General features: G+C 43.0%; 50 protein-coding genes and 26 tRNA genes (1 of these 76 running past the window's edge). 57 read left to right on the forward strand and 19 right to left on the reverse strand.

Going from position 1 to position 57,347, the window contains the following annotated elements; genetic code table 11:
- Positions 1-109: 109 nt before the first annotated feature.
- From Q0541_RS25720 to petJ, 4 genes are all read left to right on the forward strand, one after another.
- Entirely contained in the window at positions 110-325 is a 216-nt protein-coding gene (locus Q0541_RS25720; RefSeq protein WP_273765979.1) for a hypothetical protein, read from the forward strand.
- Positions 326-457: 132 nt separating this feature from the next.
- A complete protein-coding gene (gene psbV, locus Q0541_RS25725; RefSeq protein WP_298917524.1) occupies positions 458-949 on the forward strand; it encodes a photosystem II cytochrome c-550 in 492 nt (163 codons plus the stop codon).
- 404 nt (positions 950-1,353) lie between these two features.
- A complete protein-coding gene (gene petE / locus Q0541_RS25730; RefSeq protein WP_298917527.1) occupies positions 1,354-1,773 on the forward strand; it encodes a plastocyanin in 420 nt (139 codons plus the stop codon).
- Between the two features lie 244 nt (positions 1,774-2,017).
- Complete coding sequence (gene petJ / locus Q0541_RS25735) at positions 2,018-2,362, forward strand: cytochrome c6 PetJ (RefSeq protein ID WP_273765975.1); 345 nt, start codon at positions 2,018-2,020, stop codon at positions 2,360-2,362.
- Positions 2,363-2,894: 532 nt separating this feature from the next.
- Here the strand turns inward: petJ and Q0541_RS25740 are convergent.
- Positions 2,895-4,448 (reverse strand): hypothetical protein, encoded by a 1,554-nt coding sequence (locus Q0541_RS25740; RefSeq protein ID WP_298917532.1) that lies wholly within the window; start codon positions 4,446-4,448, stop codon positions 2,895-2,897.
- A 617-nt stretch (positions 4,449-5,065) separates the two neighbouring features.
- On the opposite strand from Q0541_RS25740, the gene Q0541_RS25745 reads away from it, so the two are divergent.
- A complete protein-coding gene (locus Q0541_RS25745) occupies positions 5,066-5,761 on the forward strand; it encodes a triacylglycerol lipase (RefSeq protein ID WP_298917534.1) in 696 nt (231 codons plus the stop codon).
- Between the two features lie 100 nt (positions 5,762-5,861).
- Positions 5,862-6,521: a cytochrome b N-terminal domain-containing protein gene (locus Q0541_RS25750; RefSeq protein WP_298917537.1), complete on the forward strand. Its 660-nt coding sequence runs from the start codon at positions 5,862-5,864 to the stop codon at positions 6,519-6,521.
- Between the two features lie 73 nt (positions 6,522-6,594).
- On the opposite strand, the gene Q0541_RS25755 is transcribed toward Q0541_RS25750, so the two are convergent.
- Positions 6,595-8,514 carry a cation:proton antiporter gene (locus Q0541_RS25755; protein WP_298917540.1) on the reverse strand — a complete coding sequence of 640 codons (1,920 nt, stop codon included), beginning with the start codon at positions 8,512-8,514 and terminating at the stop codon, positions 6,595-6,597.
- Positions 8,515-8,840: 326 nt separating this feature from the next.
- On the opposite strand from Q0541_RS25755, the gene Q0541_RS25760 reads away from it, so the two are divergent.
- Positions 8,841-8,913 (forward strand) — tRNA-Glu (locus Q0541_RS25760).
- Between the two features lie 81 nt (positions 8,914-8,994).
- Here the strand turns inward: Q0541_RS25760 and Q0541_RS25765 are convergent.
- From Q0541_RS25765 to Q0541_RS25775, 3 genes are all read right to left on the reverse strand, one after another.
- On the reverse strand, positions 8,995-9,606 hold the full coding sequence (locus Q0541_RS25765; protein WP_298917543.1) for an SRPBCC family protein: 612 nt from the start codon (positions 9,604-9,606) through the stop codon (positions 8,995-8,997).
- Positions 9,607-9,614: 8 nt separating this feature from the next.
- Positions 9,615-11,633, reverse strand: a complete 2,019-nt coding sequence (locus tag Q0541_RS25770; protein WP_298917546.1) for a GAF domain-containing sensor histidine kinase — start codon at positions 11,631-11,633, stop codon at positions 9,615-9,617.
- 523 nt (positions 11,634-12,156) lie between these two features.
- The gene (locus tag Q0541_RS25775; RefSeq protein WP_273765967.1) at positions 12,157-12,492 is read right to left on the reverse strand and encodes a hypothetical protein; all 336 of its coding nucleotides are present in this window, start codon (positions 12,490-12,492) and stop codon (positions 12,157-12,159) included.
- A 72-nt stretch (positions 12,493-12,564) separates the two neighbouring features.
- On the opposite strand from Q0541_RS25775, the gene Q0541_RS25780 reads away from it, so the two are divergent.
- The 3 genes from Q0541_RS25780 (at position 12,565) to Q0541_RS25790 (ending at position 13,843) form a co-directional block, all read left to right on the forward strand.
- Complete coding sequence (locus Q0541_RS25780) at positions 12,565-12,813, forward strand: hypothetical protein (RefSeq protein WP_273765966.1); 249 nt, start codon at positions 12,565-12,567, stop codon at positions 12,811-12,813.
- A 114-nt stretch (positions 12,814-12,927) separates the two neighbouring features.
- The gene (locus Q0541_RS25785; protein ID WP_298917798.1) at positions 12,928-13,434 is read left to right on the forward strand and encodes an HNH endonuclease; all 507 of its coding nucleotides are present in this window, start codon (positions 12,928-12,930) and stop codon (positions 13,432-13,434) included.
- Between the two features lie 16 nt (positions 13,435-13,450).
- Positions 13,451-13,843 carry an alr0857 family protein gene (locus Q0541_RS25790; protein ID WP_298917551.1) on the forward strand — a complete coding sequence of 131 codons (393 nt, stop codon included), beginning with the start codon at positions 13,451-13,453 and terminating at the stop codon, positions 13,841-13,843.
- A 34-nt stretch (positions 13,844-13,877) separates the two neighbouring features.
- Here the strand turns inward: Q0541_RS25790 and Q0541_RS25795 are convergent, their stop codons facing one another.
- Positions 13,878-14,729 (reverse strand): polysaccharide deacetylase family protein, encoded by an 852-nt coding sequence (locus tag Q0541_RS25795; protein WP_298917554.1) that lies wholly within the window; start codon positions 14,727-14,729, stop codon positions 13,878-13,880.
- A gap of 194 nt (positions 14,730-14,923) precedes the next feature.
- On the opposite strand from Q0541_RS25795, the gene Q0541_RS25800 reads away from it, so the two are divergent.
- The 25 genes from Q0541_RS25800 (at position 14,924) to Q0541_RS25920 (ending at position 18,132) form a co-directional block, all read left to right on the forward strand.
- Entirely contained in the window at positions 14,924-15,118 is a 195-nt protein-coding gene (locus Q0541_RS25800; RefSeq protein ID WP_298917557.1) for a hypothetical protein, read from the forward strand.
- A gap of 118 nt (positions 15,119-15,236) precedes the next feature.
- Positions 15,237-15,329: transfer RNA gene (locus tag Q0541_RS25805), tRNA-Asp, on the forward strand.
- A 4-nt stretch (positions 15,330-15,333) separates the two neighbouring features.
- Positions 15,334-15,410: transfer RNA gene (locus Q0541_RS25810), tRNA-Glu, on the forward strand.
- A 3-nt stretch (positions 15,411-15,413) separates the two neighbouring features.
- A tRNA-Cys gene (locus Q0541_RS25815) sits at positions 15,414-15,486 on the forward strand.
- Between the two features lie 10 nt (positions 15,487-15,496).
- Positions 15,497-15,572 (forward strand) — tRNA-Met (locus Q0541_RS25820).
- A gap of 3 nt (positions 15,573-15,575) precedes the next feature.
- Positions 15,576-15,647 (forward strand) — tRNA-Trp (locus tag Q0541_RS25825).
- A 72-nt stretch (positions 15,648-15,719) separates the two neighbouring features.
- Positions 15,720-15,790: transfer RNA gene (locus tag Q0541_RS25830), tRNA-Glu, on the forward strand.
- 7 nt (positions 15,791-15,797) lie between these two features.
- Positions 15,798-15,880, forward strand: a tRNA-Tyr gene (locus tag Q0541_RS25835).
- 4 nt (positions 15,881-15,884) lie between these two features.
- Positions 15,885-15,974 (forward strand) — tRNA-Ser (locus tag Q0541_RS25840).
- A gap of 4 nt (positions 15,975-15,978) precedes the next feature.
- Positions 15,979-16,053: transfer RNA gene (locus tag Q0541_RS25845), tRNA-Arg, on the forward strand.
- Positions 16,054-16,075: 22 nt separating this feature from the next.
- Positions 16,076-16,150 (forward strand) — tRNA-Phe (locus Q0541_RS25850).
- A gap of 6 nt (positions 16,151-16,156) precedes the next feature.
- Positions 16,157-16,231, forward strand: a tRNA-Asn gene (locus tag Q0541_RS25855).
- A gap of 5 nt (positions 16,232-16,236) precedes the next feature.
- Positions 16,237-16,309 (forward strand) — tRNA-Gln (locus tag Q0541_RS25860).
- A gap of 3 nt (positions 16,310-16,312) precedes the next feature.
- Positions 16,313-16,388 (forward strand) — tRNA-Gln (locus Q0541_RS25865).
- Positions 16,389-16,394: 6 nt separating this feature from the next.
- Positions 16,395-16,471, forward strand: a tRNA-Leu gene (locus Q0541_RS25870).
- 6 nt (positions 16,472-16,477) lie between these two features.
- A tRNA-Leu gene (locus Q0541_RS25875) sits at positions 16,478-16,554 on the forward strand.
- A gap of 1 nt (position 16,555) precedes the next feature.
- A tRNA-Pro gene (locus Q0541_RS25880) sits at positions 16,556-16,628 on the forward strand.
- Between the two features lie 166 nt (positions 16,629-16,794).
- Positions 16,795-16,867: transfer RNA gene (locus Q0541_RS25885), tRNA-Pro, on the forward strand.
- Between the two features lie 4 nt (positions 16,868-16,871).
- A tRNA-Leu gene (locus Q0541_RS25890) sits at positions 16,872-16,944 on the forward strand.
- Between the two features lie 95 nt (positions 16,945-17,039).
- A tRNA-Thr gene (locus Q0541_RS25895) sits at positions 17,040-17,112 on the forward strand.
- Between the two features lie 269 nt (positions 17,113-17,381).
- Positions 17,382-17,456 (forward strand) — tRNA-Val (locus tag Q0541_RS25900).
- 6 nt (positions 17,457-17,462) lie between these two features.
- Positions 17,463-17,536: transfer RNA gene (locus Q0541_RS25905), tRNA-Arg, on the forward strand.
- 85 nt (positions 17,537-17,621) lie between these two features.
- Positions 17,622-17,695 (forward strand) — tRNA-Ala (locus Q0541_RS25910).
- Positions 17,696-17,701: 6 nt separating this feature from the next.
- Positions 17,702-17,775 (forward strand) — tRNA-His (locus Q0541_RS25915).
- Between the two features lie 286 nt (positions 17,776-18,061).
- Positions 18,062-18,132 (forward strand) — tRNA-Lys (locus Q0541_RS25920).
- Here the strand turns inward: Q0541_RS25920 and Q0541_RS25925 are convergent.
- Positions 18,133-19,221, reverse strand: a complete 1,089-nt coding sequence (locus tag Q0541_RS25925) for a glycoside hydrolase family 3 protein (protein ID WP_298917560.1) — start codon at positions 19,219-19,221, stop codon at positions 18,133-18,135.
- 399 nt (positions 19,222-19,620) lie between these two features.
- On the opposite strand from Q0541_RS25925, the gene Q0541_RS25930 reads away from it, so the two are divergent.
- The 5 genes from Q0541_RS25930 (at position 19,621) to Q0541_RS25950 (ending at position 25,102) form a co-directional block, all read left to right on the forward strand.
- A complete protein-coding gene (locus Q0541_RS25930) occupies positions 19,621-20,577 on the forward strand; it encodes a phytanoyl-CoA dioxygenase family protein (RefSeq protein ID WP_298917563.1) in 957 nt (318 codons plus the stop codon).
- Positions 20,578-21,056: 479 nt separating this feature from the next.
- Positions 21,057-22,496: a 15-cis-phytoene desaturase gene (gene pds, locus Q0541_RS25935; protein ID WP_298917566.1), complete on the forward strand. Its 1,440-nt coding sequence runs from the start codon at positions 21,057-21,059 to the stop codon at positions 22,494-22,496.
- Positions 22,480-23,412, forward strand: coding sequence for a 15-cis-phytoene synthase CrtB (gene crtB / locus Q0541_RS25940; protein ID WP_298917568.1), 933 nt, complete (start codon positions 22,480-22,482; stop codon positions 23,410-23,412). The genes pds and crtB overlap by 17 nt, the downstream gene beginning before the upstream one ends.
- Positions 23,413-23,495: 83 nt before the next feature.
- Positions 23,496-23,587 (forward strand) — tRNA-Ser (locus Q0541_RS25945).
- 192 nt (positions 23,588-23,779) lie between these two features.
- Entirely contained in the window at positions 23,780-25,102 is a 1,323-nt protein-coding gene (locus Q0541_RS25950; RefSeq protein WP_298917571.1) for an ABC transporter substrate-binding protein, read from the forward strand.
- A gap of 425 nt (positions 25,103-25,527) precedes the next feature.
- Here Q0541_RS25950 and Q0541_RS25955 read toward each other — a convergent pair whose 3' ends face one another.
- On the reverse strand, positions 25,528-26,376 hold the full coding sequence (locus tag Q0541_RS25955; protein ID WP_298917574.1) for a hypothetical protein: 849 nt from the start codon (positions 26,374-26,376) through the stop codon (positions 25,528-25,530).
- 1,025 nt (positions 26,377-27,401) lie between these two features.
- Between Q0541_RS25955 and Q0541_RS25960 the strand changes: the two genes are divergently transcribed.
- Entirely contained in the window at positions 27,402-27,719 is a 318-nt protein-coding gene (locus Q0541_RS25960) for a hypothetical protein (RefSeq protein WP_273765957.1), read from the forward strand.
- Between the two features lie 521 nt (positions 27,720-28,240).
- Positions 28,241-29,968 carry a succinate dehydrogenase/fumarate reductase flavoprotein subunit gene (locus Q0541_RS25965; RefSeq protein WP_298917578.1) on the forward strand — a complete coding sequence of 576 codons (1,728 nt, stop codon included), beginning with the start codon at positions 28,241-28,243 and terminating at the stop codon, positions 29,966-29,968.
- 87 nt (positions 29,969-30,055) lie between these two features.
- Here Q0541_RS25965 and Q0541_RS25970 read toward each other — a convergent pair whose 3' ends face one another.
- The 3 genes from Q0541_RS25970 to Q0541_RS25980 form a co-directional block, all read right to left on the reverse strand.
- Complete coding sequence (locus Q0541_RS25970; protein ID WP_298917581.1) at positions 30,056-30,256, reverse strand: hypothetical protein; 201 nt, start codon at positions 30,254-30,256, stop codon at positions 30,056-30,058.
- Entirely contained in the window at positions 30,253-30,462 is a 210-nt protein-coding gene (locus Q0541_RS25975) for a hypothetical protein (protein ID WP_298917584.1), read from the reverse strand. Before Q0541_RS25975 ends, Q0541_RS25970 begins: the two co-directional genes overlap by 4 nt.
- Before the next feature lie 87 nt (positions 30,463-30,549).
- The gene (locus Q0541_RS25980; protein ID WP_298917586.1) at positions 30,550-31,095 is read right to left on the reverse strand and encodes a hypothetical protein; all 546 of its coding nucleotides are present in this window, start codon (positions 31,093-31,095) and stop codon (positions 30,550-30,552) included.
- Between the two features lie 253 nt (positions 31,096-31,348).
- On the opposite strand from Q0541_RS25980, the gene Q0541_RS25985 reads away from it, so the two are divergent.
- On the forward strand, positions 31,349-31,558 hold the full coding sequence (locus tag Q0541_RS25985; protein WP_298917588.1) for a hypothetical protein: 210 nt from the start codon (positions 31,349-31,351) through the stop codon (positions 31,556-31,558).
- Between the two features lie 274 nt (positions 31,559-31,832).
- Complete coding sequence (locus Q0541_RS25990; RefSeq protein WP_298917591.1) at positions 31,833-33,002, forward strand: homocysteine biosynthesis protein; 1,170 nt, start codon at positions 31,833-31,835, stop codon at positions 33,000-33,002.
- Between the two features lie 122 nt (positions 33,003-33,124).
- Here the strand turns inward: Q0541_RS25990 and Q0541_RS25995 are convergent, their stop codons facing one another.
- Positions 33,125-34,147, reverse strand: coding sequence for a hypothetical protein (locus tag Q0541_RS25995; protein WP_298917594.1), 1,023 nt, complete (start codon positions 34,145-34,147; stop codon positions 33,125-33,127).
- A 378-nt stretch (positions 34,148-34,525) separates the two neighbouring features.
- Here Q0541_RS25995 and Q0541_RS26000 point away from each other — a divergent pair, with 378 nt between their 5' ends.
- Complete coding sequence (locus tag Q0541_RS26000) at positions 34,526-35,419, forward strand: tetratricopeptide repeat protein (protein WP_298917598.1); 894 nt, start codon at positions 34,526-34,528, stop codon at positions 35,417-35,419.
- Between the two features lie 114 nt (positions 35,420-35,533).
- Here Q0541_RS26000 and Q0541_RS26005 read toward each other — a convergent pair whose 3' ends face one another.
- The 4 genes from Q0541_RS26005 to Q0541_RS26020 all read right to left on the reverse strand — a co-directional run bounded on the left by Q0541_RS26005 (position 35,534) and on the right by Q0541_RS26020 (position 40,692).
- Positions 35,534-36,154: a TMEM165/GDT1 family protein gene (locus tag Q0541_RS26005; protein WP_298917601.1), complete on the reverse strand. Its 621-nt coding sequence runs from the start codon at positions 36,152-36,154 to the stop codon at positions 35,534-35,536.
- A gap of 472 nt (positions 36,155-36,626) precedes the next feature.
- Positions 36,627-37,592, reverse strand: coding sequence for a protochlorophyllide reductase (locus tag Q0541_RS26010; protein WP_298917604.1), 966 nt, complete (start codon positions 37,590-37,592; stop codon positions 36,627-36,629).
- A gap of 554 nt (positions 37,593-38,146) precedes the next feature.
- On the reverse strand, positions 38,147-39,421 hold the full coding sequence (metK, locus tag Q0541_RS26015) for a methionine adenosyltransferase (protein WP_298917607.1): 1,275 nt from the start codon (positions 39,419-39,421) through the stop codon (positions 38,147-38,149).
- Between the two features lie 266 nt (positions 39,422-39,687).
- Positions 39,688-40,692, reverse strand: a complete 1,005-nt coding sequence (locus Q0541_RS26020) for a phosphoribulokinase (protein ID WP_298917610.1) — start codon at positions 40,690-40,692, stop codon at positions 39,688-39,690.
- 443 nt (positions 40,693-41,135) lie between these two features.
- On the opposite strand from Q0541_RS26020, the gene Q0541_RS34615 reads away from it, so the two are divergent.
- The 8 genes from Q0541_RS34615 to Q0541_RS26055 all read left to right on the forward strand — a co-directional run bounded on the left by Q0541_RS34615 (position 41,136) and on the right by Q0541_RS26055 (position 49,868).
- Complete coding sequence (locus Q0541_RS34615; protein WP_366941932.1) at positions 41,136-41,285, forward strand: helix-turn-helix domain-containing protein; 150 nt, start codon at positions 41,136-41,138, stop codon at positions 41,283-41,285.
- A gap of 535 nt (positions 41,286-41,820) precedes the next feature.
- Entirely contained in the window at positions 41,821-43,167 is a 1,347-nt protein-coding gene (petH, locus tag Q0541_RS26025; protein WP_298917801.1) for a ferredoxin--NADP reductase, read from the forward strand.
- 219 nt (positions 43,168-43,386) lie between these two features.
- On the forward strand, positions 43,387-44,673 hold the full coding sequence (locus tag Q0541_RS26030) for a homoserine dehydrogenase (protein ID WP_298917804.1): 1,287 nt from the start codon (positions 43,387-43,389) through the stop codon (positions 44,671-44,673).
- A 130-nt stretch (positions 44,674-44,803) separates the two neighbouring features.
- Positions 44,804-45,568: a Uma2 family endonuclease gene (locus tag Q0541_RS26035; protein ID WP_298917613.1), complete on the forward strand. Its 765-nt coding sequence runs from the start codon at positions 44,804-44,806 to the stop codon at positions 45,566-45,568.
- 250 nt (positions 45,569-45,818) lie between these two features.
- Entirely contained in the window at positions 45,819-46,931 is a 1,113-nt protein-coding gene (locus tag Q0541_RS26040) for a DUF262 domain-containing protein (RefSeq protein ID WP_298917616.1), read from the forward strand.
- The gene (locus tag Q0541_RS26045; RefSeq protein ID WP_298917619.1) at positions 46,931-48,046 is read left to right on the forward strand and encodes a DUF3696 domain-containing protein; all 1,116 of its coding nucleotides are present in this window, start codon (positions 46,931-46,933) and stop codon (positions 48,044-48,046) included. The genes Q0541_RS26040 and Q0541_RS26045 overlap by 1 nt, the downstream gene beginning before the upstream one ends.
- A 3-nt stretch (positions 48,047-48,049) precedes the next feature.
- Positions 48,050-48,988, forward strand: a complete 939-nt coding sequence (locus Q0541_RS26050; protein WP_298917621.1) for a hypothetical protein — start codon at positions 48,050-48,052, stop codon at positions 48,986-48,988.
- A gap of 178 nt (positions 48,989-49,166) precedes the next feature.
- Positions 49,167-49,868, forward strand: a complete 702-nt coding sequence (locus Q0541_RS26055; RefSeq protein ID WP_298917624.1) for a Uma2 family endonuclease — start codon at positions 49,167-49,169, stop codon at positions 49,866-49,868.
- Positions 49,869-49,885: 17 nt separating this feature from the next.
- Here the strand turns inward: Q0541_RS26055 and Q0541_RS26060 are convergent, their stop codons facing one another.
- The 3 genes from Q0541_RS26060 to Q0541_RS26070 all read right to left on the reverse strand — a co-directional run bounded on the left by Q0541_RS26060 (position 49,886) and on the right by Q0541_RS26070 (position 54,618).
- Positions 49,886-51,016, reverse strand: a complete 1,131-nt coding sequence (locus Q0541_RS26060; protein WP_298917628.1) for a CO2 hydration protein — start codon at positions 51,014-51,016, stop codon at positions 49,886-49,888.
- Between the two features lie 145 nt (positions 51,017-51,161).
- A complete protein-coding gene (locus Q0541_RS26065; protein ID WP_298917631.1) occupies positions 51,162-52,667 on the reverse strand; it encodes an NADH-quinone oxidoreductase subunit M in 1,506 nt (501 codons plus the stop codon).
- A 94-nt stretch (positions 52,668-52,761) separates the two neighbouring features.
- Positions 52,762-54,618 (reverse strand): NAD(P)H-quinone oxidoreductase subunit F, encoded by a 1,857-nt coding sequence (locus Q0541_RS26070; RefSeq protein WP_298917634.1) that lies wholly within the window; start codon positions 54,616-54,618, stop codon positions 52,762-52,764.
- Positions 54,619-55,275: 657 nt separating this feature from the next.
- Between Q0541_RS26070 and Q0541_RS26075 the strand changes: the two genes are divergently transcribed.
- From Q0541_RS26075 to Q0541_RS26090, 4 genes are all read left to right on the forward strand, one after another.
- On the forward strand, positions 55,276-55,584 hold the full coding sequence (locus Q0541_RS26075; protein WP_190891121.1) for a carbon dioxide-concentrating mechanism protein CcmK: 309 nt from the start codon (positions 55,276-55,278) through the stop codon (positions 55,582-55,584).
- 92 nt (positions 55,585-55,676) lie between these two features.
- Positions 55,677-56,021 carry a carbon dioxide-concentrating mechanism protein CcmK gene (locus tag Q0541_RS26080; protein ID WP_010995041.1) on the forward strand — a complete coding sequence of 115 codons (345 nt, stop codon included), beginning with the start codon at positions 55,677-55,679 and terminating at the stop codon, positions 56,019-56,021.
- Positions 56,022-56,027: 6 nt separating this feature from the next.
- On the forward strand, positions 56,028-56,330 hold the full coding sequence (locus Q0541_RS26085) for a EutN/CcmL family microcompartment protein (protein WP_298917726.1): 303 nt from the start codon (positions 56,028-56,030) through the stop codon (positions 56,328-56,330).
- 93 nt (positions 56,331-56,423) lie between these two features.
- Positions 56,424-57,347 carry part of the coding region annotated (locus Q0541_RS26090) for a ribulose bisphosphate carboxylase small subunit (RefSeq protein ID WP_298917807.1) on the forward strand (this coding region is incomplete at its 3' end). The annotated region continues 368 nt past the right edge of the window, so 924 of the 1,292 annotated nt are shown.

Raw genomic sequence — 57,347 nt, forward strand, 5'->3', positions numbered from 1 at the left:
CTCTTCCCCCCTCCCGATCCCCAAACCGTATTTCGGGCAACAAATTGCACTCCTAACGTGATATTGGTATTACAGCGACTCAATCTCTATCTATCAGTAAACAAGCATTATGGGTTTTGTAGACCTATCGATCGCAGAGATAGCAGCCGACTACAGCATTCCTGTAGAAAAAGTGTTTTCTCTGTGCAACCAACTGGGAATTGCCTACAGACACCAAAAGACCCGTTTGGCGTTAGAAGATGCAAAGGCAATTATTTCCCAAATATCGTCTGAAATACGCCCAAAAGGTACTAGCAACTTGGTGGGTGATAACGAGATCACCTGAAGGGTTATCTCGGACTTTGGCTAATCACTGATAGCTAATGATAAAAAATAATGAGTCATTAGCAATTAGTAGCTTGGAGATTGAGAATCGCTTTCTTAGCTGTGTTGAGCATCAAAATTTTTAAGGGGAAACATGTTTAGAAGACTAATTGGCGTTGTTGTGGCCACTGTTTTACTCTCGTTTCAGTTGTTTGTCGGTAGCGCGACAGCGGTGGAACTAGACAAAGCTACCCGAACAGTGCCATTAAATACTCAAGGTGAAACCACCGTACTTAGCCTGAAACAAGTCAAAGAAGGCAAACGCTTATTTAATTACGCTTGCGCCCAATGTCATGCTGGGGGAGTTACCAAGACAAACCAGAACGTGGGACTTACTCCAGACGATCTGGCATTGGCAACACCCAACCGTAACAACGTTGAAGGCTTGGTGGATTACCTGAAAAATCCCACTACTTACGACGGGGAAGAAGAGATTTCCGAAATACACCCTAGTATCAAAAGCGCAGATATTTTCACAGCAATGCGAAATCTGACGGATGATGACTTGGAGGCGATCGCCGGTCATATTCTCTTACAACCCAAAATCGTTGGCACTAAGTGGGGAGGCGGAAAAATCTATTACTAAATCCCGTAATTAGTACTGAGTCATTGGGTATTGGGTACTGGGGATTGGGGATTGGAGAGAATTTAGTCCCTAGTCCCTAGTCCCCAATCCCTAGTTTTCACCAAAGTTTAGCTGCTTTCCTTCTCACCGCAGCACAAAATGTTCCTGGTTGCTGCACAAAAAACTTCTGAAAAGTCAAGATATTCCTAAAGAAAAAATAAAAATCTCTTGTTTGACAGTTTACTTTTATTTACAGTCTTTTTGGGCGATCGCAGTCTAGTATTTATTAGTGATTGCACAGCTTTTGGCAATAAATTGCTGCCCATTCTTAAAAAAAAAATTGTATCTATGACAGATTGTCATATTTGGTGTTGATTTTATTTAAAATGAGAAAAGGAAAAAAATTATTTTGTTAGGAGAGAGCCATGAAATTGATTTCAGCAAGCTGGCGACGCCTTGGTTTAGCTGTGTTGACAATCCTTTTAGTTGTTAGCAGCTTCGCTGTTTTTACTCCCAGTGCTTCGGCTGAAACCTACCAGGTGAAATTGGGTAGTGATAAAGGATTGCTAGTATTTGAACCGAAAAAGTTGAGCATTAAACCAGGCGACACAGTTGAATGGGTGAACAACAAAGTTCCCCCCCATAATGTTGTGTTTGATTCTGCCAAAAACCCCAATAAGAGCGCCGATACAGCAAAATCTCTGTCTCATAAGAAGTTGCTCATGAGTCCTGGTCAAAAGGAAACAACCACCTTTCCAGTAGACGCAGCTGCTGGTGACTACACCTTCTACTGTGAACCTCATCGTGGTGCTGGCATGGTTGGTACAATCACTGTCCAAGGCTAGAAATACCAACCTTTGACACAAAATGATTTCTCAGTGAAATTAGCTCATAGCAACACGCCACACTTCTAGAGTGACGCACAAAATGCATAAATGGCGGTAACGAATCCTATCCTCCTTTAATACGCTAAACAACCAGTGGCGATGGAGGTGTGAACTCGTTACCGCCACTTTTGATCAAATTTGACTTAATCAGGGATTAATCACGTTTATACTCTTGCTGGAGGCTTGTTGCGAGGAAATACTGTTGAGAATACTTTTATTAATCCTACTGTTAGCGATCGCTCAATTCAAATTGACATTCATTAGTCCAGCACTAGCTGCCGAAACATCTAACGGTGCTAAAATTTTCGAGGCTAACTGCGCTTCTTGCCATATAGGTGGCGGTAACATCCTTATTAGCCAGAAAACCTTGAAAAAGGAAGCATTGTCAAAGTACCTAGAAAATTATGATCGTGACTCAATCGAGGCGATTATCCACCAGGTGCAAAATGGAAAAAATGCCATGCCTGCCTTTAAAAGCAAGTTAAGCCCTGAGGAGATTTTGGAGGTAGCTGCTTACGTTTTTCAGAATGCAGAACAAGGCTGGTAAAGTAGGAATACCGTTTAGTTCTTGTGGGGTGAGTGTCTTTGCCTACCTTTAATGATTGGCGGGCGAGACGCCCACCCCACAACATTAGAGAATTTATTTGTTGGAAATCCCTGAGTGCATTTCCTTCTTAGAACCTTCTAAGGAACTTCAAAGTTCGCTAGGCGTAAATAAATTAAAGTTTGTACTAAGTTAGCGCAGTCTTCTCCCTACAGCCCTTCTCAAGACAAAAGACGCTCTTGCCGTTCGGGCATCCTACGGTAGGCGTTAACCTCTCACATTGCTAGAAGCTAACGCTAAGCCAGAAGCCTAAGGACTTTAGTCCTAATAAACCATGATATGAGCGATGAATCACTCACTACAAACTAGGATTTTATTATATGCTTAATTATACCTACCTACTTAAGTATGACGAACTGGCGATCGCCAATTCGTCAACTTCTAAAAACGATATTTTAAAGATGAATGATAAATTCAAAATCTTTATCATTCATAGCTTTTAGCTTCTTGTTAATCCAAGATCACCCGCTGGTAATTATTTTTCTGGATTAGACTTTTGTCTCTTTTCCTTCACTTCGCGCAACCGTTCTACTAATTTTCCATCTGATTCCGCAGACGGTGTAGGCTGACTCTTATTGACTCTCGGCAGCAATAACATTTCAGAAGTAGTAGCTGGTGATGAAGGCGTGGGCTGGTTTATGATTTGCTGTTCAGATAATGGTTTAGAAGTAACTGCTGGTGAGGGCGTAGGTTGATTGCTATTGACTCCCGGCGCAGATAATGGTTTAAAAGTACCTATCGGCAACGCAGGCCGGTTATTTCTGATTCGCAGTTCAGGAAATGGTTTAGAAGTAGCTGCTGGTGAGGGGGTAAACTGATTGTTATTGATTATCGGTGCAGATAATTGAGTGGTCCCAGTGGTGTTGCTAGTGTTGTTTTGGAAACGTAGGTTAAATGGATAGGAACTAATCTGTTTATCTCCCTTAGGGGATTGCTTGTTGAAGTATTCCCTTGCTTTAACAAGCAATTCAGGGGAAACTAACTTGTTTTGAAACTTGATATCTAAGACCTTACCATCAGGATCTACCACTAATACACCCAAAACAGCACCTTCAAGATTCGGCTTATCTGTGGGTAATGTTTGGCGGATGACTGGTTTTTGTTCAGCATTAGGATATTCTTGCTGGACTTGTTTTCTCAAGTTTGCGTAGGAGTCTAACTGTGCGATCGCTAGTTCAGATCCTTTTCCAGATAAAGCAGGTGTCTTGAGCGTGGTTCCCCTACTTAGGGTTAAACTATCCCCAGCCCTTGGAGCTTGTTTTAGAGAATTCATCAGCGGGTTTTGAGCAATTCTAGACGCATCATTACCCGGTTGCATCATCTGTAAAGTCCTATTTCCCTGTGCTGTTGGAACGGGGGTAGTCTCAGATAGGTTCGGAGACTGGGCATTTTGCAGAATATCATCAGGTATTTTCTGCGACTGCAACTCTGGCAACCTATTAATAGGCAGTGGCTTAACTACCTGGTATTTGGTGTCACTATTATTCAAACTTACAGCCAGTGGCTTAACTACCTGGTATTTGGTGTCACTATTATTCAAACGAGGAACTGATGGCGAGAATTTCGGGCTGGTATTGAATTTAGAACTGTCAAATTTAGAGGCGTCAAATCGCAAATTTTCACTAGGAATCATCCGCAAAGACTGCCTTGTAGGCAAGGAGGAGACTCGATAGTTATTCGATGATGGGGGTAGCGGAGGCAGTATTAGCTGACTGGATGGCGCTGGTGCCAATGGGGGCAATCCAGTTTGGGCACTAAAGTTAGGGGCAGAAAGTGGCGCTACTGGGGGAAATTGTTGTAAACCAACTTGGGATGTGCTTTGCGGCAAACGGTTTTGGTCGGCTTGGCTCAATTCCAAAAGTCCGACTGTTTTGGATGATGCTGTTTCTTTGGGCTTGTTAGAATCCATAGGCATCAATGGCACAATCATCGCAATAGCACCGTGGATGCCAAGAGAAGCTATAGCTGCTATCCCAATTGGCTGGCTTAAGATTTCTGGTATATTTTTAAACAGGGAGACGTAAGACATAGCTGTTATCGTTCACTCGGCTCAGTTGCAGTTGACTAGCGATTTTATTTTTTCGACTTGCAGGATATTGTAAGAGATGCGTCCCTCTAAAGAAATAGTAACTTCCGATGCTGGCAATCAAAACGCCAAAATTGCCATTTCATTTATTTATTCAATTTTTTAATTGATCAATGACGCTGGATCATATTTTCAAATTTGATTTTGCTAAAGAGATATTTGAAAAATTACTACTTTTGATTTTTTACTGTTATGACGCATACAATTAAAATTAATATCTAAGATATTTATAAAGTTTAAGTGAACGTACAAGTCTGAATACATTACGACATGTGCTGAAGTTGCCTGGTTTTGTCTACTGTTTTCCAGTTTAACTTCGCTTCTGTAACAGATGGCACACTTGCTTGTCCGAATCTAGTCCCTATGTGAAAATACTACCACATCAGCAGCCCCTAAAACTGTTGCACATTGTACAATTTTATTGACATTCTAGTACCCACTAAAGCTATTTGAATTTTTATAAAAGGAGTCAGTTATCCAATCGCAATTCTAGCTTCTGAATCTGACTACTTCTTCGTAAAAAAGTTTCAACCCATCAATCATTGCAGCCGAAATTTAAAATGCCGTTACCGACAGTTATTGTGCCTGGATATCTAGAAAATGCGATCGCTTACCGCCAACTAGAACAATCCCTACAAGAGTTAGATTTTCCCACAGTTACAGTACCACTACGACGGCGTGACTGGCTACCCACTATTGGAGGAAGATCAGTAACACCGATTCTGCAACAACTTGATCTTACAATCAAGCATACATTGCAGCAACATAATGCTACTCAAATTAACTTGATTGGTCACTCAGCCGGAGGTTGGATATCCCGCATCTACATGGGAGAAAAGCCCTACTTGGCACGCGGTGATGTCAAACCATTTCTCTGGGAAGCGCATCCCCTGGTTGCTACTCTCATCACCTTGGGGACACCCCATATTAGCCAAGAACGCTGGACACGCTCCAATCTAGATTTTGTGACCAATAACTACCCAGGAGCTTTTTACAAAAACGTTCGTTACGTTTGTGTGGCTGGCAAAACTATCTTTGGGGAAAGGCGGCGCGGTAGCTGGTTAGCTTACAGTAGTTACCAATTAACCTGTGGCAAGGGTAACACCTGGGGAGATGGAATCACACCGATTGAAGCTGCTCACTTAGAAGGCGCAGAAAATCTGGTGATTGAAGATGTGAGGCATTCACCGAGAAGTCCTGGGATTTGGTATGGTTCAGCAGAACCCTTAAAAGCTTGGGTGCAATATTTGATTTAAAAGACTTGAGCTTTTTTTGAGAAATGCAATATTTATTAATATTTCTTAGCTAAAATTGTAATAAGAATAAATACTTAGTTAAGAACAGGAGGGGTGAGCCATGCAAAGCACCCAGTTCGATAAGATTTTGCGACGAATAGCGACGATATTATCAGTTGTGATTCTGACTCTGTGCTTAATTTATGTATCTACCGGAGTTTTGCTGTCTTTTTACTATCAACCGACAGCAGGCGGAGCTTATAACTCCTTGAAGATGATTAATACACAACTGCCATACGGCTGGTTGTTTCTGAGAGCGCATGATATTGCTGGTAACGCAGTAATTGCGATCGCTCTGATTCAAATTGTGGTGATGTTTTTAGGTCGGCAATTTCGCAAAAGTTGGCTGGCTGCTTGGATTAGCGGGATTTTGTTAACTTTAAGTGCGATCGGGCTGGACTGGACAGCGATGATTCTAGATTGGACTCAGGAAGGATACTGGCGTTTTAACATTGAGTTGGGAACCATCGAAGCTATTCCTTTCATAGGTGGACAACTGCGCGACATCCTAACTGGGGGTGGAGCGATTAACACAGTTACTGTCGAACACCTTTACACAATACACAGTTATCTAATTTCGATGGCGACGCTAATTCTTGCCATAGTTCATTTATCTGCTTTACTGTGGCAAGAATGGCAAATGTATCAAGAAGCGCCAAAACCAGAAATTGGTAATTTGCAACAACCACCAGAAGGCGAGTTTGTTCCTTCCCAAAGCTAATAAAGAGTGCTGTTAGCGGATAGCTATGGTTGAGCCAGTGCTGAATTAGGAGTTATATTCTTCCTCAGCCTCTTCATCCCCCAACAACCTCACTAGCGGAAACTTCAGATAATTGGGCGAGGGATAGGTCTTCAACCTCTGGTAACTTTTCTAGAGACAGGGGAGTGGATTGGGTAGCACCAGATAAGCGTTTTAAAAGGCTAGGTCTGGGATCATGCAATAGGTAAATAATCCGATCGCCAACTTCCCACTCTTGGTTAGCTGGTATTACCTGTAAGCGTTCTTCTCGTTCTACCAATAGCGGTATCAACACCCCAGTCTGAATCTTTTCTTGGATGCGATCGCATTGAGTGGAAAATTCCAACTCATTTAGCGTAGTTGTCCCCAGCTTGACTCGCCCATCATTCAAATATTCATTCCAAGTCTTAATCGCTAAGTCTGGGATAAAAGCTTGATTAACTTTATTACTAACCGAGGTACTTGCTTGCGGATCACGGGGGAAAACAGCTAAGACACGCGGCGGCTTAAATTCCTCAGCCGCCCGTTGAGCCAAAACAAAATTCACCTCACCATTACTTGTCATAGCCAAAAAAGTACCCATAGAGGCAAGTCCTGCCTCTTCCAAAACAGCAGCATCCAGCCCGCTGCTGGCAATCACCCGCAGATTTTGCGCCTCAGCTTGAACAAGATATTGGGGGTCAGTATCAATCATGACCACGTTTTCTTCCCGTTCTTGAAAAAACCGGGCAATCAAAAGACTCAACGGATTACAACCCACAATCACTGCCCCAGTTACGTCTTTAGAGGTAATTTGTAGCCATTTAGCAACCCAGCCAGCTGTTAGACCTTGACAGACAACAGTCATGATAATTGTCAGGAAGACTAGAGCTTTGATAGAATCACCGCCGTTAATGCCACGCTGTGTCAGCGAAATTGCAAAAAAAGAAGCTACAGAAGCGGCAACAATTCCTCTAGGAGCAACCCAGCTTAAAAATAGTTTCTGTCGCCAGTTTAGGTCACTGTTCCAGGTACAAAAAAGGATATTAATTGGGCGAACGACAAACATTAATACCAAAACAGTGAATAAACTACCCCAACCCAAAGCAAACACACTGGCAATGGATAAATCAGCGGCTAATAAGATAAATAGCACTGAGACGCTGAGAATTGTCAGCTGACCCTTAAAGCTCCGTAACAGACGTTCTTCTGGGACTGAGGAGTTAGCAAATACTGCTCCTGCAACCACTGTTGTCATTACTCCCGATTCACTGCGGATGATTTGCGATAAGGTAAACAGGCTCCAAAGTATCGCCAACACCACTAAGTTTTTTAGCTCAAATGACAGAAAACTGGCGCGTTTGAAAATCAAGCTCATCAGATAACCGCCAGCACCACCAATTGCCGCACCAACACCCAGGCGCATGAGTAAACCGATGATCGCATTGATGGGGCCAGCATCGCCGTTCAAAATGGTATCGAGGACAACGAAGGCAAGGATAGCTCCTACAGGGTCAATTAAAACCCCTTCCCCTTCCAAAAGTGTTGCTACTTGGCGATCTACATTGATTTGTTTGAGCAAGGGGCCAACGACAGTTGGGCCTGTCACCACGACTATGGAAGCATAAAGAATAGCTATGTTCCAGGGAAATTCACCCAGCCAGTGAGCAGCCATACTCCCACCAAGCAATGTGATCAGCGTTCCTAGGGTAACGAGCAATTGCAAGCTGACTGAAACTCTGCCTAACTCTCGCAGATCCAAGTTAAGTCCGCCTTCAAACAAAATTATTGCCGTTGCTAGGGCGACAATAACTTCCACTCCAGTGCCTAGCAAATGGGGATGCAACAGTCCTAGTCCATCAGAGCCAAAGAGAATACCCAACAGCAATAACAAGACAATGCTGGGTATCCGAAAGTATGCAGCCAGCACTTGGGCACTAATGCCTGCAAGGACAGCGATCGCCATCTGTAGGGTAATTTCAAAAGATGCTTCCATGTTGTAGATTTTGAGCGATTTATTTCAAAATCTTTTGTAAAAAATCGGAGATATTAACTCTACAGGGTACAACATCATACCCTTTGCCCCTCGCTGAATTTAGCGTTTTTTCTATCTGGGCATCCCCTTAAATTCCAAGTGCCGGACGCTGAGGCACCTTGCAGCTTCCCCCACAAGCGTCTACGAAATTCTTTTTGTGTCTCCATGTTTTTGTATTCTCTTCAAGCTTTTGCCTCCACCTAGTTTAGCTGCCACAAACTTTTTTTGGCAAAAGCTGTTGACAACGGCAAGGAAATTCGTTACCTTATAAAAGGTCTGAGTTCGATGCCCCCATCGTCTAGAGGCCTAGGACACCTCCCTTTCACGGAGGTAACGGGGATTCGAATTCCCCTGGGGGTACTTAAAAAAGTAGTTGTGTATTTCTCTGCAAATTTAGAAATCAAAACTATCATCCAGGATTTTTCCTGAATGATAGTTTAACTATTGAACATAAGGTTCTTTGCTGGCTAACTCTTCTACACGTTGGTAAATAGCCAGAAGATTTAGCCGCAGATCTTTGCTCAGGCGGTTTTCAATGATTCCCACTGGCATAGTGAGTTTAGGCCAAACTTGAATTGTGTAGTAAAGATTTGTTCCTACATACTCACCGAGGGAATAAGGCTCTAAACACCAGCTACCAGAAAAGCCTTTAAAATCTCCCTCTACCATGCGGAAATTAATTTCTTTGGGGAAGCATTCTTCCAAATCCAGAACTACCCGCGCCCAAAAGTTGAAATTCAGTAAGCGCTGGGAGCCTACTTGCTCAAGTCGAATTCCACCATTGGGATGCTCGATTAGACGACTCTTGGCGAGGTTAGGGAGAAAGTCAGGTAAGGCTTCATAATCTGTTAGAACCTTCCATATCTGTTCCACTGGTTGGGGAATTTGAACTTTAGCGCTGATTTGTCGCTGTCGCTCTGCTATTTTCTCAATTTGAATTTCTACCTTAGCTGCCAAAGCGACTGTATCAGCAGTCAAATCCCCTTCGAGGATGATGTCATTACTAAGAGACTGGAAATCAAGGTTCTGGGTTGTGTTCTGTTTTTTAGTCACTTTCAGAATTATGGTTTACTTTCGTCACAAAATTGGGGCAGAGTCAGGGTGAAGCAAATTTCGCTCTGTTCAGAATCTGAGATTTGGAGACTCTCAACTGCGATCGTTCCATTCAAATGCTGCACTAAAGACTTGACTAGAGCAAGTCCCAAGCCAGCCCCTGGAGTCCAGCGTCCTTTTCCGCGACGGAACTTGTCAAAGATGTAGGTCACTTCTTCTTCAGAGATGGCACGTCCTGTATTCGTCACTTTTATGATAACTTGATCAATTTGTTGATCAACTCGGTGAACAGCTTCCAAATGGACGGTGGTATCATGCTCTGTGTATTTACAGGCATTAGTTAACAGTTCTTGGAGGATGCGGTCAAAACTCTCCAGCTCCGTTTGCAGTTTTAGCGACTTCTGTGGTAAATCTACAGAAATCTTTAATCCCTTCTCTAGGAATTTTTTCTGAAAAGATGCTGCTATATCCTGGATTCTAGTATTTAAATCTATAGTTTCTAATTGTGGAGCTTCGTGAGGCGACTCTAGTTTCTGGAGTGTCAACAAATCATTAATCAAGTTGATTTCCTTTGTGCATTCCTGCTCAAGGATATCCATGTATCGAACCTGACGCTCTGGCGCGATTCCTGGCAAACGTAAGTTACGAATTGACATCAGCATGTTTGTCAAAGGATAGCGCAAGCGATCGCTCATGTTGCTCAAAAATTCATCTTTAAGTTCGTTGAGTTTCCGCAGTTGCTCAACATACTGCCGGGTTCTTTCATGCAATTTTGCCTGGAGTTCGAGACTACTCTGGAGTTTCGCTGTCCGCTCATCTACCAAAGTTTGCATTTGGCGCAATGTCTGTGACTGAATTATGGCGTTACTTACTTGAGCACAAACCATTTCTACAAGATTTAATTCTGCTGCTTGCCAATTGCGAGTAACAGATTGCTGTAGCACCAAGAATCCTAAGATTTTACCTTGATTCTCTAATGGCACTAATAATACCGCAGGCAATTCCTTTATTGCAAATAATGGAGCTACACAAGAGGTATCGTTTTGTTCTGTATAGTTATAAAAGATTACTGGTTTTACAGAATCTATGAAGGCACGCTGGCATAAATCACACTCTGATATCAAGAAAGACTGATTCAAGATATCTGGTTTAGTAGTGCTGTAATTTTGTGTTTCCCTAGCCCATTCACCACCCACGGTAGCTTTCGCTTTGGGGATTTGTTTTTTAGCTTGAGTTCTAAATAGTGGATCTGTATATTTTAGTAGTATAAGCAAACCCCGATCTGCCTGTAGAGATTCGGCAGTAGAGGCGATAATTAACTGGAGCATTTGATTCAGCTCCAAGTTGCTCCGACTCAATAAGGTCAATTGCTTGATCAAGCTTTGATACTGATTGCTCTTTTGCAAATACTGTTGTTGATGAGTAATTAGTTTAGCTTGCGCCACTTGATAAAAAGCGATCGCGCAAGACGACTCTACCTCTTTGAGCAGTTGTTTTTCTGATTCACTCCAATCATAGGGTTGGAATTTAATCAGACTAATCACCCCATTATTATTGCCACCAAATCGGGTAGGAATTGCCAAAACGGCTTTTATCGGTAGCGGCAAATACTGACAGCCAATTACCAGACTATTTTGAATGATCGAAATATCTTGAATAGTCAATGGTTCAGCAGCACATTGCAGCACTGGCGAGTGCATAAGCAACTGTTCCATCGAAAACATCTCTTCTGGGTGTGGTAACCCTAGATACTCATCAGCACACCAATTAGTAGTAGTCGCTTCGTCGAATTTCTCACCCGTTACTGAAACCAAGCAGCAGCAATCTACTTGAAAAGTAACTCCTAGCAATTGGGCAATATCTTGTACCATCAATGCCATCGCTGAACTGTTGGCAATGATTTGGTTAATCTTTTGCACCAACTGGCGGGTAGGTTCTTCCTGATGCTGCATCAGCTTAACTTGGTAAGGTTGTAGTCGATCTATGTCATCTACGTAATCTGGCGGCGATGATAAAGGCTTTTTCATTCTTGGCACGCCCTCGGATAATAACCCCATTCTTCTTGCACCCAACCTTTTGGCATATTCTTCAGCGTTATGTGTTGATACACCCTTGATAATTGACAAATCTTGTATGAATACTTTCTCTCACCTGTTATAGCCCTTTTCTATCTCAGATGGTCAAGTTTCCGCTTGATAAACCAAATTGCTACATTTCTAAATAAGTAATAAAATACTCAAGATATCCTATAAATGCTTCAGCTAGCTTATTTTTGACTGCTCTATGTTGAAATAATTTACTAATTTTATCCTGTCTTTAAGTATACATAAACCGTAATTCCTCTGGAATTCCAGCAAAATTGCCCTTAAATATTACGTAAAATTATTTCGCTTGCTTGATAAATTTTTATTACATTTTTTTTTAACTAGTAGGTTTAACAAGCTACTCTTTTATCTCCGTAACTCTCAGTAAAATATTAATAAGGCTAAATTCTAAATGCAGCCCAATTATTTTTACTAATAACTGGGCTGCATTCGGCTGAATATAAGACTATCCAGCCAAGCTCTCGACACTCAGAGGAACCATATCGCCATTCCTGGTCAGTCCTAACAACATTGGTTGTTGGGGTTGAATTAGTTGACCTGTGAGTACACAGCGTTCTTCTTGCTGAGCTGTGGCAGCTATGCTAGCTCGAATGTCAGTTCGCGAAAATCGAGGCTTCCACTCACCTGATTTTTGCTGGACATAATTCCAAAGGATATCTCGGATCAAAGCTTGATATCCCTGATTGCCAGCTATTTCTTTGAGCTTATCTTTGAGTTCCCGCTCTAGGCGGATGCTGGTAACTTCCATATCGGTAGTTGGGGTGCGAGCGATCGTATGCATCACTGATTTCTCCTTAAAGGTATAGACAGGATAGTAATACAAGTGTAGTATGTTTAAAGGAATGTTCAATAGGTGAAATTTTCTGTGAAATCCATTTACCCCATCTCCACTTCTTTGTACGCTACCAATTTCCGAGCCGGTTGGGAATCAGCTGCTATGGAAGTGGAGTATTTATTTATGGGCGATGGTAGCCGGAATTTTGGGCAAATCACAGAGGGTAATTATGATTTTAGACATCTCAGCATTAGTAGGCTGATTGCAAAACCACAACTAGACGAAGAAAGCGGGGGGTACAGGCAAAAGAATACTGTACCAATATGAGACCAGAAAATTTTCCGGTCAATTCTAACCCCCGCTTCACTTAAAACTTGAAGCGGGGGTTTTTTTATAAGGAGTGAAGCTGTGACGATATCTTCAATGCGCGGCGCGAACGCAATGCAAGTGTTAGAGCAATCTGTGGTGGTGTTTTCTCAAAATTACTTGCCACTGTGTCGGATCAATATCAAGCGGGCGATTGTGCTGTTAGTAACCAACAAAGCTCAACCGCTGGGTTTTACCACAGAAGGCGGATGGCAAGTTCACTCACCCAGTTTGGTAATTGATGTGCCAAAACACATTCGCTTGACAATCACTTCTAATGAGCGGATGTGGAGAGTTCCGCCAGTCAATCGGCGGGAAGTGTTGCGGCGAGACTATCACAGTTGCCAATATTGCGGTAGCGGCAAACATCTAACGCTAGATCATGTGATGCCGCGATCAAGGGGCGGTTCTCACACTTGGGATAACGTAGTCACAGCTTGTGAAAGATGTAACTCCCATAAAGGCGATCGCACCTTATTTGAGGCTGGTATGCAACTGCGTACCAAACCAAAAGCACCAATCCACCCCGCGATTTCTTTTGCCGAACAGTTTTGGATAGATATGCAAGCAAGCCTGGAATAGCAGGAGAGCATAAGGAATGCTGAAATTAACTTACACTGAAAGCAGCTTTGATTTGGAATGTTTCAGTCTGTCGCTAGAAGAATGGGTAGCGCAGCGAGCGATTTTGGCCCTGCGAGTTGGGCAAAGTTTGTGCATTGAACCCAGTACGGCTTCCTTTTTGCTTCCTGTTGATTTGCCAGAAGTAGAAGTGCTTAAAGCTGAGGTAAAAAGAGATGACAGAGAAATCATGGCTCTGTGTGCCTGCGATACCCAATATATGGAAGTCACTCTGCAAGGTTCTTGGCTATCAGATAGTTCTAAGGATGCTGTAGGTGTGTTTGTCACCACTATGAGCGATCGCGCTGAGTTCTTTTTGCACAAACTTTGGCAGGAAGCTCAAGAGAGCAGTGCTTCTGTCATGAGCGAATAAACTAAATCATCGGGTGAGGAGAATTTCTCACCCTTTATTGCCCCATTTTTAGAAGTTCGGGAATTGTCACAAATCGGTAGCCTTGCTGTTTGAGTCCGCTGATGATTTGTGGCAAAGCTTCTACAGTTCTTCGGCGATCACCACCACCGTCATGCATCAAAACAATAGAACCTGGTTTCGCGCCTTTCAAGACATTATTTACAAATGCTTGCGGTTTCGCGTGAGGGTCAGTATCAGCTGAAGTTAGCGACCACATAATTACAGCATCTTTCTGACTTTTAGCGTAAGCGGCTAGTCCGTTGTTTAAAAAGCCTCCAGGAGGACGAAACAGAGCAGTTTTGACTCCTGTAGTTTTGTATATCAGGTCAGATGTGCGATCAATTTCACTCTTGGCTGTGGCTTCATCCATTCGCCGATACCAATGATGCCAAGTATGGTTACCAATGGCGTATCCTTCAGCTACTTCGCGCTTGGCTAGGTCGGGATTTGCTTGTAAGGCTTGTCCTACCCAAAAGAATGTTGCTTTAACATCGTTTTGCTTCAGAATATCCAGCATTTGTAAGGTTGTCTTTGGCCAGGGCCCATCATCAATACTTAGAGCAATAACCTTCTCGTTGTTCCTTGGATGCACCTGATAAACTGTTTTTCCCTGAAATTTAGCTGGGACTGAAAATGTAGGGCTTTCTACTTTAGCTGATGGCGGTAATTGAACATTACCTTGGCCCTTTCCCAGATGATCTTGAACTTGTGGAGTATGGCTTTTGCTCACTGGCTGGTTCAACCCCAATTGTGGGGAAGTGCCTGGGGCAATACTACAAGCTGTAATCGTAGAGGCGATCGCGACAAAACTAATTATCTTTTGTCGCTTGAGGTAGTTGTCTGTCACGTCAGGCTTTTAAAGACTCACCCAATCATAAGCTGTAGTTTGACTTTTAAGGGGGGTTAGCAAGTTCAAATCTAAGTGCAGAAGCTTTTTTAGACAATTTTAAAAAAACTTTCTAAAACCCCTTGACACTTTTTGTAGTATTTTGTAGTATAAATGTAGTAAAGGGAAGGACAAGCTTCCCAAGAGTTAAAGTCATGTTCTACATACAACTAAAGGACAGGCGTTGGAATAAACCAGAGTCCCCAGTCAACAAAGCTGCTCCTACTTGCAAACCATCGGAAGTAGAGGCAATAAACGAAAAAAGTTCTAAGTTTGCACTCATCAAAACCACAGAATACATCCGTAATATACAACAGGCTTACTACCTAGAACTTCGGTTGTTTTCCTAACAGTTTCTAATAGTAAAAGCTAATTTTTCTGAACCTTGAAAACTAAATAAGAAATGGGCAAGTTCACCAAAAATCTGTGCATAAAAACCTAAAAGTTTAGGCACAGATTCTAAAAAATCGGGGTGTAGCTCAACTGGCTAGAGCATTCCGTTGTCTGCGGAAATGTTGCGGGTACCCTGCGGGAAGCAAGCTACAAATCCCGTCACCCTGGTTGCAGTCCTGTAGGCGAATAGTTTAAGCCGTCAGTTTCTCAAACTGAAGATTGCGAGTGCGAATCTCGTCGGGACTCCCAAATGGCTGAGTAGCCAAGTGGCCGAAGGCGTCGGTCTGCAAAACCGATATCGTGAGTTCAAATCTCACCTCAGCCTCTGGTGCGATCGCAGTGTAGCTTAACCAGCAAAGCACTAGGTTCATACCCTGGTATATGCGGGTGCAAATCCCGCCGCTGCCACCAAATGCAGGGATGGTGTAACGGCAACACCTCGTGACTCCAAATCCGATGTTCTAGGTTCAAATCCTAGTCCCTATGTCAGACAATTTTGGATTTTAAATTTTTTAATCCAAAATCTAAAATTTAAAATCTAAAATTCAGTCAATTATGCCCTCGTGGACGAATGGTTAAGTCAGTGTTCTTTCAAAGCACAGATGCGAGTTCAATTCTCGTCGAGGGAATGATTATGGGTCGGTGGCCGAGTCTGGCTGAAGGCGACAGTCTGTAAAACTGTTCTTTTTTGCACGCAGGTTCAAATCCTGCTCGACCCACTATGGAGAGGTGGCTGAGTGGCTGAAAGCGTCCTCCTGCTAAGAGGAAGCGGGAAGTTAATACCCGTCGCAGGTTCAAATCCTGTTCTCTCCGTTTTGAGAGTGTGGTGTAACCGGATAACATCTCAGTCTACGAAACTGAAGATTTGAGGGTTCAAATCCCTCCGCTCTCGTTACATGATCTCTTCATTTTATCCCCCGGTAGCTCAGTTGGTAGTTAGCGCCTGTTTGAAAAACAGGAGGTCGTCGGTTCGATTCCGACCTGGGGGGCTTCATTGCCTCATAGCTCAATGGTAGAGCAAGCGGCTGTTAACCGCGCGGTTGTAGGTTCGAGTCCTACTGAGGCAGCCATTCATTGCCGGGTGGACGAATTGGTAAGTCGCATCGCTCTGAACGATGAGGTTGCAGGTTCAAACCCTGCCCTGGCAATAAAGCCCTGTGGTGTAATTGGCAACATCGCGCCCTTTGAAGGCGAAGATTCCAGGTTCGAGTCCTGGTGGGGCTGCCAAACTTTGCTCTTGTAGCCCAATTGGAAGAGGCTGCCGTTTCAAAAACGGTATGTTGTGGGTTCGATTCCCACCAAGAGTACCAAAACTTGCTCCTGTAGCCCAACTGGAAGAGGTGGCAGACTTAAAATCTGTTTGTTGTGGGTTCGACTCCCACCAGGAGTACCAACGGGATGTAATTCAGTGGCGAGAAGCCATGCTTTGGGAGCATGGAGTCGCAGGTTCGAGTCCTGCCATCCCGATATGCCGCTGTTACGGAACGTGGCATAAGTGCTGGAATCAGAGTCCATATTTTGCAGGTTCAAATCTTGTCAGGGGTACTAAGCTCTCGTGGCGGAATGGAAGACGCACGCTTACCGAGGATCTAGTTTTTTGCAGGTTCAAATCTTGTCGAAACTACCAAAATATCTGGGTGTAGCGCAGTTGGAAGCGCGGGAGTTTCGGGAACTTGAGGTCGCAGGTTTAATCCCTGCCACTCAGACTTTGCCCTTGTAGCCCAACGGAAGAGGCGCTTCGCTTAGAACGAAGAGGTTGCTGGTTCAAATCCAGTCAGGGGTATTGGTGATTTTGCGGGGATGAAGCAAGAGTGGCTTGGAGGTCTCATAAGTCTCACATCAGCAGGTGCAATTCCTGCCCCCGTCACCAAAATTAGTGCTGGTGTAGCTCAATTGGCAGAGCAACTGACTTGTAATCAGTAGGTTGCAGGTTCAATTCCTGTTACCAGCTTGACTAATGCGGGTGTGATGTAACGGCAGCATGAGACGCTTCCAACGTCTTCGTGCGAGTACCCTTCCCTTCTCTACGAGAGGCTGCGCCAACGCGACGCTCCGCGAACGGGAAGCAAGCTACAAATCTCGCCGTCCGCTCTAAAACTTGCGGGTGTGATGTAGTCGGTAGTATCTGAGTACGCCATACTCAGTGCGTGGGTACTCTTCGAGAACGCTGCGCGTAGCTTGCTTCCCCGTAGGGGTACAAGTCCCTCCACTCGCTTGCGTAGTCCTGTAGCTCAACGGTAGAGCAGTTGCCCTACAAGCAAAGGGTTGCAGGTTCGATTCCTGCCAGAATTACCAAATATTGGGAGTGTAGCTCAATGGAATAGAGCTTCGAGCTTCTACCTCGAAAGTTGTGGGTTCAAGTCCTACCACTCCCGCTTAAACAAGTCAAATGTCAAATGTCAAAAGAAAGAATTTAATTATTTCTCTTTCTTTTTACTTTGCTCTTTTTATTTGTTTGATGGGGTCATAGCTCAAATGGCTAGAGCGCCTGCCTTGCAAGCAGGAGGTTATGGGTTCAATTCCCATTGATTCCACTGATGGTGTCTGAAGCCAAAGTGGTCGAGGCGCTGGTTTGTGGAACCAGTCATAGCGGGTTCAAGTCCGGTCAGACACCCCTCAATGGAAGATGCTGCTCTAGGCGAAGCCTTCTCGAAGAGTATGGACAGCAACTGGTCTTGAAAACCAGGGTATGGGCAACTGTAGGGGTACCCTACGGGAAGCAAGCTACGATTCCTCCATCTTCCTCTTTTCCACCTGAAGCCGAAAAGCGAGGCACTGTGCTGATAACACAGAGAGAGGAGGGGCAGTACCTCCCAGGTGGATTTATATCTAGCATTGGTGTTACAAGGCTTGTGATGTAATACGATCGCACCGGCTCAAATATTTATTTAAATTAACCAGGGTGGTTGGCATAACGGCTGTGCAGCGGGCTTTTAACCCGCAGAAATAGGTTCGACCCCTATACCACCCATTATGAATAGGAACTAGCGATCGCTAGTTGAGCATGTTGCAATAGTATATCTTTATCCAGAGCATGTACGGGATATTGCGGTGTTACTGCCAGTAGTTTATCGATTCTTTCTCTGGCTGCCTCCACTACTGATTCATCTAAGCTGCCCTTAGTGAGGGAATCGACGAAATCTTCAGCAATCTGATAAGTTCTTTCAATAGATGATGAATTAATATTACGCGAGACAATAAATAGGTCGCAGCCTGCATGAAATGATCGCGCCACAGTACCAGCTTTAGTAAACATATCTGAGATAGCTTTCATATCCAAGTCGTCAGATACAACCACTCCCTTAAAGCCAAGTTGCTCTCTAAGTATGGTTTTGAGGATAGCCTTAGAAAGGGTTGCTGGTACATCAGCATCTATCCTGGGAAATAAGATATGGACAGTCATCATCAAAGGAATCTGTAATTCGATCAGGGCTTTGAAGGGTATAAGTTCTCGAAGTCGCAGGTCTTTTAGAGTCAGATTAAGTATTGGTAGCTCGATATGAGAGTCCTTGCTGGTATCTCCATGTCCAGGGAAGTGCTTGGCGCATCCCAAAATTCCTGACTCTTGAAGTCCAAGGTAGTAGTCACAAGCACCTTGAGTAGCAGTTTCGGGATTGCTACCAAAGGCGCGAGATCCAATCACAGGGTTATTCGGATGCGAAAAAATATCTGCTACAGGTGCCCACGATAAATTTATTCCCAGTGATTTGAGTTCTAGTGCTGTGGCTTTTGCTACCTCACGGGCGTGCGATCGCAGCAACAAGGCATGAGGAAAGCGGGTAATCGGCAGTGGTGTACGAATTACACGACCTCCTTCATGATCTAAAGTCACAAACATGGAATCACGTTCAGTATATTCTCGTATCTGGCTGTTCAAATCCTTGAAGCTCTCCAGCCAAACCTCATAAGGGGTGCCATCCAGAAAGTTTTTAGCAAAAAAGATCACCCCAATCGGTCTCAATTCATTGAGTGCACGTTTATCATCATCACTTAATATAGTGCTGGAAATACCTAGAATCAGGTGATGTCCAAAGCGCCTTAGCTCTTGTGATACTGGCATAATCCTTTACCTATAGTTGTGTAGCAAACAACTTGGGATGTTTAACCTAGAAAACATAAACCCTGATTCTACACCCTTATGGAGAGTGGGACTTTTAAGAGGCAGGGGGCAGAGGTACTAAAGGGGAAGAATTTTCTGTTTGTCCCCTGCTTCTTGAACAATGCCCTATGCTCAATACCCTTCAACCTCTGACTAACTCTTTAAAAAATACTAACTTTGTAAAAAGAAACAGTAAATATACTATCAGCAAGTATTATTCTTGATTTTTAACAATTAAAATATATATTACATGGTGTTACCTACGCAAGCATAAATTAGTTTTTCTGCAAAAGCATTTTTGTGATCCTCCTTTAGAGTCACTCCGTGAGCGCATCCTACCATCTAAATCTCAGGAGACTTATGTCTATAAGTTTATTCAATAACAATCTAAATAGAATTTATTCCAAATTTTATGATATTTGTTATGAAAATTACAAAGGATTGACTAAAAATCCTAGATGGCTTTTAATGCGTAAAATTGCTCGATTTAAAACTGGGCGAGCCATGATGATATTTTTTTTAAAACGTTCAGTTAAATTATATTCATCCATTCTCAATGAGAGCAATTGTTATTTTCCAAATGTGAATGTAGATGACGTTGTTAACACCCTGAAAACTGAAGGGTTATATTTAGGAATTAATTTACCCCAAGATATTGTTAAAGAAATAGTCGAATTTGCTCATTCAACAGTTTGTTATGGCAATAGAAAAACAAACATGGGTTTTTTTTATGATCAAAAGGAACAAGCAGAAACTAAGTCAGGAAAACATTTTATCATCGGTAGTTATTTTAATACGTCTTTACTCTGCCCTGCTATAAAAAAACTTCAAAATGATCCAAAGTTATTGGCAATAGCTACTAAATATTTAGATGCTCAAGCAGTACATCAAGGGAATCTGATGTGGTGGAGTTTTTCAGGTGAAATAACATATCGTCAAAAAAGTCAAGCTGCTCAATTATTTCACTACGATATAGACGATTATCGTTTTCTGAAGTTTTTCTTTTATTTGACTGATGTAGATGATCAAAGCGGTCCTCATGTCTGTGTTCGTGGTAGTCACAATAAGAAGAAGCCATCACATCTTTGGCTACGTAAACGAGAGACAGATCAAGATATCACCGATTATTATGGTTCTAAATCTTTAGTAAAGATTTGTGGCAAAGCTGGTTTTGGATTTGCAGAAGATCCGCTTTGTTTTCATAAAGGAATTACTCCTACTCATAAAGACCGTTTAATATTACAAATAGAATTTGCCCGAACTGACTATGGGATGCAGCACGACTTCCGAGCAGCTTCTCTACTGAAATGTATTTAGTGATTTATGTAGTATAAGTTTTTACGATTATAACTTCATTATCTAAGTTAAAATACTTAAACTAAAACATATTAAATCTTTATATTTACATTTATTAAGTGTTTGCCGATTGAAAGTAAACTGGATATCAACTAGCAGGCTTTACCAATGCCTTAAATATTTCCTTAGAGCAAATACACGGATTACCAAAGAAATCAACTACTTTAAGACAAGAGTTTATAACAACCTAATTCTCAGTCAAAGGAATGACTTTTGTTTGTTGAGATTTGGTAATGTAAATCTAGATGAAATGCACGCCGCAAACCCATTGCTGACAATGATATTGGCAATTTATTCTGGTAGGTGTATGTCAGGTAAAATTCGCTTTTACAGAAGTTTTTTTGGGAAGCGATCGCACAAGAACTGCCAAATGTAACGGATTGCAACGTATAATGAGAACGATAAAACCATTAAGAAATATTTAAGGGCATTAAGGTTAAATGCGAGTAGCGATCGCGGGTGCTGGTCTAGCAGGACTTTCCTGCGCGAAATATCTCACAGACGCAGGTCACACTCCCATTGTCTTGGAAAGCCGGGACGTACTGGGTGGTCTTGTTGCGGCGTGGAAAGACTCTGATGGCGACTGGTACGAAACCGGGTTACACGCCTTCTTTGGGGCATATCCTAATATGCTCCAATTGCTCAAGGAGTTGGGCATTGAGGACAGACTCCAGTGGAAAGAGCATACGTTGATTTTCAATCAACCAGACAAGCCTGGGACACTATCACGTTTTGATGTTCCAGATATTCCATCTCCTTTCAACGTGATTGCATCGATTCTTCGCAATAAAGACATGTTGACTTGGGAGCAGAAGATTCGGTTTGCAATTGGACTACTTCCAGCAGTGGTGCGGGGTCAAAAGTATGTTGAAGACATGGACAAGTACAGCTTCTTAGAGTGGTTGAAAAGGCAAGGAGTTGACGAGCGAGTAACTAGTGACGTTTTTATCGCCGCATGTAAAGCACTCACCTTTGTCAATCCTGATGAAGTTTCTGCAACGATCCTGTTAACTGCACTGAATCGCTTTCTGCAAGAACGATATGGCTCCAAGATTGCATTTTTGGATGGTTCTCCAACAGAACGTCTATGCAGCCCGATCGTAGATTACATCAGAGAACGTGGTGGGGAAGTACGGTTGAATGCCCCCTTGAAAGAAATTTTGCTTAACGCCGATGGCACGGTGAAAGCATACTTGATTCGAGGGTTAAATGGGGCAGAAGATGAAGTTTTCACAGCTGATGTGTACGTATCTGCTATGTCGGTTGACCCAATGAAAGTGATGTTGCCTAAGCCTTGGAAGCAAATGGAGTTTTTCAAGAAGCTAGAAGGTTTGGAAGGAGTACCAGTGATTAACCTGCATCTGTGGTTTGACCGGAAACTTACAGAAATTGATCACTTGCTATTTTCGCGATCGCCCCTCCTAAGCGTTTATGCTGATATGAGCAATACCTGCCGTGAATACGCCAACCGCGATCGCTCGATGCTGGAATTAGTTCTAGCTCCGGCAAAAGATTGGATTGCCAAATCCGATGAGGAGATTGTGGCTGCAACGATTGCCGAGTTAGAAAAACTCTTTCCCGACCACTTTGGGGGAGACAACCCAGCAACGTTGCTAAAATCTCATGTGGTGAAAACGCCGCGTTCAGTTTACAAAGCGACCCCTGGTCGTCAACAGTACCGTCCCGCACAAGTTACGCCCATTGCCAACTTCTATCTTGCCGGAAGTTATACCATGCAACGCTACTTAGGCAGTATGGAAGGTGCCGTACTTTCTGGTAAGCTGACAGCGCAGGCAATTTCTGAGGCTCTCCCGGTAGTAAATCCCTCAAACCTGCAAACGCTCACCCGACCGCCCGCAACGAATGCTGCAACTGCCTGATTCCCCCCCGCGCATGAAAACGCTGGTCTCTGTAGACGAGTCCTACAAACTTTGTCGGCATCTCACAGCAAAGTATGCCAAGACTTTTTACCTGGGTACTTTGCTCATGAGTCCGGTAAAACGTCAATCTATTTGGTCAATTTACGCTTGGTGTCGCCGTACAGATGAATTGGTGGATGGGCCCGCATCTGCTATTACCACGCCAGAAACCCTAGACCTATGGGAACAGCAGCTGGAATCGATTTTTGCGGGACGCCCATTAGAAAATTACGATGTCGCTTTAGTTGATACTCTCCAACGCTTTCCGATGGACATTCAGCCCTTTCGGGATATGATTGCTGGTCAGCGGATGGACTTATATCGCAGTCGTTATGAAACCTTTGAGGAGTTATACCTCTACTGTTACCGCGTCGCTGGCACTGTTGGCTTAATGTCAACAGCAGTTATGGGTGTGGATAGCACCATATATACAGCTCCGTGGCGTCAGAACAAACAACCATATATTCCCACAGAAGAAGCGATCGCTCTGGGAATTGCCAATCAACTCACCAACATCTTACGGGATGTGGGAGAAGATGCCAGACGGGGACGGATCTACATTCCCCTTGAGGATTTGGCAAAATTCAACTACACCGAGCAAGACTTCTTCAAAGGTGTGGTAGATGAACGTTGGCGGGCATTGATGCGCTTTCAAATTGAACGGGCCCGCCAATTCTATACCACGTCCGACCAGGGAATTACTTATTTAGCACCGGATGCCCGTTGGCCCGTGTGGGCAGCATCAATGTTGTACGGTCAGATTTTGGAGGTGATTGAACGCAACGATTACGATGTATTCAGTCGGCGGGCTTACGTTCCCCAGTGGAAAAAATTACGCACTTTGCCCGTAGCTTGGATGCGATCGCAAGTCCTTTGAGCAATTAGTCATTTGTTGTTACTAATGACAAATGACTATTGACTCTTCCCAACAAGTCTGCTAACATTGATGTTCGTAAGTCAGGAGAGGTGGCTGAGTGGTCGAAAGCGGCAGATTGCTAATCTGTTGTACGGCAGGCAACTCCGTACCGAGGGTTCGAATCCCTCCCTCTCCGTTTTCCAGCCTTTGATATACGCAGTATATTCTGTGTACAAAAGTAAATATTAATGTAGGGGTAAATACTTCTACTTCCAAAGATGGATGATATGATTTATCCTTTGGAGTCTTGATAAGATCCAGCTAAGTTACAAATCTAGTTTGAATCTTACTTTTAGGCTTCTAAATATCTGAGGAGTAAAAGTGATTTATGAAAAAAATTAGCGCCGCCTTAACCTTCAGTATAGCTACCCTAGCAATTGGGTTCCTAGTTGGGGCTTGTGGTGATACTAGTACCCCCAATGGCACAGCGAACAATGGAAGTACCGCTACCCCAGCGGCAGATTCAACTACTACAAGCAGTGCTAAAGGGTTAAAAATTGGTTCCCTGCTACCGACAACAGGCGACTTGGCTTCTGTCGGACAACAGATGCTAGGTTCTGTCCCTTTACTTGTCGATACAGTCAACGCTTGCGGTGGTGTCAATGGCGAACCAGTGACCTTGGTGCAAGTAGACGACCAAACCGACCCCAAAGCTGGTGCTGCGGGTATGACCAAATTAGCAACTTTAGATAAAGTAGCAGGTGTAGTTGGTTCCTTTGCCAGTAGTGTTTCTAGTGCAGCAGTCTCCATTGCCACGCCGAATAAAGTCATGCTGGTTTCCCCTGGTAGTACCAGTCCCGTCTTTACTGAAAAGGCCCAAAAGGGTGACTTTAAAGGCTTTTGGGCGCGTACTGCTCCCCCGGATACTTACCAAGCACTAGCATTAGCCCAACTTGCCAATCAAAAAGGTTTCAAGCGAATTTCTACAGTCGTGATTAATAACGACTATGGCGTTGGCTTTGAAAAGGCATTTGTGCAAACTTTTGAAAAATTGGGTGGAACCATCGTTAATAAAGATAAGCCTGTTCGCTACGACCCAAAAGCGCAGACTTTTGATACAGAAGCAGCTGCTGCATTTGCTGGTAAGCCAGATGCAGTGCTGGCCGTATTATACGCTGAAACTGGCAGTCTGTTCTTGAAGGCCGCCTATCAGCAAGGCGTGGCTAAGGGAGTACAGATTCTGCTTACAGATGGTGTGAAATCACCGACTTTCCCAGAACAAGTTGGCAAAGACAGTGACGGTAAGTATATCTTGACCGGAGCGATCGGTACAGTACCTGGTTCTGATGGTAAAGCACTCTTAGCTTTCAACAAGCTGTGGAAGGATAAAAAAGGTAGTGCACCAGGGGAATACGCTCCTCAAACTTGGGATGCAACTGCCTTATTGACGTTGGCAGCGCAAGCTGCTAAAGAAAATACAGGTGTTGGTATAGCCAACAAAATTCGTGAAGTCGCTGATGGACCTGGTACAGAAGTTACTGATGTCTGCGAGGGACTAAAGTTACTTAAAGATGGTAAGAAGATTAACTATCAAGGAGCCAGTGGCAACGTAGATGTTGATGCTAACGGCGATGTCGTTGGTGTATACGATGTTTGGACAGTAGGAGACGATGGCAAAATCAAAGTAATTGGCAAAGTTACCCCCAAGTAGAAAGTTAGCAGTTATGAGTTATGAGTTATGAGTGAAACATTACTAACTCTTAACTTCTAACTCATAACTCCTAACTCTTTGAGGATGTTTTAAAAGTCTTATTGCTAACACTAAAATCTCGAAAACCTAACTCCCAGCCCCGATTCTCTACAAGTGAATCGGCGTTTCAAAGCCTCTCGACCTTTCGGGAGAGAGGAATGAAAGCAAAGTTTATAGTATACTTTACGACTTTCCAAACATCCTCTTAACTCGACTTTATCCAAAATTAAGAACTCGCTTTTCTTTATCCGGCAAAAACCCTGGTTTTTCGGCAAATACTTTTTTCATGTCACAGATTATCGATGAAGTTAAAAAAGTAAAACTACCGGACCACAAAGGTTTCAGCGATAGCAATCACGTTGCGAAAAAAATGGATAAAGTCGAGCTTAAAAGCCAGTGAAGTTGTAACCAACTCCTAACAACAAGCCCACATCAGTTTTATCGAAAAATCCGGCATTCACAGCGGCCGTTGCCGTGAATTGAGGAGTTAGAGGCACATCAATCCCACCAGTTACTAAAAAGGCAAATTGCGAATCATCACCGGTTTTATAAGCTCCACCCACTCCGACGTAAGGTGCAATAGCTAACGGTTCGCTAAAAGCATCTGCTGATTTGAAGGTAAAATCGTAAGTGATTGGAAGTAGAATTGTGGTGTTGTCCCCAAATACGGCTGAGGGTCGCACCGATATAGAATTTGTCAGTCCGATTTTGCTGACTACCGCGAAGTTACCGTCGCCCAAAGACGAGTCAGCATCACCACTCAAACCAATGTTAGCAGCAACGCCAATATAGCTGCTGCCACCACCACGGGTAGTTCTACCTAAATCAATATCCGATTGCGCCACTTTGGGAGCAGATGGTTGAGCAGTAGTTTGAGAAGTTGGTTGTACAAACTCAGAAGTGAGCGTCGCAGATGAGGTTGCCACTGTGCCTGGAATGGGTGTAGGCGTTACACTGGCATTTTCCTGTATTGCAACGTTGGGGGGCTGCTGTACCTTAGCTAAATTTGTGACTGTAAATGTTTCAGTTGTTTCTGTAGAGAGATTTTGGCTTGCAGTGTCTAGTTCTGTACTAAAGTCGTTGGGAGACGCCACGGTTGCGGAAGGGTCGGTTAATGGCTGACTGCTCACCTTATCAACTGTCTGGGCAATTGCAGATAAGCCGCTACTCAGGACTGTAAGAGCAGCTATACTTGGCAACCAAAAAACACCTTTACGAAGAAAAATAGTATTCACATTCACTCCTAAAACAATATTGCCACGAAAAATAAAGGGTTTTGTTGATTGAAGTCAACAAATTCGGGCAATACTCAAAATTTAACATCAAAAAATCGGTTTTTACATCTTGACTTTGCTGGATTTATCTAGTTAATATTTCCCAGCAAAAAATTAAATACTATATCCTAAATATCCGGAATTTGACAAATGACAAAAATTATCTTGGCTTTAAGCAAACAGTCTATTTGTTGAGGAGGTGATCAGGATTGCAAAAACTTTTACCAAAAAACTTAGTCTATATCAACACTGAGCTTTCTTAATCCAGTTTTGCGTAAAAGCGTAGCCTTTTTAATGCAAGGGAACATATTAACATTAACATTGCATCGGGATGCATTAACATTGCAAGGGGACACATTCACAATGTGGCCAACACATTAACATTGCATTGGGATGCATTGGCATTGCAGGAGGACACATTCACAATGTGGCCGATGCATTAACATTGCATTGGGATGCATTGGCATTGCAGGGAGACGCATTCACAATGCGACCGACGCATTAACATTGTATCGGGATGCATTGGCTTGCAGGGAGACGCATTCACAATGCGGCCGATGCATTAACATTGTATCGGGATACATTGGCATTGCAACATATTGCTAAATTTAGTTCGCTATAGAATTAATGAAATGCTGTACTTAGTCTTTGTACCAACTGTTCAGGACATTGGCTTGAATCTAGGCTGGTGCGTTAGCCTACGGCATAACACACTCTTGCATTACTATGCTTTTAGGACTTGTGTGTACACCATAGTACAAGGGAAGGGGGAGAATTCCAAGCTGCGATGACTACAGGAGAAGGGTTTTCCATAAAGTATGGTTGGTCTATTTACGCCATGCTGTACTAGGAATTGTGTTTTGTAACAACAGAAAAAGTTGATTGTGAAGTGATATTACGAAGCTTGCAAAAATATTTAGAAATTGTCTAGAAGGTAAACATGGTTCTAACGTAGAACCTATTAGGAGAGACTTGAGGCAAATGTGATGAGCGGAAATAATACTCAAAAGTACCGGTTTGTCTGTACCCTGACTTTCGGTGATATCTACGGTCAAATAATTGTTTGGTTGATTACAATTACCCTAAGTTTGGCATCAGCCTTGGCGCTGATGGGTGCCAAGCGACCCGTTTACGCTTTAGCAACAGCGGGTCTTGTCGTTCTGCTTTCGCTACCTTTCTTGTTGTTTGCGTTTGTCACTACCTTGTTAAATCATATTGAAGTCACTCCTGTAGGACCGGGAACCAAAATGGAACCCATACCAGGTAATGTGTCTCAGCAACAACCTGTACAAGCAACTAGCTAAAGAGAGACGCGATTAATCGCGTCTCTACTCCATCTGTCCCATAACCCTTCATTTTTAACTTTTGACTCTTAATTTCAAAATTTGTAATAACATCCCTGTCTATAGGCAGGGAATTTTTTTGGAGAGACGCCACTGTTGCAACGCACGGGAACCTCCCAAATATGCAAGTTTACTTTCTTTCATATGGTATTTTGACTTAGACAGGAGAAGGAAATAATCAACTGCAAAGCAAAGGCAGCACAGTTTTCTGCCTTAGGGTTAGCCTCTGGCAATGTGAGAAGGGGAGCCACTGCGCCCTTGGTGGTTCCAAGAGTTGTAGCAAGTGGCGTGAGACGCTTTAACGCATAACGCTGGCTCCCCATGAGCGAGTGCTATCACAAAGAAGATAAAGGAAAGAGTTTATAAAGGGTTTTTGTGCCAATCCTGTGTATTTTGGCAAAATTGGGATGCTCCCCAACGCACTGCCTGATTAATCACGTCTCTACAATAGAACAGCAGTGGTTTGCAGTCGGGGGCTAATTATGCTGGAACATGATGTGATTATTGTCGGGGGTGGATTGGCGGGATGTCGCGCTGCTGTGGAAATTGCCCGCACTGACCCTAGTTTAAATATTGCTGTGGTTGCTAAAACCCACCCAATTCGTTCCCACTCGGTTGCGGCTCAAGGTGGTATGGCTGCATCGCTGAAAAATGTTGATTCAGAAGATAGTTGGGAAGCACATGCCTTTGATACTGTCAAGGGTTCTGATTACTTGGCAGACCAAGACGCTGTGGCAATTCTCGCCCAGGAAGCGCCAGATGTGGTGATTGACTTGGAACACATGGGCGTTTTATTCTCTCGCTTACCTGATGGGCGCATTGCCCAACGGGCTTTTGGCGGACATTCCCACAACCGCACTTGCTACGCTGCGGACAAGACCGGTCATGCGATTTTGCACGAATTGGTTAATAACCTGCGGCGTTATGGCGTACAAGTTTATGAAGAATGGTACGTGATGCGTCTGATTTTGTCAGAAAATGAGGCCAAGGGTGTGGTAATGTTCAATCTTTTAGATGGACATATCGAGGTGGTACGGGCTAAGGCGGTGATGTTTGCCACCGGAGGCTATGGCCGCGTTTATAACACCACCTCTAATGATTACGCTTCTTCAGGTGATGGTTTGGCAATGACTGCGATCGCAGGTTTGCCGCTCGAAGATATGGAATTTGTCCAATTTCACCCCACTGGTTTATATCCGGTAGGGGTGCTGATTTCGGAAGCGGTACGGGGAGAAGGGGCGTATCTGATTAATAGTGAAGGCGATCGCTTTATGGCGAACTACGCACCCAGTCGCATGGAATTGGCTCCTCGTGATATTACCTCACGAGCGATCGCTTATGAAATTCGTGCTGGTCGTGGTATTCATCTCAATGGTAGCGCTGGTGGCCCTTTTGTCTATCTGGATCTACGGCACATGGGCAAAGAAAAAATTATGAGTCGTGTCCCCTTCTGTTGGGAAGAAGCACACCGTTTGGTAGGTGTTGACGCGGTAACTCAACCTATGCCAGTCCGCCCGACAATTCACTATTGTATGGGTGGTATCCCAGTTAATACTGATGGGCAAGTCCGCAGCAGTGGTGATGGTCTAGTTGATGCTTTCTTTGCTGCTGGCGAAACATCTTGTGTTTCCGTACATGGTGCTAATAGGTTGGGGAGTAATTCCCTGCTGGAATGTGTCGTTTATGGCAAAAGAACTGGGGCTGCGATCGCCCAATTTGTACAAAAACGTAAGTTGCCCTCTGTGGATGAGCAACGCTATGTAACGGAAGCCCAGCAACAAATTCAAGCTTTGCTAGAACAACCAGGGCAGTACCGCATTAACCATGTTCGTCAAGCCTTCCAGGATTGTATGACTCAGTACTGCGGTGTTTTCCGCACTGAGGCATTAATGAGTCAAGGGTTACACAAATTAGAAGAAATACAACAGCAATTTCCGCAAATTTATTTAGATGATAAAGGCAGTTGCTGGAATACAGAACTTGTGGAAGCCTTGGAATTGCGAAGTTTGATGGTAGTGGGACAGACGATTTTGGCATCAGCCCTGAATCGCCAAGAAAGTCGTGGCGCTCATTTCCGCGAAGATTATTCCCAGCGAGATGATGCTAATTTCCTCAAACACACAATGGCTTACTATTCACCAGCGGGAATTGACATTCAATATCGACCGGTGGCGATTACCATGTTTGAGCCAAAAGAGCGGAAGTATTAGTCAAAGATAAATTCATTTAGAAAATCGAGGTGACTATAAAAATTTAGTCTACCTCGATTAAGAATATGAATATAAATGATTAAGCTATCAATCAGAACCTAATTGTTTCTGAATGACAGCTATTATCTTTTCTTCCCAAGCTGGATCGTTTAATTTTATTGCAGCATCATGAGGACGAGATTTTCGTCTATCCATGTAAGCATAAAAGGCATCCTTGTCATCTCTGTGGGTAAGAAGGTAACTTTTTAGCTCTTGGTCACTCATTACTGCATAGTTTACCTGATTCATGGTTCTATACTACCATCTGGTGTAATTTCTAGCTCTATTTCTTCATTTTGTCCAGCTAATATAAATATATTCAGCGATCGTTTATCTAATCGCACGATGTGAATTGGCTGGAACATCACATTTGTAAGTTGATGGCAAAGTCTATACAAGCATTGTAGCTGTCCTGCTGTTGGTTGTAGCTCGTCAGCCGTTAATTCTTTTATCATAAATTTTTCTTTTTACAAATTTATCTGTAACACTTATAATCAGATAAAACTATCCACTGATGCTGTCATAGTTGTGATTCTCACATCCTATTTAGCATTCCAAATAAGCTTACCTTTCTCACCGGGATATGCTGCTCCCTCTTTGTCGCGCCACTCGAAATATATTTCAATTGGCATTTTCAAATTCTTCATTAAGTGCAAAGTGTTACGCCAAGCAAGATTTGAATCTACGCCTTGCACCGAAATGTTTACCTCTGGCAAATAGTGAAAACCAAAATTAGTTTTTTCACCCTTAACAACATGAGCAAGGGTTAGCTTGATCAGATCCTCTATAGAAAGTCCTTGTCGAATAGCAAGTTCGTGTGCTTGATCAAGGATTTTGTTCCAGTTTGGTTGATGAATTTCCTCACCACCCATGACGGCTCGAAGCACTCTGGTATGGTGCAAATTGTTTACAGTATCAGGTTCAAGAACTCTATAATTTTCGATTTCAGAAACTTGCTGAGGCTGGTGACGTGCCTCATATTCATTCAACAACTTCTCAATAACACTGATAGGTGTATCCTCGAAAGGGACAGCGATGGCTTGGAGCCTCTTGTAAATGGGATCAGGTATTCTGATAACTGGCATCATATATGCTTGTATATTCACTATATTTATATAAATGTAACATATTTATATATAAAACGTAGCAGCCACACAACCTCATGCCAACACAGAAACAATCAGATACAGCGATATTTCTTTGCCAGTTACTTTCTAATCTGTATCAGTCTATCCAGGTTTTCCGCTACGACCAAAAGTTAAAAACGCTTTATATTCAAGCTGGTTTGAACGATAAGATTGCAGTCATAATTGATCAAGATGGGAATTGGAAATTTGTTCTATGATGCAGAACCTCAACCAGATGACCAATACTGAATTAAAACGGTATATTTCAGAACATAGGAATGAGGAAGAAGCGTTTCGGGCTGCATTACAAGTTTTGATGAGTCGTAGTGACTCTGCTACACAACAACCTTATCCTTTCGATCTTGACAATCCTGAGAGTGAGGTAGAAGCTCTTTTAAGAGAGAAACTCAATCGAAGTGAATGATTGCCTCTGGCCTATAGTTCAAATTGGGGCTTAGATGAATAGGCTAGGTGAAACCTTGAAAACCGTAGTTTTTTGGAATCAAGGTAAAGCTCATAACTCAAGCCACGACAGAATAATAATGCTCTCTCTAAGAACTCCTCCTTTTCAAAATGGGCGGGGTTTAAGCACTCGCGTAGGATTGGCGACAACTATTTCCAGAAGAAATTATGCAAGAGTCTGTGATTTATCAAGATATCCTTCAAAGAGGAAGACAGGAAGCGCTAGCACTGATAAAATGCGAACAATTGCCGAAATTAATGAAAAAATCAGCCGCCAACGTGCGGTAGTGTTGACAACTGAAGAATTAAAAGCACGAGTTGTAGAAATCGGTGTTACTAAAGCTGCTAAAGAAGTTGATGTAGTTACCACTGGCACTTTTGAGCCGATGGAATCAAGTGGTGCAATTATCAATCTCGGACACACTGACCCCCCGATAAAAATTCGCCGTTGCTGGTTAGATGGCGTGCCAGCATACTCTGGTTTTGGGGCAGTAGATTTATATTTGGGTGCGAGTTGTGCTGTGGAAACGATGGACGGGGAAGAAGTCCGAGAACGCGGCGGCGGTCATGTAATCGAAGATTTGATCGCTGGTAAACCTATACACGTCAAAGCACAGGGACAAGTAACAGATTGTTACCCTAGAGCAACTTTTGAAACTACAGTTACTAGAGACACAATTAATCAGTTTTATTTATTCAATCCGCGCAATCTTTATCAAAATTTTATTGTTGGGGTAAATGGTGGCGATCGCCCTCTCTTCACCTATCTTGGCCCTTTACAACCGCGTCTGGGGAATGCCGTTTACTCTAACCCCGGTGCTATTTCCCCCTTATTCAACGACCCCGATTTGCAACTCATTGGTATAGGTACAAGAATTTTTTTAGGCGGCGGTGTTGGCTATGTTGCTTGGGAAGGCACTCAGCACTTCCCTTTACAAAAGCGTTTAGCTAATCGGACACCGATTGGACCTTCCGCCACTTTAGCTTTAATTGGTGATGCCAAGCAAATGGATGCTCATTGGGTGCGGGGTTGTTATTTCAAAAGTTATGGCCCTTCTTTGATGTTAGGCGTTGGTGTACCACTGCCTGTATTAAATGAACAAGTAGTTGAACACTGTGCCGTGCAAAATAAAGACTTAGTAGCCCCAATAGTGGACTTTTCGATTCCGCGGCGCGTCCGTCCCACCTTTGGTTTGGTGAGTTACGCTCAACTCAAGTCTGGGAGTATCACCATTGAGGGCAAAGCAGTACGCGTTGCCCCTTTAGCGAGTTTGTTTTTTTCTAGGCAAGTCGCCCAAGAGCTGAAAAAGTGGATCGAAGCAGGTACGTTTACCCTTACAGAACCAGTTTCCCCAATTCCGATGGAACGATCTTTTCTACCCCAAGACCGTCGAACGGATTTTTGATATTGGGGACTGGGGAGTAAGAATTTTAGATTTTAGATTTTAGATTTTGGATTAAAGAATTGAAATTTAATCTAAAATCATTAATCCAAAATCTAAAATTGAATTGCCCCATGCCCAAAGCCCTACTCTTGATTTGGTTTTGGTCGCTTAATGGGCTTAGGAGCGGGCGTTTTTGGTATAGGTTTTGACACTACAGAGGGGTCGCCGCCTGCGCCTGTTTTCTTGATGGGACGAGGGGTTTCGCCACTGCGTTTGGGGGGGAATGGTTTTCTACCACCAGCACCACCACCACCAGCACGAGGACCACCTTTGAATGGTGGTTTGCGTTTTTTGGGCAAGTCAGCGATCGCCTCAGCTTTTTCTACGATCAAAACGTCAGCTTCCCGCTTGGCTTGGAAGTCCCAGAACTTTCCTACTGCTTTGGTAGTCAGCACACCCCTCAATTTCAACTTAAAATATTTGGGTTTGTCAGTTGGTTTGCGTGCAGCCTGCCTAATTTTGACTACTAAGCTCTTAGCGTCAAAAGATTGGTATACTACCTCACCACGAACAGAAAAACCACCATCTGCAACTTCTGATGAGGGTATTAAGGCAGTTGTACTTAATTCAGAGTTTTCGGATAAGCCATGATCAGGGGTCTGTACCTCTTGCAACTCTAAGTCTGACTCGTCCTCATCTGTTGAGTTTTTAGCCAGATTTTCTGGCTCCCAAACTCCAACGATTTGGATGTGCAAGGTATCATTTTCTTGTCTTGTGCGTGGATATACCACCCACAAATGTTCTTTTTCTAAGTCTAGGTGATTCTTAACTAAGCTCATAATCCGGCCTAGGAGGACGGCATTGAGTTCTACACCATCTTTGGTCAGCAGCGTACCTTGAGTAAATTGTTCGCTGCTAGCATGATAGCGACCCCGGAGTAACCCGATTGCTCGGTACTGCATCGGTTCGCTGGGAGGCGGAATCGGTTGCTGTCGATTGGCAAACCCATCATTTGAGTCAGTCTCACTGGGTTTGACAGGCGAATTTTCAGATTTAGAGGAGTGGGCTGCTATGTGAACATTAGCGGCTGCCTCTACGTTAGTTGGGCCCTGGTTAGAGGCAGAAGAATTGGAGGATTCAGGCAACGGCATCAGGTCGGAATTCATAAAAACTCCTTGCGGCACAGACACATCCCATTGTGGGATTTTACAAACGCAGATGGAAAGAGCATTTGTGCGACTAATGAAAATATATTTGCTTTTCACAAAGTCACACTAGGGTACTCTATACAATACTAAAGGCGCTAAATTTAGTGTTTATACACTAAATGTGTAATTTAGCGCCTTTACACTAGTTTCGGAAGCATATCATAGCTACAATTCTGACGGCTCCTCCTAAAGTCATCACTTACTTTAGCAGTGTAGATAGTTAATTGTTATAAAATTCACAGGCAATTGGCAGTATTCCGCAAAGTTTTGGAAATTTTTAACTTTATGATTTGTGTAAATGATAATGTCATTAAAATTTAGGAGAAAGACAAAATTGTGTCTCAACCGCGCAATCGTTGGATAGTTCAAGTCGTCTTGGCGCTGGCAATTCTTGCTTTTGTGGGTGTTTCAGTGATTCCCATAATTGGAGCATTTAATAATACGCCACCCTCAAGCCAGAATGCAGCTAGCAGCAGAGGCACTTTGACCTCCGCTGACCAAAAATCAAAACTGGAAGACGAAGTACGGGGTTATGAACAGGTTTTGCAAAGGGAACCAGAAAATCAGACTGCGCTTAAGGGATTATTGCAGGCGCGGCTACAACTACTGAGTCAAAAAGAAAAAAGTGAGGTTAAACCAGCTGATATCCAAGTCGTCATTGAACCCCTAGAAAAGCTAGCCAAGCTGAATCCCGAACAGTCAGAATATTCAGTGCTACTGGCTCAAGCCAAACAGCAAATTGGCGATCGCGAAGGAGCCGCTCAAGCTTATCGCTCGGTTTTGTCCACGAAACCAGGCGATTTGAAGGCTTTGCAAGGAATGGTGGCTCTGTTGATCAGTCAGCAACGCCCAGAAGCGGCCATTGGTTTGCTGCAAGAAACCCTTTCTAACGCAGCCCAAGCAAATACAATTCAGTCTGGAAGTGTAGATACAGTAGCAGTACTTGTACTGTTAGGTTCTGTTCACGCTTCCCAGAAACGCTACGCTCAAGCTAGCTCTGTATATGACCAAGCAATTAAGAAAGATCCCAAGGATTTTCGCCCCGTTGTGGCAAAAGCGATGCTCCTAAAACAACAGGGCAAAGACGCAGATGCAAAACTTTTGTTTAATAGTGCCGCAGCTTTAGCACCTGCTCAGTATAAAGATGAAATTAAAAACGCAGCAACGGCTTCCCCTATCCCAAATCCTGCTGCATCTCCCGCACCTTCATTGGAAAGTACTCCCAAGTAATGGGCATTGGGCAATTCAATTTTGGATAATGGAATTGATGATTTTAGATTAAATTTCAATTCTTTAATCCAAAATCTAAAATCTAAAATCTAAAATTCTTACTCCCCAGTCCCCTCACGCTCCTTCAATGGCAGCAACAACACCAAAGACCAAAAACAGGCATCCGCCAATCAGGGTGAGTTGACGCTCAGAAATGCGTCCGGCAATCATTTTTCCGCCGATAACTGCGATCGCAGCACAAATGGCATGTCCTAAAATTGCACCTATTGTCACTCCAATTGGATTATTTCCGGCTGCTAGGGCAATGGTGGCAATTTGGGTGCGATCGCCCCACTCTGCCATAAATGTCAACACAAAGGCTTCTATTACAATTCCCAAGGAAGTCTTTTGCTTTGGCAGTTGCAAATCTGCTTTTTTCACCGCAGCTTCAGCTTCTTGTACAACTTCTGTATCACAAGCTGCTGCGGACATCTTACTAGCGTCGTATAACAGCTTGATACCAAAGGCAATAAACAAAACTATTTCGGCGTAATGAATATAATTTTTTGGTAACAAAGATACCGCTTGTCCAAATAGTACCGAAAGGATTGTCATCGCGGCTAAAGCGGCTGTCACACCTGTAAATACTAGTCGCCGCGAGTGGTGCATTGCCAAAATCACAGCAATAAAAAATGTTTTATCGCCTAATTCTGAAACTGTAATTAATAATAAAGCTGCGGTAAAAGCTGTTAACACTCTCTCAAGCTCCTGAAGAATCGTTTACCGATGTGAAGCTTGATGAGAACCAAAAGACCTCACCAAGTTTACACTTTTCGGTGTGAACTTAGTGAAGGTCTCGCTTTCAAATATTTATTACTTGCCACCTGAACCAGGCTCATCGCCAGTATGTTGATTCAGATGTACTGGCTTTGAAGTTTTTTTGCCAGCAGCTACTCCCCTTCTATGCGATCACAATCATACATCTGTTACAGTTAGAAGTCAAGATTAGGGAATGGAGAGTGAAGCGGCACATACAGCCCGATTCAGTGCTTACTGAGGTAAAAACTCATCATCTATTTATTCCTGTTAGCACTAATACCAGCTTTTTTCAAAACTGTATTGACTGTATAGCGTAATTTAAATAAAACTATCAATAAAGTCAGAGGTGACCTAGAATCACCTCAACCATTGGTTACCTACACGCATAGTAATGCCAAGTCCTGTCCCATCATGCAAGTCCAACCAACTTGGCGCTTAGTTGCCACATGCGATCGCCTTTGTCGTCATCGCGGGCTTGAGGAGAAACCTTTTGAACAAAGGACTTCCCATCTTCCTTCTGGCGATTTCCCCAACTCCAATAAGCACCAGATTGATTGTACTCAGGATCGGCAACCACCGCCGCAACCCTTTCTCCCGCCAACTCCTGAGACACATATCCCCCAGTGATGTACTTCTGGAATAATGGGAAGATTTTCTGAAACAGAGGATAGTGGTTTCGGAATAGCGGCGTTTCTGCAACACATCCCGGATAGAGAGAATTGAAAACGATACCAGTTGACTCGTGATAGCGCTGATGTAGTTCCCGCATAGTCAGCACGTTGCAAACCTTGCTGTCCTTGTAAGCTTTGACTGGTTCAAATTTCTTGCCGTCAATCATTGAGATTGGCTCTTTAAATCCTTCTGCAAAGCCTTGCAAATCGCCCAAGTCTGGACGCGGCGGAATTTTCCCACCCAGTTCGTCAGGATTATGGGTGACAGTTCCTAAAATTACCAGCCTTGGCTCTGAAGATGATGACTTCTTCAGATCCTCTAGCATTAGGTTGCACAAAAGGAAATGTCCGAGGTGATTTGTAGCAACACTTAATTCAAATCCTTCTGGGCTTCGCAGTGGCTCCTTTAACAAAGGCATATAAATTGCGGCGTTGCATACCAAAGCGTCTAGGGAGTTACCGCTTGCTCGGAAGTTGTTCACAAATTGTCGAACACTATCCATTGAGCCAAGGTCGATATGCATGATAGTGTAGCTGCCCTGGTGGGGGATTCCCACAGATTGGGCTGCAAGTTGAGCTTTCGCTATATCCCTACAGGCCATCACTACGTACCATCCCCTTTGAGCAAGAGCCTTGGCAGTGTACAAACCGACCCCTGAAGAGGCACCTGTGATTACAACCGTTGACTTCCTATCCTGTACCATTCTATTCAGACTCTGTTAATCACCTTTTACTATCTTCAGGATTTTACATCACTGAGTTACCACCTCTGATTGTTCGAGGTGTTATGCTTGGCGATCGCTTCTCATTAAATAACAGGTTATTTCAAAGCTGTACTTGGTTGAGCTAACCCTTGTATTTGCCAAAAGTCACGGCGAGCCACTATGAATGATCAGTACATGGTTTCTGTGTTGGCGTTAAACCCTGCTATGCTTCTGGATAATTTCACTTAGTTACTACTTGCTCACTCCAGAGAGTGACAGAAGCTGTTTACGGACGCTATCGCTTACGTTATGGATGGAAGAAACAAAAAAAGATGCACCGAAAAAAACTACACTCTTATTGTGTCCTGACAGTTAAGACCGATCCCCTAATGGTGCTATTTCGCCCGTACAGAAGCTTGGTTCTGGGTTGAGACGGTTATGATATTGGTGAAATGGCTGACGACAGTTGAAAGATAAATAAGGGTATAAGCAAGTTGTTAAGTTGCTTATACCCTCAGATAAACATGTTAGATGTTTTGTAGTAACGTATTAGTCTAAGTTAGTGCCGGAGCAGCTACTGCCGAAAGTGACTCGTTTGCTGCTTGCTTCAACAATTCGGCTTTATCGGTCTGTTCCCAAGGCAAGTCTAAATCAGCCCGCCCAAAGTGACCGTAAGCCGCGACGTCCTGATAAAAACGTCCGCCTCGTTCACTTGGTAAGTTGCGTAATTTGAAGGCATGGATAATCCCTGCTGGACGCAGTTCAAAGTAGTGGTTGATTAATTCCAGTAAGGTTTCTTCATCTACTTTGCCTGTACCAAAGGTATCCACCAGAATGCTTGTTGGTCGCGCTACGCCAATAGCATATGATAGCTGGATTTCAACTTTTTCTGCTAACCCAGCGGCGACAATATTTTTCGCCACATAGCGAGCTGCATAGGCAGCAGAGCGGTCTACCTTGGTGGGGTCTTTGCCAGAAAAAGCGCCGCCACCATGCCGTGAATAACCACCGTAGGTGTCAACGATTATTTTCCGTCCTGTCAAACCAGAGTCTCCCTGAGGGCCACCAACGACAAATTTGCCAGTGGGGTTAACTAAAAAACGTGTTTCCTGATTAGGCTTAATGTCAATGTCGCCAAAAACAGGTTCGACTACTGCTGACCAGAGGTCTTGTTTAATCTTGGCTTGTACCGCCACCTCATCTGTAATTTCCCCAATAGTGGCTGTATGCTGGGTGGAAATCAGGATAGTATCAATACCTATGGGGCGTCCGTCTTCGTAAGCCACAGTTACTTGGGTTTTGCCATCAGGACGCAGGTATGGTAGTTCACCCGTTTTTCGGACTGCTGCCAATCGGCGAGCAATGCGGTGGGCGAGACTGATGGGTAAGGGCATCAGTTCTGGTGTTTCGTTGCTGGCAAAACCGAACATTATACCTTGATCGCCCGCGCCAATTTTGTCGAATTGTTCATCACTATCTTGTTCGCGGGTTTCTTGGGCGGTGTTAACGCCTTGGGCAATGTCGGGTGATTGTTCGTCTAAAGCTACCAGAACGCTGGTGCTGTTAGCAGAAAAGCCATTATCAGCATTGGTATAGCCAATTTCGGCAATTTTTTTGCGGGCAAGATTGACGAAATTCACATTGGCTTTAGTGGTTATTTCACCAGTGATTAACACCAAACCAGTATTAACTACTACTTCAGCGGCGACACGGCTGCTGGGGTCTTGTGTCAGTAGGGCATCCAGAATGGTATCAGAAATCTGATCGCAGATTTTATCAGGATGACCTTCGGTGACTGACTCGGAGGTAAATAGATATCGACGAGACAAAGGAAATTCCTCCTTTATTGAGTTTTTTTCGCTGACTAAATGTGGGTATTTAGTTCAACTATCTAATTTATGAAATCATAACAATATTTATACTTCAGTAGTTAGTATCTTCTTAATATTGATAAAAACCACTATCTATAAGGTAAGTATCTGTAAATAAGATAAATTATGCTAATTATTTTGTGGATAAAATGTATTTAATAACACAAAAAAAAGGAGGACACCCAGAAGCGCCCCCACAAACTTTGACACAAACACTGCTGCTTTTAAACCTGAACCGCTAACTTTGCTTCCGTAGCTGTCAACCGCTCATAGGCAGCACGCATTTTCAAACCTGTAAGTACTTGGAAGAAACCAGTACCATTATTGGAACCTGGATACTCACGGTGCTGGAGTAACAAATGAGTCAATTCACCCTGATATTTTGTGGATGTATTGCTGAGATGGGTTTCGATATAAATTACTTCTTCCAAGTTGTCAAATTGACCATCTACCTCTAGTACTGAGACATAGCGGCCGTAGTAAACATCTGAACCGTAGTATAGTTGCATACCTGGGTAGGAACAGGTCAGCTTGCGTCCACAGGGAGTCCAATTAATTGTTGACCCTTCATCAAATAGGTAGGTTGGATCAAAGCCTTCCTTACCTTCCCGCTGGAGCATACGTACCCTTAAGACTCTACGCTCGGTGTCGTTTTTGATCAAGTTCGTGGGTAATACCTGAAGAACTACATCGGCAAATTCTCTTTGTGGTTCGATAAACTTATCAAAGTCAGGTTTGCGAGAATTGATTTGCGCTAACACATCTTCGTAGCGATGACCACGTTCAGCCATATCTCGCTGAATTTTCCAGGCAATTTTGACTTCATCGCTAATGTCAAAATAAACACTGAAGTCGATTAGCGATCGCACCCGCTCATCATATAAAGGATGCAATCCTTCAACAACTATAATGCGATTCGGCTCGATCCGCTCTGGCGGATCAAGCAAGCCGGTTTCATGATTATAAATCGGCTTATCAATCCCTTGACCATTTTTGAGCGCTTTAATTTGCTCATACATCAGGTCAAAATTGTTCGCCCTGGGGTCTAATGCAGTTATCCCTGTTTCTTTACGCTGTTTGCGATCCAGGGAGTGATAGTCATCCAAGCAGATGACTGTCATTAAATCTTCACCAAACAAATCTATCAAACGACGCAAAAACGTAGATTTCCCGCACCCAGAGTCTCCGGCTACTCCAATCAGTACCACGCGTTCCGACTTACTTGTCATAAATCTCCTCTAAAATACTAAAATTGTGTCAATATTTTTTCACACAGCAGATTCTGAAGCCAGGAGTTTACCCCTTTGGTTTATCCTGCGTTCTTGCTACCTAGCACATCTATAAGACACCAAGCGGGTAGGCAACAAAGTAATTAAGTTGCTACTCGTCGGACTAGCCTGAATGTTGGTGCCGGTAAGTATTTAATCCTAGTGGTGTATTTGATTTTAACAGAAGGGGGTATTCCATACAAGATTGCTGTTTAGAAGAATTAGCGTGGTTCATCAATCATTTTGTTGATTTAGCTGTTAATTTAAAAATGGGGATCAGTACCGCCCATCAGTGTTGTACCTCTGTCAAGCTGTTACTTGTGATATATAATTAAGTCTATAAGGTATAATTTATTATTGCCACGAATTTGTTTATCTTCTTAAATTGTAATTCCGGCTTGACAATGCTTAAGATATTCAAAGCAAAAATCTATCCAACGAATGAGCAAAAAAATTGCATTAGTCAAATTATTGGCTGTAAACTACCTATACTGACCAGACTTGGGGCAAAATCCCTTGTTAAAGGTAGGCAAACTGACGCCACAATGTACTAGTCATTTAATTATCTATAGACAGGTGATGAATATAGCTAATAACATTCCGAGAGAGTAGTAGATTTAAACAAGTAAAACCAATCGGAAGAAACCCTTCCTCTCCTTGCCATTCTCCGATTGAAATTCTTGGAGTAGGCAAGCACAACGGCAATTTTTGGAGGGAAACTGAGTAGTAATTTCCACCAATCAAAGCAGCCCTCCAACAATATCTGCCATTGGAAGTTGCTCGTTAGGTAGTAAGGTAAAAAGCTATCTCCCTGACGGGGGTGGTAGTTAACAAAAAAAAGATTAAATTGACTCATTATTAACATTCTCCACAAGACTTATCCTTTACCTTAGAAGGTGAACAGGTGTGTTTTTTGCTATGCCTGCATGTCTTTGGTGAGTATACTTAGCAAGGCATTAATTTAATGATGCCGTTTTTCCTTCTTTCTCCAGTTTTGTGAAACGAAAATCCGCTAAACTAAAGCTGGCAAGGTAGGGGAATAGTTTTTTTTGAAAAACGGTTAAGTAAATTATCGGAGTGGTAGAACGAATGTACAATCAAGGTGCTGTTGAGGGTGCTGCCAACACAGAATTAGGTAGCCGCCTCTTCGTATATGAAGTAGTGGGTTTGCGTCAGACGGAAGAAACTGATCAAACTAACTACCCAATTCGTAAAAGTGGCAGTGTGTTCATCAGAGTGCCTTACAACCGCATGAATCAAGAAATGCGACGTATCACTCGTCTAGGCGGCACAATTGTTAGCATCCAGCCCATAACTGCTCTAGAGCAAGTTAATGGTAAAGCCTCACTTGGGAATGCTACAAGCGTTGTCAGCGAGTTAGCTACATCTGGGGAAACTGCTAACAGTGAAGGGAATGGTAAAGCCACACCTGTAAATGCTGATAGTGAAGCTAAAGACTTAGCTAAACCACCAGCACAAGAACAGCTCAAGAACAAGGACAAGAAGGGCAACACCATGACTCAAGCGAAAGCCAAAAAAGACCAAGGTGACATTCCTGTCAACACTTACCGTCCCAATGCTCCATTTATTGGCAAGGTAATATCTAATGAACCGCTAGTCAAAGAAGGTGGGATTGGTATTGTTCAACACCTCAAATTTGACCTTTCTGCCGGGGATTTGAAGTATATAGAAGGTCAAAGTATTGGGATTATTCCACCAGGATTAGACAAGAACGGCAAGCCGGAAAAACTTAGACTATATTCCATCGCCTCAACTCGTCATGGCGATGATGTCGATGATAAGACAATCTCACTGTGCGTCCGTCAGTTGGAGTACAAGCACCCAGAAACTGGCGAAACAGTCTACGGTGTTTGCTCTACACACCTGTGTTTCCTGGAACCAGGAGCAGATGTAAAAATTACAGGGCCTGTGGGTAAGGAAATGTTATTACCCGATGACCCTGATGCTAATGTAATCATGATGGCAACCGGAACAGGTATTGCCCCTATGCGAGCTTATCTGTGGCGTCAGTTTAAAGATGCAGAAAAAGCAGCTAACCCAGAATACGAATTTAAAGGATTCTCTTGGCTAATATTTGGTGTGCCGACAACTCCAAACCTTTTATATAAGGAAGAACTGGAAGAAATTCAACAAAAATATCCTGAAAACTTCCGCCTCACTGGTGCGATCAGCCGGGAACAAAAAAATCCTCAAGGCGGTAGAATGTACATCCAAGACCGCGTAGCGGAACATGCTGATGAATTGTGGCAGTTGATTAAAAATGAAAAAACCCATACCTACATCTGCGGTTTGCGGGGTATGGAAGAAGGTATTGATGCAGCCTTAACTACTGCTGCTGCTAAGGAAGGCGTAACCTGGAGTGATTACCAGAAGCAACTCAAAAAAGCTCATCGCTGGCACGTAGAAACCTACTAAGTGCTGAGTTCCGTTAGCGGATAGCTATGGTTTAGCCTGTTCTGAGTTATGAATAAGTAGGGTGGGCAATGCTCACCCTACAATTGTTTTGTTATGAATATTATAAATAGTTGAGGAAAGAGTTCTCGGTTCTGAGTGGTAAAGTACTAAATACTTCTAACTACTTGGCACTTAGCACTCAGCACTCAGTACTTAAAAAATAAATTGGGTGCAAAATTTGTGGGTGTGAAACTAGGAATACTGGGATTAGGCACCGTGGGAACGGGGACAGTGCAGTTGTTGCAAGATGGGGCTGGGCGTCACCCGTTGTTGCAAGAGATAGAAATCTATCGGGTGGGAGTGCGATCGCTAGATAAACCCCGGGCAGTAGAATTGTCTACGGAAGTTTTAACTACAGATATAGAAGCTATTGTCAACGATCCAGCGGTAGATATAGTTGTGGAGGTGATGGGTGGATTGGAGCCGGCGCGATCGCTCATCCTCAAAGCTTTAAGTAATGGTAAGCATGTAGTCACTGCCAACAAAGCAGCGATCGCCCGCTTTGGAGCGGAAATTTTCACAACTGCCAATCAAGCTGGCGTATACGTGATGCTAGAAGCCGCTGTGGGTGGTGGTATTCCTGTGATTCAACCCCTAAAGCAGTCTTTAAGTGTTAACCGCATTCATACTGTAACAGGCATCGTAAACGGTACAACTAACTACATCCTGACGCGGATGCAAACAGAAGGCAGCAACTTCAGCGATGTCTTAGCTGATGCCCAGCGCTTAGGTTATGCTGAAGCTGACCCCACAGCCGATGTCGATGGCTTAGACGCAGCAGATAAAATTGCCATTTTGGCATCATTAGGCTTTGGTGGACGCATCAACTTACAAGATGTTTATACTGAGGGGATTCGGCAAGTCAGCAAAACAGATATTGCCTACGCCGAAAAATTGGGATTTGTGATTAAATTGTTAGCGATCGCCAAACGTAATCCTCCCTCATCCGCTCTTTCCGTCAGAGTTCATCCTACTTTGGTGCCCCAAGCCCACCCTTTGGCTAGCATCAACGGCGTTTACAATGCCATTCTTGTCGAAGGAGAACCCATCGGCCAGGTAATGTTTTTCGGCCCCGGTGCTGGTGCTGGTGCAACCGCCAGTGCTGTCACATCAGATATTTTGAATCTTGTTGCTGTCCTCAAAACCAATACAGCAATACCAAATCCATTATTAGCTTGTGGACATCAAGAATACTGCCAAATTGCGCCGATGGCAGAACTGATAACTCGGTTTTACGCCCGTTTTCTCACCAATGACCAACCTGGAGTTATCGGGAAATTAGGGACTTGCTTTGGTAACTACGGCGTTAGCTTAGAGTCAATTGTCCAAACTGGCTTTCAAGGGGAACTAGCAGAGATTGTGGTTGTTACCCATGATGTGCCAGAAGGCAACTTTCGGCAAGCTTTGGCAGAAATTCGGAATTTGTCAGCGATAGAAAGCATTCCCAGTTTACTGCGTGTACTTTGAGATTATCGTTTAGCGAGCGATCGCCGTCAGGGGTTCCCGTAGGCTAGAATACTTAGTTTTTCAGATTTCTGTTTGCGTCTGTGCTTGCTAAAATCAACAACAAACCTCACTCCTGCGCGAGGACAGCCCTATGACCTCTGCAACCGACCCATCCACAGCCCTCACTCCTTTCCCCGACCATACGCAGCTACCAGAGTCAGATGGTACTTTCGTGAAAAATTGGCAAGAGCATCCCCAAAGTATTTTACTCACTGACTCGATTACACCCGTCCTTAAACAATTACATCCTGAAGGCCAATATTGTATAGGTCAGGACTTAGGTATTTACTGGCGCTTGACAGACCCGCCAGAACGAGGAGCAGAAGCACCAGATTGGTTTTATGTAGGAAATGTACCGCCCTTGCTCGATGGACAAACACGCAGGTCTTATGTACTGTGGCGAGAATTTATTGCCCCTTTGATTGCTTTGGAATTTGTCTCTGGGGATGGTAGTGAAGAACGAGATAAAACTCCTTTCCAAGGTAAATTTTGGATTTATGAGCAAGTAATTCATCCGGCTTATTATGGCATTTATGAAGTGAATAAAGCCAGTGTAGAAGTTTATGAATTAATTGGTGGACAATATCAGTTATTAGCAGCGAATGAGCGCGGACATTATCCGATTACGCGCTTGGGAGTTGAGTTAGGTATTTGGCAAGGAGTTTATCAAAATGTCGAATTGCCCTGGTTGCGTTGGTGGGATTTGCAGGGTAATTTGTTGTTGACTGGCTCAGAAAGAGCCGAACAAGAACGCCAACGAGCTGAAGAAGAATCCCAACGGGCTGAACAGGAAAGACAAAGAGCCGATCGCCTAACTGCTCAATTGCGATCGCTCGGTATTGGACCAGAGGTTTAAGTATTTGGTTTAAGGGTGCGATCGCTCTAATGTTACCGGAGGCGATCGCGCCAATTTTGAATTTGGCTGGGGAAGATAAACAAGTAATAGACTAGACACGTAGAGGCGCAAAATTTCGCGTCTCTATCATTTTGAAAGATAGTAGCATTGAAATATGCCAATTAAAAAGCTCCATTTGGTGATGTAGTAACACCAAGCATCACTAATAACTGAGTGAACAAACAAGTGTTAATACTAAGGAGTAAGCGCTGTGACAGATTTGAGTAACTACAATGCAGAATTAGCTGATGAAGAAACTTTAGAAGAAGAACAAGAGGAAAAAGTTACTTTCCAGTATGACCCTGATAAAATTAACATTGTAACTAGGGAACCAACAATAGAGTTATTGCTTAAAAGAATCAATGAAGAAGCTCTTGATTTAGCACCTGATTTCCAACGTCATGCGGATATATGGAAAGAAGATGCCCAAAGCAGGCTTATAGAATCTATTATTATCCGCATCCCCATACCAGCATTTTATATAGATGCTACTAATGAAGATAAATGGTTAGTAGTCGATGGATTACAGCGTCTATTTGCACTAAAGCGTTTTATTCTCGACAAAAAACTCAAACTATCTGGATTAGAATATCTTACAAATCTGGAAGGTAAAACCTACGATCAAATTGATCGCAGATACCAACGCCGCCTTGAAGAAACTCAACTAACAGTATATTTGATCGAAAAAGGCACACCTCCAGAAATTAAATATAATATTTTCAAACGCATTAATACAGGAGGGCTTGCTTTATCTCCTCAAGAATTACGCCATGCTCTTAATCCTGGTAAGGGAACAAAGTTTTTAACTAAACTTGCTGCATATCCCAAATTTCAACAGGTAGTTAAAATTGGAGATAAGCGGATAATGCGTATGGATGATCGAGAATTTATACTAGGTTTCCTAGCCTTTACTTTGACTTCTTATAAAGATTATGCCGACAACAGAGATACTTTTTTAACTAAAGCACTATCTAAGACAAATAAACTCTCTGAAACCGAGCTACATAACATTGAAAATAATTTTCAAAGAACAATTCTAGCTAACTGGAATATCTTTGGTAAAGATGCATTTCGGAAAATATCTAATTCTCAGAAAAGACAGTTTCCTATCAATAAAGCTCTATTTGAATCTTGGTCAGTACTTTTGAGTAAATTGAGTGATGATAAAATACAAATTTTAATAGATAAAAAACAAAATTTGATTGATATATTCAAGACATATATAGACAATGATAAAGACTTTTTAGAATCTATATCTCAGGCTGCCGAGAAAGTACAGTATAGATTTAGTACTATAGAAAAAATAATTCAGGAAGTGCTTTAATGATTCGTTTTCTTCGCCTGATCAACTTCAAACGTTTTGATAATCAGTTCCTTGAGTTTAGACCTTTAACACTAATTTCTGGTCTCAATAGCACTGGTAAATCTTCTGTACTTCAATCACTACTACTACTACGTCAATCATATCAACAGGGTTTATTGCCAAAAACTGGCTTGGCGCTAAACGGTGACTTAGTAAATATTGGTACGGCACAAGATGCCCTACATGAGAGTGCTAAAAATAACCATATAAGCTTTGAGATTATTTCTGAAAAGTATGAAGCTATATGGGATTTTAATTACAACCCAGAAAAAAAACAAGAAGATGTATTAAATGTGATTTTAGAACCAAATGACTCTGAAATCTATAAATCAAATATTTTTAGTAAATATTTTCACTACCTTCAAGCAGAACGTATCGGCCCACGTTCATTTAATGAAATGTCTGATTATCAAGTCAGACGACTTAGACAAATTGGTACTAAAGGAGAATATACAGCCCATTTTCTTTATATTTATGGAGATGAATCAATTCCCATCGCCAATCTCAGCTATCCACAAGCAAAATCAATGAATCTGATAGATCAAGTGGAAGCATGGATGAGAGAGGTTAGTCCTGGTATACGTATTAAAATAGAAGCTAACTCAGCAATGGGTTTGGTGACTATAAAATATTTTTATGGAGATAGTAATCGTTACCGTGCAACCAATGTTGGTTTTGGAATTACTTACACTTTATCAATTATTGTAGCTATACTTTCATCTCCTCTTGATACACTAATTCTAGTTGAAAACCCAGAGGCTCATCTTCATCCCAGAGGACAGGCAAAAATGGGTGAATTGTTAGCACTGGCTGCTAGTTGTGGTGTTCAAGTGGTGATAGAAACTCATAGCGATCATGTTTTAAACGGAATTCGTCTTGCTGTTCATGGCGGTATTATTCCCCCACATTATGTCCAGTTGCATTACTTTCAGCAACAAGAAAAACAAGGACAAGCTTTGACAGAGGTAATATCACCAAAAATTGATCGTAATGGCAGAATTGATTATTGGCCTGATGGATTTTTTGATGAATGGGAAAAAGATTTAATAACTTTACTTAAGCCAAGGGATGCGTAGCAGATGGACTTGGAAATGGTATTGAATGAGTTATCTTTGCGATCTGCTGCTAATAATATTAAGATGGCTAAACAAAGAATGTCAGAATTAATTCTGACCGCACGTGAAGCAGCAGAGCTAGGTGTTAAGCCAATAATTCGCACTAATCATGAGTTTTACAATACTGTATTAGCAGATAATTACTCGTTATCTAACTGGTTAGTAGATAAAACTGTAAATGGAGACGATATACGATTTATTCTGACAGCAGCAAAGACACCTTATCTCGAAGATATTCAAGATTCAGATATTGAAAATAAAAATATCCTCTCAGATTTTCTCTATGAAGGAGAAAAAAGCGAAGGCTTGGGAATTGCCTATCTACTTGAATCGTTAGCATTAAGCATAAACTCAGATCAAAAATGGGAATTTAATAGCATTTCACTGGAATATACTTGGCTTGAATATGATAATTTGAATTTAGATACAGTCACAGTTACTCATGCTAGTACCATACAAAACGTAAAGGAAAATCTTTCTTGGATACAGGAACGGCTGAAAACAGGGGTTCGTGATGGTTGCAATTTATGGCAACGTAAAAAAGATTTATTTCCCTCTCTCAGCTTTTGTGAAAGTGTCGGTCAACAAATACAAAGCCTTGGCAATGGTAGCCCTATGTTACGACAAATTGTCAGAAAGTTGTTTGAACTAGAAAACTGTTGTAAAACTTGGAGAGATGGAGATTTTGATTTAGACCTTGTTGCCAGTAAAGTTACTCCAGAAAGTGACTCTAGGCTTCAAAGTTTAGAGGATAAGCTAACTTTTAAGTGTCCTGATGATGTGTATCGTATATTCAGTTTGCACCTAAGAATGACTGGTGCAGGGGCTTGGCGGCTTCATTTTTCTACAGAATTAGGGCTTGGCAAAATCATCATTGGGTACATCGGGCCAAAAATCCAATAATCTTAAAGCCTAATCATAAAAAGCGATCGCCTTTATCTATCTTCCAACAATTTATGTCCAAAAGTGTTGGCAGCCTGAGCCTAGCTTTACAGAAACAGTACTATGTCTCATAATAAGCCGCTTTACATCTACGCTTGCTAAACTAAAAAACAACCCTTACTCCTGCAAAGGTAATCTTATGACCTCTGCAACCGATCCATCCACCGCCCTCACCCCGTTCCCAGACCATACACAGCTTCCTGAGTCTGACGGTACATTCGTGAAAAACTTTCAGGAACATCCCCAAAGCATTCTTCTAACAGACTCGATTAAACCGATATTACAAAAACGTCATCCTGATGGGCAATACTGTATTGGTCAAGATAGCGGTATCTACTGGCGGATGACTGACCCCCCAGAAAAAGGTGCAGAAGCACCAGACTGGTTTTATGTAGGGAATGTACCACCTACTCTGAATGGGCAAACGCGCAGGTCTTATGTACTATGGCGAGAGTTTATTGCCCCATTGATTGCATTGGAATTTGTTTCTGGCGATGGTAGTGAAGAAAGAGATAAAACTCCTTGGAAGGGGAAATTTTGGATTTATGAGCAGGTGATTCGTCCACCCTTCTATGGCATTTATGAAGTGAATAAAGCCTGTGTGGAAGTTTATGAATTAATTGGTGGACAATATCAGTTATTAACAGCAAATGAACGTGGACATTATCCTATACATCCTTTAGAGGTTGAGTTAGGAATTTGGCATGGACAATATCAGAATATGGAATTACCTTGGCTACGTTGGTGGGATTCGCAAGGTAATTTGTTGTTGACTGGTGAGGAAAGGGCCGATCGCTTAACTGCCCAATTGCGATCGCTCGGCGTTGAACCAAATGCATAATCTTGACCAAAAATCAACTATTTATTCACATCCAACAACCGCGAAGTTTGTAACCGACTCATCCACTTCTCTAAATAAATTCGATTACCTTTTTCCTCAGAAGGATCTTTAGTATCCAAAGGATAAGGCATCAGTCCCAAAATCGTTGCTGTCGTCACGCAAAACATCGATTTTTGGAAACTCATGCAAATTTGGACTCGCAAATCATCTTCACCCCGGAGACTGCGACGATAAATTTCGTGCAAATACTCTGGAAGATAATGACGCATATCCTGCATCAACAGGGTGGGAGGAATACCCGCACCGCCTATGGGTAAGGGATCGGCATACAATGCGCCATATTGAAATCGACTTTGATCTGGGGGAATTTGAGCTCCTTGGGCGTTATATGAAACAGTACCGTGGAAAGGAGTTCCTCGGAAGAATACTGCTTCTACATAAGGTATTGCTGTATCTGCTAAGAAGGTCAAACCAACGCTTTTGGGAATGATTTCATAGACTTCATTCCGAATTTTGACGGCGTAGGTAATTGGGTTTGATGCATTTGCCACTAAACCTGCTTTAATATGGTCTACAACTTGGGGAATTGATTTGATTTCGCCTCGGTCGTAGCGGTCTGATAAGTTGAGGAACATATCAGCCATGACTCGCCAGAATTGACCTAAACCCGTGTAGTAAGCAGAGACACGCAACTGTTCTGTTAAAAAGTCTGGAAACAGTTGGTTAATACCCGGAATAAAAGGATTATTTTTAAATTTTGCAGCGATAACGGCTTGCGCTTTTTCTTGAAATTCTTGTGTGTCTAAATACGTATCTAGTCCGCCGCCACCGTGCCACATCATGCCTTTCATGCAATACTCGGCATATTCAAAATTAATTCGTTCATGCCACCAGTGACGGAGTAGTTTCTGAAAAGAAACCTCTCCATTAAAGTATTTAAAAAATGGGAAAAATATTAAAAACTGATGCTCGGCAATATAGTTAAGATTTTTTGAGTAGGCATCTAAAACTACGCCATAGCTTTTAAGAATACCAACAACTTCCAGGACATTTTCTGGATTATCGGGGAGTAATGCCTCTCCTTTTTGCAAACGTTCAATATACTCAGCTAAGGGATTGTGAGTCGTTTTCTTTTTAATAGTTACCATTGCTATCTCTCCAAAAGTATAGGGATTAGGGATTTAATACTGGGGATTGGACATTGAAAAGAGCCACAGAGGCAAGGGGCAGAGGGGAAAACTCTTTCTTCTCCCTTGCTCCCTGCTCCCTGCTCCCCTGCTTCTTCCCCAGTCCCTAATCCCCAGTCCCCATTGTTTTATCCAAGGACACTGTTGCTACTACGTTTTGGGTATTTACCATTGCTGTAATTGTTGGTTCAGTCCAGCGCACTAACCAGCCAGGTTGAATGCCGAAAATCACAATCAGCACAGCTAAAATTGCAGCTGGGGCGCGATCGCTCCAATACACTCGCGGCAAGTTGGTAACTTGTGCAGACAGGCGTCCAAAAAAGGCGCGGTTGAGAAGTATTAGAAAGTAAACCGCGGTTAAGCCTGTACCAATCATTGATAGCAGCGTTTGCACCGGAAAAACTGGGAAGCTACCCCGAAAAATAATGAATTCGGAAACAAATCCCAGCATTCCCGGTATACCAGCGCTGGCCATGACTCCCACAACAATCAAGCTACCAATTACGGGCATACCGCGTTCTGGGTTCAGCAGTCCTTGAAGAACTTCTAAATCGCGGCTTCCGGCTTTTTTATACACAACCCCTACTAGTAAAAACAGCATGGCGGAAATCAAGCCGTGGCTAATCATCTCCATAACAGCACCCAACACGCTTAATGGTGTAGCCGCAGCCGCCGCTAAAAGTACGTAGCCCATGTGTCCAATGGAACTGTATGCCACCATTTTTTTCATATCAGTTTGAGCGATCGCGCAGGATGCACCATACAGTACACTCACTACTGCCCAAGTCGCTAACCAAGGAGCCACATAAGCCCAAGCTTCTGGTAACAAATTCATGCCAAACCGCAGTAAGCCGTAAGTTCCCAACTTCAACAACACCCCAGCCAACAGCACAGAAATTGGTGTGGAAGCTTCAACGTGAGCATCTGGCAACCAAGTATGGAAGGGAACTAAGGGAATTTTAATCCCGAAACCTACCAAAATCCCCGCTAGCAGTAAAAGCTGTGTCGCTAAAGGTAGAGTCGTCGCGTTCAAGGTTGCTAGTGCAAAGTTAGAGGAACCACTCAGCCAAACCATGCCAAGGAAACTTGCCAAAATCAAGATTCCAGAAACGGCGGTATAAATGAGAAATTTTGTTGCCGCATAACCCCGCTTGGCTCCACCCCAAATAGCAATCAAGAGATACAGCGGAATTAGTTCCAATTCGTAAAACAGGAAAAATAGCAGTAAATCCTGTGCCAGAAAGGCTCCAGTCACCCCAGCGCTTAATAATAGGATCAAAGAGTAATAAAATTTAGGACGCTGTAAAGATTCATCGCTGCTGTAGATGGCAATGCAAGTTAACAATCCATTTAAAATCAGCAACGGCAAAGATAAACCATCTATCCCAAGATTATAGTTCAAGCCTAAAACATCTACCCAAGGGACAGACTCGGCAAACTGTTGAGTGATTTCCCCTGGATGGAACTGAATTGCTAGTACGATTGTCCACAAGAAAACAATACTGGCAAACACCAAAGCCACCCCACGGGCAAACTTCCCACTGATACCAGAGGGCGAGAAACCAATTAAACCTGCACCGATTAACGGCACTAGAATTAAAACACTAAGCATAGAATTCAGATAAGGAGAGCAGGGGAAAGGGGAGCAGAAGAGAATAAACTTTTAACTCCTAACTCCTGTACAGACGCGATTAATCGCGTCTCAGTTAAAAAGGCAATTTATCTAGTAAACCCGATGACCAGCTGATGAAAAAACCCAGGACGCTGACAACTGCTAGGATGGTCAACATATAGCCCTGAGATTGCCCAGAAATGCTGTATTTTAAAGTTTGTCCGCCGAGAATTGTCGCAAACCCAACCAAGTTTACTAGACCATCGACTAAATAGCGATCGCTCCAAGCAGAAATTTTAGATAGCAGTGCTACTGCACCTACCACAGTTACACGATAAACTCGATCAATATAAAAATCATAACCTAACAAGTCTTGCAGAAATCTCCACGCCAAGATTGTGGATCTTGACCAAGCTTTATGCAGATAAACTGTACACCCTACACCTATACCCACCGCAGTAGAAGCAAACAACGCTAACGCCACATACCAATTAATACTTTCCCAATCTGGTAGTAAGTACCATTGCTGTAGCATCAAAGGCAAAAGCAAAGTCAGCACTGTGAGAATCACCATTGGCAAGGCCATCTGCCAAGCAACTTCTGGGGTACGACGGGTCTTTTGTTGCGGTTTCCCCCAGAAGACTAATCTGAAAACTCTGGTCAAGTTCAATGCTGTCAAGCCATTGACCAATAATAAAACCCCAATCACCCAAGGGCTAATATTCACGAAACCGTCAGCCCATGCTAGCATTGCCCAAAAGCCTCCCAATGGTAGCAGTGTTACCATCCCCGCAGAACCGACAATAAAGGCAGTGGTGGTGGCTGGCATCCGTGACCACAGACCGCCCATTTCTGTCAAGTCTTGGCTTTGGGTAGTCAAAATTACTGAACCAGAACTCATGAATAATAATGCTTTAGCGATCGCATGAGTTAACAGCAACATCAAGGCCACACCCCCTTGCTGCAACCCCACCGCCAAAAACACTAAGCCCATGTATGCACTGGTGGAATGAGACAGCGATCGCTTAATATCAATTTGAGCTATGGATACTAATGTTGCCCCAATCGCTGTCACCGTGCCCATGACTACCAATACATTCAAGGCAACTGGCGACAGGGCTAACAATGGTTGCAGTTTATACAGTAGATAAGCACCACCAGCTACTACCAGCGAGTTTCGCATTACCGAGGCGGGATTGGGCCCTTCCATTGCCTCATCTAACCACAGGTGCAGTGGAAATTGGGCACATTTACCAGCAGGCCCAGCAATTAACGCCAACCCCAGCAATGCTGATGTCATTGGGCTTAAATTAGCTGTTTGCGCCCACTCATATAAATCTGAAAAGTTCAAACTGCCGGCTAAGGTAGAAAGCGTTACCACAGCCATCAGCAGCAACAAGTCTCCCACCCGTTTGGTTAAAAATGCATCCCGCGCCGCTGTCACCACTAGCGGTTGAGCATACCAGAACCCCACCAACAAGTAAGTCGAAAGTGTTAGGACTTCCAATAGGGCATAGCTAAGAAACAAAGAATCACTGATTGCTAGACCACTCAGCGCTGCTTCAAAAAATCCCAGCAGCCCAAAAAAACGCGCCAACGACCAGTCTTTTTCCATGTAACCCAGAGCGTAAACTTGTGCCAGTAAGCTTAACCCTGTAATTAAAACTGTTGCCCCAATGCTGATTGGCGATAGTTCCAAGCTAAAAGATAAGTCTAAATCCGCAGCTTTGAACCAGCTCACCAGTAGGTTTTCTGGTTCTCTATCCCAGATATTTTTAAATACAAACAGGCTATGAGCAAAAGCAAAAACTGTCGTTAACAAGTTTATGTATGCCGCAGGTCTTGGCCCTGTTCGCCGAATTATCCCTATTCCCCACGGCAACGTCAAAATTGCACCCAATAAGCTATATAAAGGCACAAACCAACTTGTTGAAAATAGAAATTGATTCATTTAAATTTCCCTTGACGACTCAGCCTTGATTTTAAAAAAGCTTTCACACAATTATTTATTCTAAAAAATTAATTTAAGAAAATATCAATGTTTTTTACTATTGTTTAAACTAAATTATCAGAAGTATTTTTACTTCACTTTCCTCTATTAAACTTCGATAAAATATAACTTTACATATGTAAAAGCATTTACTTGCCTTAACCTCACCGACCTTTTTACATTTGTATTTCTACTTTGGGCAAAGTACTTTATACGATATATTTGAAAAAATTATATATTTTTCACCTAGTCCTTGTACATCTAGCTAAAATTGGCAGAAGATAGTGGCAGCATAAGATACAGCCGTTTATCGCCACTCGCCAGATAAAATTACCCTTGGTTATGAATGTCGTTATTGAAATGTGATAAAGAAATTATAAAGCATAAGTGGCTGCTCTAGGAATCAGTAAACTTTAATTGCTCAGAAGCGCAGATAAATTTATGTTAAGTTTTTTAAAACTTTCTTATCATAAACTATTATAGTAATTTATATTGCCAGGAACGCCAAGCTTTCCTATGCTTAATTTGGAAGTGTTTTCTTAGCTCTAAGATAAAGCTCTCCCCGTCAAAAATTTTAAGCGACAGTACTGATTAGATTCATTTTGTAGGAGTTCTGCGATGCCAATTGCAGTTGGAATGATTGAAACGAAGGGCTTTCCAGCAGTCGTAGAAGCTGCTGATGCGATGGTGAAAGCCGCCCGTGTCACTTTAGTAGGGTATGAAAAAATTGGTAGCGCTCGCGTCACCGTAATAGTTAGGGGAGATGTATCTGAAGTGCAAGCTTCCGTAGCTGCCGGGGTTGAAGCGGCGAAAAGAGTAAATGGTGGTGAAGTCTTATCCACTCACATCATTGCTCGTCCTCATGAAAACCTGGAATACGTCTTGCCGATTCGTTACACAGAAGCTGTGGAACAGTTCCGTACCTAAGAGCTGTTTTAACAAAGTTAATTAACGCTCTTTACCTTTTTTGAGCATCGCTTTTGTCCAAGGCTAAAAACTTTAAATAGGGATTAAAACTAATGTCAATTGCAGTGGGAATGGTTGAAACGCTAGGCTTTCCAGCGGTAGTGGAAGCTGCTGATGCGATGGTGAAGGCTGCCCGTGTTACTCTAGTCGGCTATGAAAAAATTGGCAGTGGTCGAGTTACGGTGATTGTTCGGGGTGACGTGTCGGAAGTGCAAGCTTCTGTGGCCGCAGGTGTTGAATCAGTGAAGCGAGTCAACGGCGGACAAGTGTTATCTACTCACATTATTGCTCGTCCTCACGAGAACTTGGAATACGTCTTACCAATTCGGTATACAGAAGACGTAGAGCAGTTCCGGGAAAATGTGAATGCAATTCGTCCTTTCGGTAGAAGACCGTAATTTGTAATGCAAGTCGCTAAAGTTCGCGGCACAGTAGTTAGCACCCAAAAAGATCCAAGTCTTAGAGGTGTCAAACTACTGTTGTTACAATTAGTAGATGAAGACGGAAACATCCTGCCAGAATATGAGGTAGCAGCAGATAGTGTGGGAGCAGGAGTAGATGAGTGGGTACTTGTCAGTCGTGGCAGTGCTGCTCGTAAAGTTGTTGGCAATGAACAGCGACCATTAGATGCAGTGGTAGTAGCGATCATAGATACCATTCACGTTGAAGATCGCATGATCTACAGCAAAAAAGATCAATATCGATAGTCAACAGTTAGAGAAGTGAGGAGTGAGGAGTGAAAGTTAAAACTTATAACTCCTAACTCATAACTCCTAACTTAATACAGGAGGAGTCTCGAAATGGCAGTCCGCAACACGGCGGCACCCCCAACCCCGTGGTCAAGGAATTTAGCTGAACCCAAAATCCATGAAACTGCCTTTGTACATTCATTCTCCAATGTGATTGGAGATGTGCGGATAGGTGCAAATGTAATCGTTGCCCCGGGGACTACGATTAGAGCAGATGAAGGCAGACCTTTTTATATTGGTGAAAACACTAATATTCAAGATGGGGTTGTGATTCATGGGTTGGAGCAAGGTCGAGTAATTGGCGATGACCAAAATAAATACTCGGTATGGGTAGGCAAAAATGCTTGTATTACCCATATGGCTCTAATTCATGGACCAGCTTATATAGGGGATAATTCCTTCATTGGCTTTCGCTCTACGGTGTTTAATGCCAGAGTGGGTGCAGGTTGCATCGTGATGCTGCACGCTTTAATTCAAGACGTAGAAATTCCCCCAGGTAAATATGTACCTTCGGGAGCGATAATTACTAGCCAGCAGCAAGCTGACCGCTTGCCAGATGTGCAAGATCAGGATAAGGAATTTGCTCATCATGTGGTTGGGATTAATCAAGCACTCCGAGCTGGTTATCTTTGTGCTGCGGATAGCAAATGTATAGTACCCATTCGGGATGAGAACGCTAAATCTTATACAGGTAATGGTATTACGGTCTTAGAGTTGGAAAGGAGTAGTGAAGTGTCGAGCAATAGTTTGGGTGCAGAAACAATAGAGCAGTTGCGCTATCTATTGGAGCAAGGGTATAAGATTGGTACGGAACATGTAGACCAAAGACGGTTCCGCACGGGTTCTTGGACTAGTTGCCAACCAATTGAAACGAGATCCATCGGTGAAGCGATCGCAGCATTAGAAAGCTGTGTAAGAAACCATAGCGGCGAGTATGTCCGACTATTTGGCATTGACAAAGGTAGACGACGTGTG

This window comes from uncultured Nostoc sp., from assembly GCF_937863485.1.
Lineage (GTDB): Bacteria > Cyanobacteriota > Cyanobacteriia > Cyanobacteriales > Nostocaceae > Nostoc.

Coding starts and splice junctions, on each gene's coding strand:
- Q0541_RS25720 (WP_273765979.1), top strand. CDS start 110: ATGGGTTTTGTAGACCTATCGATCGCAGAGATAGCAGCCGACTACAGC.
- psbV (WP_298917524.1), top strand. CDS start 458: ATGTTTAGAAGACTAATTGGCGTTGTTGTGGCCACTGTTTTACTCTCG.
- petE (WP_298917527.1), top strand. CDS start 1,354: ATGAAATTGATTTCAGCAAGCTGGCGACGCCTTGGTTTAGCTGTGTTG.
- Q0541_RS25740 (WP_298917532.1), bottom strand. CDS start 4,448: ATGTCTTACGTCTCCCTGTTTAAAAATATACCAGAAATCTTAAGCCAG.
- Q0541_RS25745 (WP_298917534.1), top strand. CDS start 5,066: ATGCCGTTACCGACAGTTATTGTGCCTGGATATCTAGAAAATGCGATC.
- Q0541_RS25750 (WP_298917537.1), top strand. CDS start 5,862: ATGCAAAGCACCCAGTTCGATAAGATTTTGCGACGAATAGCGACGATA.
- Q0541_RS25755 (WP_298917540.1), bottom strand. CDS start 8,514: ATGGAAGCATCTTTTGAAATTACCCTACAGATGGCGATCGCTGTCCTT.
- Q0541_RS25770 (WP_298917546.1), bottom strand. CDS start 11,633: ATGAAAAAGCCTTTATCATCGCCGCCAGATTACGTAGATGACATAGAT.
- Q0541_RS25775 (WP_273765967.1), bottom strand. CDS start 12,492: ATGCATACGATCGCTCGCACCCCAACTACCGATATGGAAGTTACCAGC.
- Q0541_RS25785 (WP_298917798.1), top strand. CDS start 12,928: ATGCAAGTGTTAGAGCAATCTGTGGTGGTGTTTTCTCAAAATTACTTG.
- Q0541_RS25790 (WP_298917551.1), top strand. CDS start 13,451: ATGCTGAAATTAACTTACACTGAAAGCAGCTTTGATTTGGAATGTTTC.
- Q0541_RS25800 (WP_298917557.1), top strand. CDS start 14,924: ATGTTCTACATACAACTAAAGGACAGGCGTTGGAATAAACCAGAGTCC.
- Q0541_RS25925 (WP_298917560.1), bottom strand. CDS start 19,221: ATGCCAGTATCACAAGAGCTAAGGCGCTTTGGACATCACCTGATTCTA.
- Q0541_RS25930 (WP_298917563.1), top strand. CDS start 19,621: ATGTCTATAAGTTTATTCAATAACAATCTAAATAGAATTTATTCCAAA.
- pds (WP_298917566.1), top strand. CDS start 21,057: ATGCGAGTAGCGATCGCGGGTGCTGGTCTAGCAGGACTTTCCTGCGCG.
- crtB (WP_298917568.1), top strand. CDS start 22,480: ATGCTGCAACTGCCTGATTCCCCCCCGCGCATGAAAACGCTGGTCTCT.
- Q0541_RS25950 (WP_298917571.1), top strand. CDS start 23,780: ATGAAAAAAATTAGCGCCGCCTTAACCTTCAGTATAGCTACCCTAGCA.
- Q0541_RS25960 (WP_273765957.1), top strand. CDS start 27,402: ATGAGCGGAAATAATACTCAAAAGTACCGGTTTGTCTGTACCCTGACT.
- Q0541_RS25965 (WP_298917578.1), top strand. CDS start 28,241: ATGCTGGAACATGATGTGATTATTGTCGGGGGTGGATTGGCGGGATGT.
- Q0541_RS25970 (WP_298917581.1), bottom strand. CDS start 30,256: ATGAATCAGGTAAACTATGCAGTAATGAGTGACCAAGAGCTAAAAAGT.
- Q0541_RS25975 (WP_298917584.1), bottom strand. CDS start 30,462: ATGATAAAAGAATTAACGGCTGACGAGCTACAACCAACAGCAGGACAG.
- Q0541_RS25980 (WP_298917586.1), bottom strand. CDS start 31,095: ATGATGCCAGTTATCAGAATACCTGATCCCATTTACAAGAGGCTCCAA.
- Q0541_RS25985 (WP_298917588.1), top strand. CDS start 31,349: ATGATGCAGAACCTCAACCAGATGACCAATACTGAATTAAAACGGTAT.
- Q0541_RS25990 (WP_298917591.1), top strand. CDS start 31,833: ATGCGAACAATTGCCGAAATTAATGAAAAAATCAGCCGCCAACGTGCG.
- Q0541_RS25995 (WP_298917594.1), bottom strand. CDS start 34,147: ATGAATTCCGACCTGATGCCGTTGCCTGAATCCTCCAATTCTTCTGCC.
- Q0541_RS26010 (WP_298917604.1), bottom strand. CDS start 37,592: ATGGTACAGGATAGGAAGTCAACGGTTGTAATCACAGGTGCCTCTTCA.
- Q0541_RS26020 (WP_298917610.1), bottom strand. CDS start 40,692: ATGACAAGTAAGTCGGAACGCGTGGTACTGATTGGAGTAGCCGGAGAC.
- Q0541_RS34615 (WP_366941932.1), top strand. CDS start 41,136: ATGCTTAAGATATTCAAAGCAAAAATCTATCCAACGAATGAGCAAAAA.
- petH (WP_298917801.1), top strand. CDS start 41,821: ATGTACAATCAAGGTGCTGTTGAGGGTGCTGCCAACACAGAATTAGGT.
- Q0541_RS26035 (WP_298917613.1), top strand. CDS start 44,804: ATGACCTCTGCAACCGACCCATCCACAGCCCTCACTCCTTTCCCCGAC.
- Q0541_RS26045 (WP_298917619.1), top strand. CDS start 46,931: ATGATTCGTTTTCTTCGCCTGATCAACTTCAAACGTTTTGATAATCAG.
- Q0541_RS26050 (WP_298917621.1), top strand. CDS start 48,050: ATGGACTTGGAAATGGTATTGAATGAGTTATCTTTGCGATCTGCTGCT.
- Q0541_RS26055 (WP_298917624.1), top strand. CDS start 49,167: ATGACCTCTGCAACCGATCCATCCACCGCCCTCACCCCGTTCCCAGAC.
- Q0541_RS26060 (WP_298917628.1), bottom strand. CDS start 51,016: ATGGTAACTATTAAAAAGAAAACGACTCACAATCCCTTAGCTGAGTAT.
- Q0541_RS26065 (WP_298917631.1), bottom strand. CDS start 52,667: ATGCTTAGTGTTTTAATTCTAGTGCCGTTAATCGGTGCAGGTTTAATT.
- Q0541_RS26070 (WP_298917634.1), bottom strand. CDS start 54,618: ATGAATCAATTTCTATTTTCAACAAGTTGGTTTGTGCCTTTATATAGC.
- Q0541_RS26075 (WP_190891121.1), top strand. CDS start 55,276: ATGCCAATTGCAGTTGGAATGATTGAAACGAAGGGCTTTCCAGCAGTC.
- Q0541_RS26080 (WP_010995041.1), top strand. CDS start 55,677: ATGTCAATTGCAGTGGGAATGGTTGAAACGCTAGGCTTTCCAGCGGTA.
- Q0541_RS26085 (WP_298917726.1), top strand. CDS start 56,028: ATGCAAGTCGCTAAAGTTCGCGGCACAGTAGTTAGCACCCAAAAAGAT.